General features: G+C 71.0%; 56 protein-coding genes (2 of these 56 cut by a window edge). 28 read left to right on the top strand and 28 right to left on the bottom strand.

Annotated elements, in window-relative coordinates; genetic code table 11:
• The 10 genes from ACYVIP_RS35860 to ACYVIP_RS35815 all read right to left on the bottom strand — a co-directional run.
• Positions 1-824, bottom strand: partial view of an APC family permease gene (locus tag ACYVIP_RS35860; RefSeq protein ID WP_460404619.1) — the 5' portion only. The gene continues 586 nt to the left of window position 1, outside the view; 824 of the gene's 1,410 nt are visible here — the first part of the coding sequence; it begins with the start codon at positions 822-824; its stop codon lies off the left edge, out of view.
• A gap of 47 nt (positions 825-871) precedes the next feature.
• Positions 872-2,167, bottom strand: a complete 1,296-nt coding sequence (locus ACYVIP_RS35855; protein ID WP_460404617.1) for an MFS transporter — start codon at positions 2,165-2,167, stop codon at positions 872-874.
• Between the two features lie 48 nt (positions 2,168-2,215).
• On the bottom strand, positions 2,216-2,890 hold the full coding sequence (pdxH, locus tag ACYVIP_RS35850) for a pyridoxamine 5'-phosphate oxidase (protein WP_460404616.1): 675 nt from the start codon (positions 2,888-2,890) through the stop codon (positions 2,216-2,218).
• A 194-nt stretch (positions 2,891-3,084) separates the two neighbouring features.
• Entirely contained in the window at positions 3,085-3,696 is a 612-nt protein-coding gene (locus ACYVIP_RS35845) for a TetR/AcrR family transcriptional regulator (RefSeq protein ID WP_460404614.1), read from the bottom strand.
• Positions 3,697-4,137: 441 nt separating this feature from the next.
• Positions 4,138-4,857, bottom strand: a complete 720-nt coding sequence (locus ACYVIP_RS35840; protein WP_460404612.1) for an urease accessory protein UreD — start codon at positions 4,855-4,857, stop codon at positions 4,138-4,140.
• The gene (gene ureG / locus ACYVIP_RS35835) at positions 4,854-5,546 is read right to left on the bottom strand and encodes an urease accessory protein UreG (protein WP_460404610.1); all 693 of its coding nucleotides are present in this window, start codon (positions 5,544-5,546) and stop codon (positions 4,854-4,856) included. The genes ACYVIP_RS35840 and ureG overlap by 4 nt, the downstream gene beginning before the upstream one ends.
• Positions 5,536-6,219: an urease accessory protein UreF gene (locus ACYVIP_RS35830; protein WP_460404608.1), complete on the bottom strand. Its 684-nt coding sequence runs from the start codon at positions 6,217-6,219 to the stop codon at positions 5,536-5,538. The genes ureG and ACYVIP_RS35830 overlap by 11 nt, the downstream gene beginning before the upstream one ends.
• A complete protein-coding gene (locus tag ACYVIP_RS35825) occupies positions 6,219-7,925 on the bottom strand; it encodes an urease subunit alpha (RefSeq protein ID WP_460404606.1) in 1,707 nt (568 codons plus the stop codon). The genes ACYVIP_RS35830 and ACYVIP_RS35825 overlap by 1 nt, the downstream gene beginning before the upstream one ends.
• Before the next feature lie 8 nt (positions 7,926-7,933).
• Positions 7,934-8,218, bottom strand: coding sequence for an urease subunit beta (locus tag ACYVIP_RS35820; protein WP_460404604.1), 285 nt, complete (start codon positions 8,216-8,218; stop codon positions 7,934-7,936).
• Positions 8,215-8,532: an urease subunit gamma gene (locus ACYVIP_RS35815; RefSeq protein ID WP_460404602.1), complete on the bottom strand. Its 318-nt coding sequence runs from the start codon at positions 8,530-8,532 to the stop codon at positions 8,215-8,217. Before ACYVIP_RS35815 ends, ACYVIP_RS35820 begins: the two co-directional genes overlap by 4 nt.
• Before the next feature lie 255 nt (positions 8,533-8,787).
• On the opposite strand from ACYVIP_RS35815, the gene ACYVIP_RS35810 reads away from it, so the two are divergent.
• The 9 genes from ACYVIP_RS35810 to sepH all read left to right on the top strand — a co-directional run bounded on the left by ACYVIP_RS35810 (position 8,788) and on the right by sepH (position 18,501).
• Positions 8,788-9,954, top strand: coding sequence for a citrate synthase 2 (locus tag ACYVIP_RS35810; RefSeq protein ID WP_460404600.1), 1,167 nt, complete (start codon positions 8,788-8,790; stop codon positions 9,952-9,954).
• Between the two features lie 106 nt (positions 9,955-10,060).
• Positions 10,061-10,897 carry an ABC transporter ATP-binding protein gene (locus tag ACYVIP_RS35805; protein WP_460404598.1) on the top strand — a complete coding sequence of 279 codons (837 nt, stop codon included), beginning with the start codon at positions 10,061-10,063 and terminating at the stop codon, positions 10,895-10,897.
• A complete protein-coding gene (locus ACYVIP_RS35800; protein ID WP_460404596.1) occupies positions 10,894-11,709 on the top strand; it encodes an ABC transporter permease in 816 nt (271 codons plus the stop codon). Before ACYVIP_RS35805 ends, ACYVIP_RS35800 begins: the two co-directional genes overlap by 4 nt.
• The gene (locus ACYVIP_RS35795) at positions 11,706-12,911 is read left to right on the top strand and encodes a sensor histidine kinase (RefSeq protein ID WP_460404593.1); all 1,206 of its coding nucleotides are present in this window, start codon (positions 11,706-11,708) and stop codon (positions 12,909-12,911) included. The genes ACYVIP_RS35800 and ACYVIP_RS35795 overlap by 4 nt, the downstream gene beginning before the upstream one ends.
• On the top strand, positions 12,908-13,528 hold the full coding sequence (locus ACYVIP_RS35790; protein ID WP_460404591.1) for a response regulator: 621 nt from the start codon (positions 12,908-12,910) through the stop codon (positions 13,526-13,528). The genes ACYVIP_RS35795 and ACYVIP_RS35790 overlap by 4 nt, the downstream gene beginning before the upstream one ends.
• A 79-nt stretch (positions 13,529-13,607) precedes the next feature.
• Positions 13,608-14,978 (top strand): serine hydrolase domain-containing protein, encoded by a 1,371-nt coding sequence (locus tag ACYVIP_RS35785; RefSeq protein ID WP_460404589.1) that lies wholly within the window; start codon positions 13,608-13,610, stop codon positions 14,976-14,978.
• Between the two features lie 170 nt (positions 14,979-15,148).
• Positions 15,149-16,291: a phosphoserine transaminase gene (gene serC / locus ACYVIP_RS35780; RefSeq protein WP_460404587.1), complete on the top strand. Its 1,143-nt coding sequence runs from the start codon at positions 15,149-15,151 to the stop codon at positions 16,289-16,291.
• Positions 16,292-17,128, top strand: a complete 837-nt coding sequence (locus tag ACYVIP_RS35775; protein WP_460404585.1) for a phosphoribosylaminoimidazolesuccinocarboxamide synthase — start codon at positions 16,292-16,294, stop codon at positions 17,126-17,128.
• Between the two features lie 125 nt (positions 17,129-17,253).
• Positions 17,254-18,501: a septation protein SepH gene (gene sepH / locus ACYVIP_RS35770; protein WP_460404583.1), complete on the top strand. Its 1,248-nt coding sequence runs from the start codon at positions 17,254-17,256 to the stop codon at positions 18,499-18,501.
• 60 nt (positions 18,502-18,561) lie between these two features.
• On the opposite strand, the gene ACYVIP_RS35765 is transcribed toward sepH, so the two are convergent.
• Together ACYVIP_RS35765 and ACYVIP_RS35760 are read right to left on the bottom strand one after the other, a co-directional pair.
• A complete protein-coding gene (locus ACYVIP_RS35765) occupies positions 18,562-19,398 on the bottom strand; it encodes an ABC transporter permease (protein WP_460404581.1) in 837 nt (278 codons plus the stop codon).
• The gene (locus ACYVIP_RS35760) at positions 19,395-20,297 is read right to left on the bottom strand and encodes an ABC transporter ATP-binding protein (protein ID WP_460404579.1); all 903 of its coding nucleotides are present in this window, start codon (positions 20,295-20,297) and stop codon (positions 19,395-19,397) included. Before ACYVIP_RS35760 ends, ACYVIP_RS35765 begins: the two co-directional genes overlap by 4 nt.
• Positions 20,298-20,451: 154 nt before the next feature.
• Here ACYVIP_RS35760 and ACYVIP_RS35755 point away from each other — a divergent pair, with 154 nt between their 5' ends.
• On the top strand, positions 20,452-21,411 hold the full coding sequence (locus ACYVIP_RS35755) for a GbsR/MarR family transcriptional regulator (protein WP_460404577.1): 960 nt from the start codon (positions 20,452-20,454) through the stop codon (positions 21,409-21,411).
• Between the two features lie 19 nt (positions 21,412-21,430).
• Here the strand turns inward: ACYVIP_RS35755 and ACYVIP_RS35750 are convergent, their stop codons facing one another.
• Positions 21,431-21,676 carry a hypothetical protein gene (locus ACYVIP_RS35750; protein ID WP_460404575.1) on the bottom strand — a complete coding sequence of 82 codons (246 nt, stop codon included), beginning with the start codon at positions 21,674-21,676 and terminating at the stop codon, positions 21,431-21,433.
• A 115-nt stretch (positions 21,677-21,791) separates the two neighbouring features.
• Here ACYVIP_RS35750 and ACYVIP_RS35745 point away from each other — a divergent pair, with 115 nt between their 5' ends.
• Together ACYVIP_RS35745 and ACYVIP_RS35740 are read left to right on the top strand one after the other, a co-directional pair.
• Complete coding sequence (locus ACYVIP_RS35745; protein WP_460404573.1) at positions 21,792-23,657, top strand: ABC transporter ATP-binding protein; 1,866 nt, start codon at positions 21,792-21,794, stop codon at positions 23,655-23,657.
• 56 nt (positions 23,658-23,713) lie between these two features.
• A complete protein-coding gene (locus ACYVIP_RS35740; RefSeq protein WP_460404571.1) occupies positions 23,714-25,534 on the top strand; it encodes an ABC transporter ATP-binding protein in 1,821 nt (606 codons plus the stop codon).
• A 7-nt stretch (positions 25,535-25,541) separates the two neighbouring features.
• On the opposite strand, the gene ACYVIP_RS35735 is transcribed toward ACYVIP_RS35740, so the two are convergent.
• The gene (locus tag ACYVIP_RS35735) at positions 25,542-26,129 is read right to left on the bottom strand and encodes a DUF2537 domain-containing protein (RefSeq protein WP_460404569.1); all 588 of its coding nucleotides are present in this window, start codon (positions 26,127-26,129) and stop codon (positions 25,542-25,544) included.
• A 27-nt stretch (positions 26,130-26,156) separates the two neighbouring features.
• A complete protein-coding gene (locus ACYVIP_RS35730) occupies positions 26,157-26,975 on the bottom strand; it encodes a TrmH family RNA methyltransferase (protein WP_460404567.1) in 819 nt (272 codons plus the stop codon).
• Positions 26,976-27,079: 104 nt separating this feature from the next.
• On the opposite strand from ACYVIP_RS35730, the gene ACYVIP_RS35725 reads away from it, so the two are divergent.
• The 6 genes from ACYVIP_RS35725 (at position 27,080) to ACYVIP_RS35700 (ending at position 32,746) form a co-directional block, all read left to right on the top strand.
• Positions 27,080-28,576: a glutamate--cysteine ligase gene (locus tag ACYVIP_RS35725; RefSeq protein ID WP_460404565.1), complete on the top strand. Its 1,497-nt coding sequence runs from the start codon at positions 27,080-27,082 to the stop codon at positions 28,574-28,576.
• Positions 28,577-28,628: 52 nt separating this feature from the next.
• Positions 28,629-29,498, top strand: a complete 870-nt coding sequence (locus tag ACYVIP_RS35720; protein WP_460404563.1) for a metallophosphoesterase — start codon at positions 28,629-28,631, stop codon at positions 29,496-29,498.
• A complete protein-coding gene (locus tag ACYVIP_RS35715) occupies positions 29,498-31,147 on the top strand; it encodes an AMP-binding protein (protein WP_460404561.1) in 1,650 nt (549 codons plus the stop codon). Before ACYVIP_RS35720 ends, ACYVIP_RS35715 begins: the two co-directional genes overlap by 1 nt.
• A gap of 99 nt (positions 31,148-31,246) precedes the next feature.
• Positions 31,247-32,077 carry a helix-turn-helix domain-containing protein gene (locus ACYVIP_RS35710; RefSeq protein WP_460404559.1) on the top strand — a complete coding sequence of 277 codons (831 nt, stop codon included), beginning with the start codon at positions 31,247-31,249 and terminating at the stop codon, positions 32,075-32,077.
• Positions 32,074-32,235 carry a DUF397 domain-containing protein gene (locus ACYVIP_RS35705; protein WP_460404557.1) on the top strand — a complete coding sequence of 54 codons (162 nt, stop codon included), beginning with the start codon at positions 32,074-32,076 and terminating at the stop codon, positions 32,233-32,235. The genes ACYVIP_RS35710 and ACYVIP_RS35705 overlap by 4 nt, the downstream gene beginning before the upstream one ends.
• A 124-nt stretch (positions 32,236-32,359) precedes the next feature.
• Positions 32,360-32,746, top strand: coding sequence for a cold-shock protein (locus tag ACYVIP_RS35700; RefSeq protein WP_460404555.1), 387 nt, complete (start codon positions 32,360-32,362; stop codon positions 32,744-32,746).
• Between the two features lie 57 nt (positions 32,747-32,803).
• On the opposite strand, the gene ACYVIP_RS35695 is transcribed toward ACYVIP_RS35700, so the two are convergent.
• The 3 genes from ACYVIP_RS35695 to ACYVIP_RS35685 form a co-directional block, all read right to left on the bottom strand.
• The gene (locus ACYVIP_RS35695) at positions 32,804-33,298 is read right to left on the bottom strand and encodes a DUF2771 family protein (protein ID WP_460404553.1); all 495 of its coding nucleotides are present in this window, start codon (positions 33,296-33,298) and stop codon (positions 32,804-32,806) included.
• Between the two features lie 10 nt (positions 33,299-33,308).
• A complete protein-coding gene (locus ACYVIP_RS35690) occupies positions 33,309-35,138 on the bottom strand; it encodes an MFS transporter (RefSeq protein ID WP_460404781.1) in 1,830 nt (609 codons plus the stop codon).
• A 66-nt stretch (positions 35,139-35,204) separates the two neighbouring features.
• On the bottom strand, positions 35,205-35,990 hold the full coding sequence (locus tag ACYVIP_RS35685; RefSeq protein ID WP_460404551.1) for a glutaminyl-peptide cyclotransferase: 786 nt from the start codon (positions 35,988-35,990) through the stop codon (positions 35,205-35,207).
• 39 nt (positions 35,991-36,029) lie between these two features.
• Here ACYVIP_RS35685 and ACYVIP_RS35680 point away from each other — a divergent pair, with 39 nt between their 5' ends.
• The 3 genes from ACYVIP_RS35680 to ACYVIP_RS35670 are packed head-to-tail and all read left to right on the top strand — an operon-like array spanning position 36,030 to position 40,454.
• Positions 36,030-37,130: a DUF3027 domain-containing protein gene (locus ACYVIP_RS35680; protein WP_460404549.1), complete on the top strand. Its 1,101-nt coding sequence runs from the start codon at positions 36,030-36,032 to the stop codon at positions 37,128-37,130.
• Positions 37,127-39,943 carry a sacsin N-terminal ATP-binding-like domain-containing protein gene (locus ACYVIP_RS35675; RefSeq protein WP_460404547.1) on the top strand — a complete coding sequence of 939 codons (2,817 nt, stop codon included), beginning with the start codon at positions 37,127-37,129 and terminating at the stop codon, positions 39,941-39,943. The genes ACYVIP_RS35680 and ACYVIP_RS35675 overlap by 4 nt, the downstream gene beginning before the upstream one ends.
• A 25-nt stretch (positions 39,944-39,968) precedes the next feature.
• On the top strand, positions 39,969-40,454 hold the full coding sequence (locus ACYVIP_RS35670) for a permease-like cell division protein FtsX (protein ID WP_460404546.1): 486 nt from the start codon (positions 39,969-39,971) through the stop codon (positions 40,452-40,454).
• Between the two features lie 72 nt (positions 40,455-40,526).
• Here the strand turns inward: ACYVIP_RS35670 and ACYVIP_RS35665 are convergent, their stop codons facing one another.
• Positions 40,527-40,817: a DUF2530 domain-containing protein gene (locus tag ACYVIP_RS35665; protein WP_460404544.1), complete on the bottom strand. Its 291-nt coding sequence runs from the start codon at positions 40,815-40,817 to the stop codon at positions 40,527-40,529.
• 20 nt (positions 40,818-40,837) lie between these two features.
• Here ACYVIP_RS35665 and ACYVIP_RS35660 point away from each other — a divergent pair, with 20 nt between their 5' ends.
• From ACYVIP_RS35660 to ACYVIP_RS35650, 3 genes are all read left to right on the top strand, one after another.
• On the top strand, positions 40,838-42,298 hold the full coding sequence (locus tag ACYVIP_RS35660) for an NCS2 family permease (protein WP_460404542.1): 1,461 nt from the start codon (positions 40,838-40,840) through the stop codon (positions 42,296-42,298).
• 31 nt (positions 42,299-42,329) lie between these two features.
• Positions 42,330-42,776: a MarR family winged helix-turn-helix transcriptional regulator gene (locus ACYVIP_RS35655; protein WP_460404540.1), complete on the top strand. Its 447-nt coding sequence runs from the start codon at positions 42,330-42,332 to the stop codon at positions 42,774-42,776.
• Positions 42,777-42,886: 110 nt separating this feature from the next.
• On the top strand, positions 42,887-44,176 hold the full coding sequence (locus ACYVIP_RS35650; RefSeq protein WP_460404538.1) for an MFS transporter: 1,290 nt from the start codon (positions 42,887-42,889) through the stop codon (positions 44,174-44,176).
• A 138-nt stretch (positions 44,177-44,314) separates the two neighbouring features.
• Here the strand turns inward: ACYVIP_RS35650 and ACYVIP_RS35645 are convergent, their stop codons facing one another.
• Positions 44,315-45,112 carry an HAD-IIA family hydrolase gene (locus tag ACYVIP_RS35645; RefSeq protein ID WP_460404536.1) on the bottom strand — a complete coding sequence of 266 codons (798 nt, stop codon included), beginning with the start codon at positions 45,110-45,112 and terminating at the stop codon, positions 44,315-44,317.
• A gap of 22 nt (positions 45,113-45,134) precedes the next feature.
• On the opposite strand from ACYVIP_RS35645, the gene ACYVIP_RS35640 reads away from it, so the two are divergent.
• Together ACYVIP_RS35640 and ACYVIP_RS35635 are read left to right on the top strand one after the other, a co-directional pair.
• Entirely contained in the window at positions 45,135-45,407 is a 273-nt protein-coding gene (locus tag ACYVIP_RS35640) for a MoaD/ThiS family protein (RefSeq protein WP_460404534.1), read from the top strand.
• A gap of 675 nt (positions 45,408-46,082) precedes the next feature.
• Entirely contained in the window at positions 46,083-46,781 is a 699-nt protein-coding gene (locus tag ACYVIP_RS35635; RefSeq protein WP_460404532.1) for a transglycosylase family protein, read from the top strand.
• 103 nt (positions 46,782-46,884) lie between these two features.
• On the opposite strand, the gene ACYVIP_RS35630 is transcribed toward ACYVIP_RS35635, so the two are convergent.
• The 4 genes from ACYVIP_RS35630 to ACYVIP_RS35615 are packed head-to-tail and all read right to left on the bottom strand — an operon-like array spanning position 46,885 to position 49,888.
• Positions 46,885-47,799, bottom strand: coding sequence for a molybdenum cofactor biosynthesis protein MoaE (locus ACYVIP_RS35630; protein WP_460404530.1), 915 nt, complete (start codon positions 47,797-47,799; stop codon positions 46,885-46,887).
• Positions 47,796-48,275: a cyclic pyranopterin monophosphate synthase MoaC gene (gene moaC / locus ACYVIP_RS35625; RefSeq protein ID WP_460404528.1), complete on the bottom strand. Its 480-nt coding sequence runs from the start codon at positions 48,273-48,275 to the stop codon at positions 47,796-47,798. Before moaC ends, ACYVIP_RS35630 begins: the two co-directional genes overlap by 4 nt.
• Before the next feature lie 21 nt (positions 48,276-48,296).
• On the bottom strand, positions 48,297-49,697 hold the full coding sequence (locus ACYVIP_RS35620) for a malic enzyme-like NAD(P)-binding protein (protein ID WP_460404526.1): 1,401 nt from the start codon (positions 49,695-49,697) through the stop codon (positions 48,297-48,299).
• Between the two features lie 2 nt (positions 49,698-49,699).
• Positions 49,700-49,888 (bottom strand): hypothetical protein, encoded by a 189-nt coding sequence (locus tag ACYVIP_RS35615; protein WP_460404524.1) that lies wholly within the window; start codon positions 49,886-49,888, stop codon positions 49,700-49,702.
• Between the two features lie 74 nt (positions 49,889-49,962).
• On the opposite strand from ACYVIP_RS35615, the gene ACYVIP_RS35610 reads away from it, so the two are divergent.
• Both ACYVIP_RS35610 and ACYVIP_RS35605 read left to right on the top strand, forming a co-directional pair.
• The gene (locus ACYVIP_RS35610; protein ID WP_460404522.1) at positions 49,963-52,245 is read left to right on the top strand and encodes a helicase-associated domain-containing protein; all 2,283 of its coding nucleotides are present in this window, start codon (positions 49,963-49,965) and stop codon (positions 52,243-52,245) included.
• Positions 52,246-52,305: 60 nt separating this feature from the next.
• Entirely contained in the window at positions 52,306-52,581 is a 276-nt protein-coding gene (locus ACYVIP_RS35605; RefSeq protein WP_460404520.1) for a hypothetical protein, read from the top strand.
• A gap of 36 nt (positions 52,582-52,617) precedes the next feature.
• On the opposite strand, the gene ACYVIP_RS35600 is transcribed toward ACYVIP_RS35605, so the two are convergent.
• From ACYVIP_RS35600 to ACYVIP_RS35585, 4 genes are all read right to left on the bottom strand, one after another.
• A complete protein-coding gene (locus ACYVIP_RS35600; RefSeq protein ID WP_460404518.1) occupies positions 52,618-53,226 on the bottom strand; it encodes a GTP-binding protein in 609 nt (202 codons plus the stop codon).
• The gene (locus ACYVIP_RS35595; protein ID WP_460404516.1) at positions 53,207-53,827 is read right to left on the bottom strand and encodes a DUF742 domain-containing protein; all 621 of its coding nucleotides are present in this window, start codon (positions 53,825-53,827) and stop codon (positions 53,207-53,209) included. Before ACYVIP_RS35595 ends, ACYVIP_RS35600 begins: the two co-directional genes overlap by 20 nt.
• 119 nt (positions 53,828-53,946) lie before the next feature.
• On the bottom strand, positions 53,947-54,372 hold the full coding sequence (locus ACYVIP_RS35590; RefSeq protein WP_291409853.1) for a roadblock/LC7 domain-containing protein: 426 nt from the start codon (positions 54,370-54,372) through the stop codon (positions 53,947-53,949).
• Positions 54,369-56,283, bottom strand: the 3' portion of a protein-coding gene (locus ACYVIP_RS35585; RefSeq protein ID WP_460404514.1) for a sensor histidine kinase. 1,103 nt of this gene lie beyond the right edge of the window; only the last 1,915 of its 3,018 coding nucleotides appear in the window; the start codon falls outside the window, past its right edge; its stop codon occupies positions 54,369-54,371. Before ACYVIP_RS35585 ends, ACYVIP_RS35590 begins: the two co-directional genes overlap by 4 nt.

The raw sequence follows: 56,283 nt of genomic DNA, 5'->3' as shown, positions 1-56,283 counted from the left end.
GCCGCCAGGTCGTCGGCGGCGATCAGCAGCGAGGACGTGATCGCGACCAGCACGTAGATCACCGCGGCGGTCGCCATGCCCGACAGCAGGGCCTTGGGGAACACCCGGTTGGGCTCGCGGACCTCCTCGGCCATGTTCACCGAGTCCTCGAAGCCGACCATGGCGAAGAACGCCAGCGAGGTCGCGCCGGTCACCGCGAGCAGCCAGGTGGTGTCCGAGGTGTCGATCTGGGCGAGCCTGGTCGGGTCGCCGTTGCCGCCGGCGACCGCGTAGATGCCGACGCCGATGATGATCGCGAGCCCGGCCAGCTCGATGCAGGTGAGCACCACGTTGGCCTTCACCGAGTGCGCGACCCCGATGAAGTTGACCGTGGCCAGGATGATCACGAACAGCACGGCGATGATGGCGATCGTGCTGGTCGAGATGTCGGTGATGTCGAAGGCCGCCGGCAGGTAGGTCTTGCCGAACGCGAGCGCGGCCGAGGAGGCCGAGGTGATCCCGGAGCACATCACCGCGAACGCCACCACGAAGGTCAGGAACGGCTTGCGGAACGCGCGGTTGGTGTACAGCGCCGCGCCCGCGGCTCTCGGGTACTTGCCGACCAGTTCCAGGTAGGCGAACGCGGTGAGGAACGCGACCACGAACGCCAACAGGAAGGGCAGCCACAGCGCCCCGCCGACCTTGCCGGCGACACTCCCGGTCAGCGCGTAGATACCCGTGCCAAGGATGTCGCCGATCACGAAGAAGAACAGCAGCCGGGGGCCCATGACCCGCACCAGCGACGGCTGCTTCTCCTCGTTCTGTGCTGTGTTCTCGGTCACCATAAACGCTGAGCATGCCCGATCATGCAGCCGAGTTCCAGAGCGGGTTGTTACTTGTTCACTACGTTCTGATCCTCTGGTTGATCATCGTCGGGATCCGGCGACCGATACCGCCAGAAAACGGGCAGACAGGCGACCGCGACCACGGTCAGCACGATCACCAGCGCGCCCCCGCCGCTGGCCGCGACCGTGGTGCCGACCGCGGCCGCGGTCCACCCGTGCAGCAGGTCGGCGACCCTCGGCCCACCGGCGACGACCACGATGAACACGCCCTGCATGCGCCCGCGCATGTCGTCGGTGGCGTCGATCTGCAGGATGGCGCTGCGGTAGACCATGCTGATCATGTCCGCGACGCCGCCGAGCACGAGGAACAGCACCGCGACCCAGAGCGCCGTGGCGAACCCGAACCCCATCACCGCCACGCCCCAGGCGCACACCGCGACCGTGACCCCGACGCCGTGCCGGCGGATGGTGCCGATCCAGCCCGACGCCAGCCCGCAGAGCAGCGCGCCGATCGGGATGGCGGCGTACAGCCAGCCGAGCGCGAGCCCCCCGCCCGGCGGGTCACCGAAGGTGCGTTCGGCCATCTCCGGGAACAGTGCGCGGGGCATGCCGGCGACCATCGCGATGATGTCGATCAGGAAGGACGCCAGCAGCACGTGTTTGGCGGCCAGGTAACGGAAGCCGTCGACGATGTCGGCCAGCCCCGCCCGCCGGGTCATGCCGTTGAGCGGCCGGATCCTCGGCAGCGGGAGGATCATGAGCGTGGCGACGGTCAGCGCGATGGCGTCGGCGAGGTAGAGCAGCGGGAGGCCGGCCAGCGGCATCAGCGCGCCGGCGACCAGCGGGCCGAAGACCATGCCGAACGAGGACACCGTGGCCGTCAGCGCGATCGCCGCCGGCAGCAGCGAAAGCGGCACCAGCCGCGCCACCGCGGCGGTGCGCGTCGGCAGGTTGACCGCGACGAACCCCTGCTGCACGGCGAACAGGACCAACACCAGCCAGACGTTGTCCACGCCGATGACGGCCTGCAGCCAGAACGCGATCGAGGTGACCGCGATACCCGTGTTGCTGACCAGCATCACGGTGCGCCGGTCCACCGTGTCGGCGATGGCGCCGCCCCACAAGCCGAAGATCAGCAGTGGCACCAGGCCGAAGGCCCCGGTCAGCCCGACGTAGGCCGACGACCCGGTGAGGTCGAAGACCTGTTTGGGCACGGCGACGGTGGTCAACTGGCTGCCGACCGCGGTGATCGCGGTGGAGATCCACAGCCGCCGGAACGACGGCACTCTCAGTGGTCTGGTGTCGATGGCGATCCTGCGCCATCGGCCGTTACCCGCCCCCACCTGTCAGAGATTAGTCCTGGCCAGGACTTCGTTCGTGCGTGAGAACGCTCACGGACCGAGGCGCTCGACCTTCCAGCCGTCCCGGCCGAGCTTGAACTGCAGCCGGTCGTGCATGCGGTCGCGGCGGCCCTGCCAGAACTCGACCACCTCCGGCCGGATCCGCCAGCCGCCCCAGTGCGGGGGCACCGGTACCTCGTCCACGTCGGCGAACTGGCGCCGCACGTTGGCCAGCGCGGACTCCAGCGCGTGCCGGCCGCTGACCACGATCGACTGCGGGGAGGCCCACGCGCCGATCTGGGAACCCCTCGGCCTGCTCGCCCAGTAGGTGGCGGTCTCGGACTGGCTGACCTTCTCCACCGTGCCGCGGACGGTGGCCTGGCGGTGCAGCGAGTACCAGGGGAAGGTCGCCGAGGCGAAGCGGGTGGCCATCAGGTCGTGGCTCTTGGCCGAGGTGTAGTTGGTGAAGAACACGACGCCGCGCTCGTCGAGCCCCTTGGCCAGCACGGTGCGGGAGGCGGGGATGCCCTCGGCGTTGGCCGTGGCCAGCACCATGGCGTTCGGCTCCGGCGCCGCGGCCCGGATGGCGTCGTCCAGCCACACCTGCAGCTGTTCCCACCAGGTGCCGGCGAGCTCCGGCTCGCTCAGCGTCCCCTCCTCATAGGAGACCCGCATCTTCGGCAGTTCCAGGGTGAGGTCACTGGTGGTGATCCTGCCGTCAGCCATGCCCGAGCTCCTAGTCGTGTAGGGACCCACATATCACGCGAGGGCCTGCCGCCGTCGTCGTCCATCGTCGCGTCGTCGGGAAGCCCTCTGGCCGTGACGGTACGGGGATTTCCGTCGTGCGGAAACCGCACGACGGGTGATGACCCCCACCGGAATCGATGCGGAAACGCTGTGGAAACACCAGGCGACGTGCGCTAGGCCGGACGGGTGATGGCCGCGACGCAGACCTGCCGGATCTCGTTGGCCACCGCCTCCGCCGGCATCGGCGGGTCGTGCGCCTGCCACTCGCGCAGGATGCCGGTGACGGCACCGACCAGCGCGATCGCCGTGAGGCGGTAGTCGCGCTTGGGTGCGAGCCCGGCCGCGGCCGCGCGGTCGCACTCCGTCTCGATGAAGTCGGTGTAGCGGTTGAACCAGTCGCGGTGCTGGCGCTCCATCGCCTGGCTGATCCCCGGCACCTCGACGTAGTTCAGTCGAGGAAAGCGCGGATCCTCGGTCACCGTGGCGACGAACTCGTCGAGCAGTCTGGTGATCCTGGTCAGCGCGTCGGCCCCGGCCAGCGACTCGAGTACCGGCCGCATCCGCCGCAGCGCCATCGTGTTGACGTGCGCGTGCAGTTCGAGCAGCAACGCCTCCTTGCTCGCGAACTTCTCGTAGAAGTTCCTGGTCGACACGCCTGCCCGCGCACACAGATCGGCGATCTTCGTCTTGTGATAGCCCCTCGTGGTGAACTCGTCCAGTGCCGCCTCGAGCAGCCGCTCCCGCCGCTCGGCTCGCCGCTGTTCGGTGTCCACTCCCCGATACATGCGGCTGTGCGGTCCTTGCCCCATCGGACCTTCTCCCTCAGCTCTCTCAGCTGGGAATATCCGGCCGGGCGGTCACACCCGACCAGGATAACGTTCTGAAAATTTCAATTACCACAGTAGAGAACCCCAGTTGAGGTCACCAACAATGCGAAATCCTCCCACGTTCGCTCGGCCACGTGTTGTTGGGTTTGTCCGCCTGGCCACGGTGTTGTTCACCGGCCAAGCCGAGTGCCCGCCCTTAGGTGGGAGTTCCCACACCATCTGACGAACCGTTTTACACCCCGGCGATTCGGCTCCTACCAGGGGTCCCCGGGTTGTCATTCGATGCGGACACGGTAAAGATCGCGCTTGCCCCCGACACGCCCACGCGGGCATTTTACGGTTCAACCACAAGGACACCAAACGCGTGAATATTCACTGCGCGCAATTTCGGGGAGTTTCTTATTCGCCGGTCATCCGACTGGCGCGCAGCAGGCGCAGCGCGGTCACCACGTCGTCGGCCAGCGCGGTGGTGACCGAGCCGCCGGCGGCCAGCGGGCTACGCGACCACCACTGCCCGCTCGCCGGGTCAGCGCCGGCGCCGTCCAGGTCCAGCTCGGTAGCCAGCACCCGCCTGCCGGCCAGGCCGGCCAGGCTCGCGTCCAGCTCCTGGTCGCCGACCCGCAGGTGCTGGCGCAGCACCGGATGGCCGTCCCTGGTGACCGACGTGCGCGTGGTCAGCGCACCCGGCCGCTCGTCGGCGCGGCCGAGCACCAGCACCTCGCGGGTCCGCAGCCGCGCGTCGCCGGCGAGGGTGGCCACCAGGATCGCCTCGTGGTCGGCCCTGGCCGTGATCACCGTCGGCTCCGGGAGGTAGTCCACCCGGGCGCCGGGCGCCAGCTCGAAGCGCACGGTCGACCGGCTCGGCGCGTCGTGCTGGCCGGGGAGCAGCACCGTGGCCGCGACCCCGACCAGCCGCAGCGTGGCGTCCTGTCCGACGTGGACAGTCAGGTCCAGCTCGTCGCCGCCGAGCGGTCCTGCGGCGGAGCCGACCACGTGCACCAGCGTGGACCCGTTGGCACGGGCGGGAACCAGCGTGATCGGCGCCGCGCTGCGCAGCTGCTGGACCACGGTGGCGCCGGTCCGGTCGCGGGCGACCGCCAGGTGGGCTCGCGCCCTCACCCAGCGACCGCGGCCAGCCGGGCGCGCGCCCAGGCGGCCACCGCCGGCGCGTCCGGGGTGTCCACAAGGGACTGGAGAACGACCGGCAGGCCGGCCCGGATCCGGTGCGCGTCCCCGGACATCACGTCGAGGTCCGCGCCGACCAGCGGCGCCAGGTCGGTCTTGTTGATCACCAGCAGATCGGCGGTGGTCACCCCGGGACCGCCCTTGCGCGGCACCTTGTCCCCGCCGGCGACGTCGACCACGAAGATCTGGTGCTCGACCAGGCCCCGGCTGAAGACCGCGGTCAGGTTGTCCCCACCGCTCTCGATGATCACCAGGCGCAGCGCGGGAAAGCGCTCGGTCAGCGTGTCCACCGCGTCCAGGTTCGCGGTGATGTCGTCGCGGATCGCGGTGTGCGGGCAGCAGCCGGTGCGCACCGCCTCGATCCGCGCCGGGTCGAGAACTCCCGCCCGGCGAAGGAACTCCGCGTCCTCGGTGGTGTAGATGTCGTTGGTCACCACCGCGAGGTCCACATCGGACAGCGCGCGGCAGAGCGCGGCCACCAGCGCGGTCTTGCCGCTGCCGACCGGCCCGCCGACCCCGATCCGCAGCGGGCCGCCCGCGGGCGGGCGCGCGGCGTACCGGTCGGGCTCGGTGGCGCTCGGATCGAAGTTCACCGGGTGGGTGTGGATGTGGTCAGCTCGCAAAGAGACGCACCTCTTCTCGGTGATGCCGGTCGTGTTCCTCGGCCAGCAGGTCCAGCCCGGGTGAGCCGGGGGCGGGCAGTTCGGCCAGCGGCCGGGCCGCGCAGGCACTCGCCCGGTCGGCGACGGCCTCACACCCCGGCGCCAGCGCCGCGACGACCGCGTTGACCCGCAGCGGATCCAGGCCGAGCAGCCGGACCGCCGCGCTCGCCGGGCCGCTCACCGACAGGTACGCCGCCACCTGGGCGGCCGGGCGCGGGTCGCCGATCAGCACCCCGAGCACGATCGCGTGGTGCGGGCGCGGGGTCGCGGCCAGCAGCGCGCACAAGGATGATCCACAGCCGCTGTCCACACTGGGGACAACCATCGCGCTCGCCGCCCGCGCGGTGGCCCGTCCCTGCGTCCGAGAGGCGTAACGCGCTGCGGCGGATGGCGTACGGGCGTCGAACTCGGCGTCGGCCGTGGACCATTCGGCGGTATCGCCTGCGGCCGCGGCCCACGCGGCGAAGACCGCGGCGAGCAGGCCGGCGGTGCGCAGTCTGCCGGACAGGAAACCCGGCAGGTCCGCCTCGGTGCGCACCAGGCCGCGCGCGGCCGCCTCCTCCAGCCCGCCGGAGTGCACGTGCCCACCCCCGGGAAACCGGGAGTCCGCGAGCAACATCGCCAGCACGGACATCAGAACAGGAAGTACCGCTGCGCCATCGGCAGCTCGGTCACCGGCATCGGCTCGATCAGCTCGCCGTCGACGTGCACCGCGAAGCTGTCCGGATCGACCGTCACCGCCGGCAGCGCGTCGTTGGCGATCATGTCCGCCTTCGACACCCGCCGGGTGTCGGTGATCGCGGCCAGCGGGGTCGCCGTGCCGAGCCGGTCGGCCAGGCCAAGGGCCTGCTCGGCGACGAAGTGCCGGCTCGAGGCCGCGGCCACCCTCGGCGCCGACCCGTACATCGGCCGGGCGAGCACCGGCTGCGGGGTGGGGATCGAGGCGTTCGCGTCGCCCATCGCGGCCACCGCGATGAACCCGCCCTTGATCACCAGCGACGGCTTGACCCCGAAGAACTTCGGCTCCCACAGCACCAGGTCGGCCAGCTTGCCGACCTCGACCGAGCCGACCTCGTGGCTGATCCCGTGCGCGATCGCGGGGTTGATCGTGTACTTCGCGACGTAGCGGCGCGCCCGCAGGTTGTCCGCCGCGCCGTCGCCGGGCAGCGTGCCGCGGCGCCGTTTCATCGCGTGCGCGGTCTGCCAGGTGCGGATGATCACCTCGCCGATCCGGCCCATCGCCTGGGAGTCCGAGCCGATCATCGAGATCGCGCCGAGGTCGTGCAGCACGTCCTCGGCGGCGATGGTCGTCGGCCGGATCCGGCTCTCCGCGAAGGCAAGGTCCTCGGGCACCGACGGGTTGAGGTGATGGCAGACCATCAGCATGTCGAGGTGTTCGTCGATGGTGTTGACGGTGTGCGGCCGGGTCGGGTTGGTCGAGGACGGCAGCACGTTGGGCAGGCCGACCACGCGGATGATGTCCGGCGCGTGCCCGCCGCCCGCGCCCTCGGTGTGGTAGGCGTTGATCGACCTGCCGGCGATGGCGTCCACAGTGGACTCCAGGAAGCCGGCCTCGTTCAACGTGTCCGTGTGGATCGCGACCTGGACCCCGGTCTCGTCGGCCACCCGCAGACAGGCGTCGATCGCCGCCGGCGTGGTGCCCCAGTCCTCGTGCAGCTTGAACGCGGCCGCGCCGCCGGCCACCTGCTCGCGCAGGCCGTCGGCCGAGACGGTGTTCCCCTTGCCGAGCAGCACCACGTTCACCGGCTGGCCGTCCATCGCCTGGAACATCCTGGCCAGGTTCCACGAGCCGGCGGTCACCGTGGTCGCCTTGCTGCTCTCCGCCGGCCCGATGCCGCCGCCGATCAACGTGGTCAGCCCGGACGCGAGCGCGGTGTCGGTCAGCTGTGGGCAGATGAAGTGCACGTGGCAGTCGATCCCGCCGGCGGTCAGGATCTTCCCGTTGCCGCCGACGATCTCGGTCGACGGGCCGATCACCAGCGCGGGGTCGACCCCGTCCATGGTGTCCGGGTTGCCCGCCTTGCCGATGCCCACGATCCGCCCGTCGCGCACCCCGACGTCGGCCTTCACCACCCCCCAGTGGTCGAGCACCACCACCCCGGTGATCACCAGGTCCGGCGCGCCGTCGGCTCTGGTCGCGGTGGACTGGCCCATCGACTCCCGGATCACCTTGCCCCCGCCGAAGATGACCTCGTCGCCCGCGCCGGTGCCCAGCGAGCGGTCCTCGGTCACCTCGATCAGCAGGTCGGTGTCCGCGAGCCGCACCCGGTCGCCGACGGTCGGGCCGAGCAGCGCGACGTACCGCGCGCGCTCGGTCATGCCCTCGGTCACCGCAGCCCCGCGACGACCCGGCGCCCGGCCAGCGGCACCAACGAGACCTCCCGGTCGACCCCCGGCTCGAACCGGACCGACGTACCGGCCGGAATGTTCAGCCGGTGCCCGGCGGCGGCCGCGCGGTCGAAGGACAGCCCGGGGTTGGTGTCCGCGAAGTGGAAGTGCGAGCCGACCTGGACCGGCCGGTCGCCGGTGTTGCGCACGATCAGCGTCCGCCTCGGCCGGCCGGGGTTGAGCTCGATCGGCTCGGCCCCCAGTAGTACCTCACCTGGGATCATGGCTCGCTCCTGGAGACGATCGGGCTGTGCACGGTTACCAGTTTGGTGCCATCGGGGAAGGTGGCCTCCACCTGAACGGAGTCGATCATCTCCGGAATGCCGTCCATGACCTGTTCCCGAGTGAGCACCGAACGGCCCGACGACATCAACTCGGCCACCGAACGGCCGTCCCGCGCGCCCTCCACTATGTGATCGGTGATCAGCGCGACCGCCTCCGGATAGTTCAGCGGCACGCCGCGCCCGAGGCGGCGGCGGGCGACCTCGGCGGCCATCGCCACCAGCAGCTTGTCCCGTTCCTGGGGGGTCAGATGCATAGGAGAGGTCTACCACCGGGAGGTGTGAGTTTCGATTCCGGAAACACACGCTTAACGTCTTGCGTCGGTGCCTTTATCTGAATCGTTCTCCTGAATCGTGACCGAAACCACCGGTCCGGACAATTGCCTCGGGGCACCGAACAGGAGGAAAGTGGCCTGACCGCGTGGTGAACGCCGGTGCGGCGGGGGCCTGACCGCGCCGGGAATCCGGTACCGCGGGAGACATTCGGGGACTGGCGGAGAGGCTGAGAAACGATGCACGGCGCGGTGCGACAGGTCGATGAGAACGCGGCAGCGAACACGTCGGTGTCCGACCCCGACGACGGCTTCCGACCTGGGCTGGAAGGGGTCGTGGCGTTCCGCACCGAGATCGCCGAACCCGACCGCGACGGCGGAGCGCTGCGTTACCGCGGGGTTAACATCGAGGACCTCGCGGGCAAGATCACCTTCGGCGAGGTGTGGGCACTGCTCGTCGACGGCCGGTTCGGCCAGGGACTGCCGCCGGCCGAGCCGTTCCCGATCCCGGTACACACCGGCGACGTCCGGGTCGACGTGCAGGCCGCGCTCGCCATGCTGGCCCCGATCTGGGGCTACGAGCCGCTGCTGGACATCGACGACGCGCAGGCCCGCGAACAGCTCGCCCGCGCCTCGGTGATGGCACTGTCCTATGTCGCCCAGTCCGCGCGCGGCATCGGCCGGCCCGCGGTGCCCCAGCAGCGGATCGACGAGTGCACCACGATCACCGAGCGGTTCCTCACCCGCTGGCGGGGCGAGCCGGACCCCGCGCACGTCCGGGCCATCGACGCCTACTGGGTCTCCGCGGCCGAGCACGGGCTGAACGCGTCCACCTTCACCGCCAGGGTGATCGCCTCCACCGGCGCCGACGTCGCCGCGTCGATGTCCGGCGCGATCGGCGCGATGTCCGGTCCGCTGCACGGCGGGGCGCCGGCCAGGGTGCTGCCGATGATCGCCGACGTGGAGCGCATCGGCGACGCGCACAAGGTGGTCTCGACCATTCTGGACAAGGGCGACCGGCTGATGGGCTTCGGCCACCGCGTCTACCGCGCCGAGGACCCGCGCGCCCGGGTCCTGCGCCGCACCTGCCAGGAACTGGGCGCCGAGCGCTACGAGGCGGCCGCCGAGCTGGAGCGCGCGGCGCTGACCGAGCTGCGCGAACGCCGCCCGGACCGCGCGATCGAGACCAACGTGGAGTTCTGGGCCGCGGTCATCCTCGACTTCGCCCAGGTCCCGCCGCACATGATGCCGGCCATGTTCACCTGCGCCCGCACCGCCGGCTGGTGTGCCCACATCCTCGAGCAGAAGCGCACCGGCCGCCTGGTCCGCCCGTCGGCCCACTACGTCGGCCCGGCCCCCCGCCGCCCCGACGAGGTCGAGGGCTGGGACACCGTCACCCACTCCTGACCCGGACGTCAGCCCCGGTCGACGGCGGTGTCGGTCGATCGGTTGACAGTGAGGTTCAGTCCCGCGTAGGTCCCTGACCGGGGCATACGCGGGCAGGCTCGTGGCCATGACCGCCATACAGGTTCGAGGACTGCGCAAGTCCTACAACACGTTGGTCGCGGTGGACGGGATCGACCTGGACATCGAGCGGGGACAGGTGTTCGCGCTGCTCGGCCCGAACGGGGCCGGCAAGACCACCACCGTCGAGATCCTCGAAGGCCACCGCGACCGCACCGCCGGGAACGTCACCGTCCTTGGCGCCGACCCCGCCACCGCGGGCCGCGCCTGGCGCGCCCGCATCGGGATCGTGCTCCAGACCGCCAACGACGCCGCCGAGCTGACCGTCGCCGAGACCGTCCGGCACTACGCCGGCTACTTCCCCGACCCGGCCGCGCCGGACGCGGTGATCGAGCGCGTCGGCCTCACCGCGAAGGCCGGCGCGCGGATCAAACAGCTCTCCGGCGGCCAGCGCCGCCGCCTGGACGTCGCCCTCGGCATCATCGGCCAGCCGGAGCTGCTGTTCCTCGACGAGCCGACCACCGGCTTCGACCCCGAGGCCCGCCGCCAGTTCTGGGACCTCATCCGCACCCTGGCCGACGTCGGCACCACGATCCTGCTGACCACCCACTACCTCGACGAGGCCGAGGCGCTCGCCGACGAGGTGGCGGTCATCGCCGGCGGCACGATCGTCGCCCGCGGCACCCCGGCCACCCTCGGCGGCCGGTCCACCGCGAAGGCCACGGTCAGCTGGCTCGACGCCGACGGCCAGCACGCCGTGCTCACCGACACCCCGACCGCGCTGATCCACCAGCTCTCCGCCGGCGACCGGGAGCTCCCCGAACTGACCGTCAGCCGGCCGAGCCTGGAGGACACCTACCTCGAGCTCATCGGAGGCGCCAGATGACCACCACCCTCGCCCTGCCCAACGTGCTGAGCGTCGGTCTGGCCCGCAGCGGGATCGAGCTGCGGCAGTTCTTCCGGCACAAGGACCAGGTGGTGTTCACCTTCACCTTCCCGGCGCTGATCCTGATGCTGCTCGGCTCGGTGTTCACCGACGCCTACGGGGACACCGGGGCCACCTCCGGCCAGGTGTTCGTCGCGAGCATGGCCGGCGCCGGCATCGTCTCGACGTCGTTTCTCACCCTCGGCATCGGCGTCGCGGAGGACCGGGCGGACGGCACGCTCAAACGGCTGCGGGGCGCGCCAGTGCCGCTGAGCGCCTACTTCATCGGCAAGATCGTCCTGGTCGTGGTCGCCAGCCTGGCGGAGCTGATCCTGTTGTTCGCCGTCGGCATGGTGATGTTCGACACCGAGCTGCCCGGCGACGCACAACGCTGGTTCACCCTCGGCTGGGTGTTCCTGCTCGGCACGGTCTCCTGCGCGCTGCTCGGCCTCGCGATCAGCTCGTTCGCGAAGAACGCGCAGAGCGCGGGCGCGATCACGAACCTGCCCTACATCGGGCTGCTGTTCGTCTCCGGCGTCTACATCCCGATCGTCGTGCTGCCCGGCTGGATGCTGGACATCGGCGCGCTGTTCCCGGTGAAGTGGGTGGCGCAGGGCTTCCGCTCGGCCCTGCTGCCGGACGGCATGAGCGCCTACGAGGCAGCGGGCTCCTGGGAGCTGGGGGCGACCGCGCTGGTGCTCGGCGGCTGGTGCGTGGTCGGATTGCTGCTGTGCCTGCTGACGTTCCGGATGACCAGCCGCAAGGAGCGATGACGATCAGCAGCGAGGTCACCGACCGGGAGGCCTCGCAGGCCTGGTTCCGGCTCTGGGACATGTACTTCGTCCTGGGCTACCTCGCCCTGATCGGCATCATGCTCAACGCGGACGAGGTGGCGCCGATCGCGCGGACGGTCGTGATCGCCGCGATGTCGCTGATGGCGTTCTGGTACCTCGCCTACGGCCGCCGGGTCATCCTCGCCGAGCAGGAGCTGGTGCGGCCGTGGCCGGGCCGGGTCTTCGCCGCCGGCGTGGTGCTGCTGCTCGGCGTGGCCGTGGTGTCCGCGCAGCTGGCCTCGATCGGGTTGTTCGCGGTGTGCCCGCTGATCTTCATGAGCGTGCGGCTGCGGGAGGCCATCGGCTTCATCGTCGCGGCCAACCTGCTGCCGGCGGTGAACGTGACCATCTACGACGGCATCGAACACGTGCTCACCGACGTGGGACCGGGCATCCTGCTCTCCCTCACGTTGTCGGTGCTGCTCGGCACGTGGATCTACCGGGTGGTCACCGAGAGCGAGGAGCGCAAGAAGTTGATCGACGAGCTGGAGCGGAGCCGGGAGGAGATCGGCCGGCTCTCCCGCGAGGCCGGGGTGGTCGCCGAACGGTCCCGGCTGGCCGCGGAGATCCACGACACCCTCGCGCAGGGGTTCACCAGTGTGTTGACCCTGGTCCAGGCCGCGGAGTCCGAGCTGGACGGTGACCAGGCCGGCGACCGGGAGAAGGTCCGCCACCACCTGCGGCTGGCCGCGCGCACCGCCAGGGAGAACCTCGGCGAGGCGCGCGCGCTGGTCGCCGGCCTGATGCCCTCGGTGCTGGGCACCGCGTCGCTGGACGAGGCGATCCACCGCCAGCTGGAGCGGCTGGCCGAGGAGACCGCCATGCACACCGACTACGAGGTCGAGGGCGACATCGCCGAGCTGCCGACCGGCCTCGAGGTGGTGCTGCTGCGCACGGTGCAGGAGTCGCTGACCAACGTGCGCCGGCACGCCGACGCCGCGCGGGTGACCATCCACCTGCGGGCCGACGCCACGACCGCGACCCTGCGGGTCACCGACGACGGCACCGGGTTCGACCCGGAGCTGGCCGTCGACGGCTACGGCCTGCGCGGCATGCGCGCGCGGGCCGAGCAGGTCGGCGGGTCGTTGGAGATCGGCAGCGGACCGGCCGGCACCACGCTGACCCTGGAGGTGCCGACGTGATCAGGGTGCTGCTGGTCGACGACCACCCGGTGGTCCGGGAGGGGCTGCGCGGGATGCTGGAGGCCGAGGCCGACCTGACCGTCGTCGGCGAGGCCGGCTCCGGCGAGGAGGCCGTCGCGCTGGCCATGGCCGTCGAGGCGGACGTGATCCTGATGGACCTGCGGATGCGCGGGCTGGACGGGGTCGGCGCGACCGCGCGCATCCTGGCCGAGTCCGAGCGGGCCAGGGTGGTCGTGCTGACGACCTACGAGACCGACGCCGACATCCTGCGCGCGGTCGAGGCGGGGGCGGCGGGCTACCTGCTCAAGGACGCCTCCCGGGCCGAGCTGGCCGGGGCGGTCCGGGCGGCCGCGCGCGGGGAGACCGTGCTCGCGCCGTCGGTGGCCGGCCGGCTGGTCAACCAGGTCCGCCGGCCGGCCCAGCAGACCCTGTCCGCGCGCGAGGTCGAGGTGTTGGCGCTGGTCGGCAAGGGTCTGACCAACGCCGACATCGGGCGGGCCCTGCACATCACCGAGGCCACCGTCAAGACCCATCTGCTGCGCTCTTTCGGCAAGCTCGGCGTCTCCGACCGGACCGCGGCGGTGACCACCGCGATGGCCCAGGGACTACTGCGTTGACCAGGGTCGTTAGCAGCGGTAATTGGTAATGCCCCATGACCGATCCAGCCGCCGTCGGCTATCGGCCACAATGACGGCCATGCTGCAAACCACCGAGTTCGCGTTGCTCCGAAGGGTCGCCGTGGAGCAGGCCGAACGCCGGGCGCCGTCGCTGGTGGCCGCCGTCATCCGTGGGCAGGAGCTGCTCTGGCACGGTGCCCGCGGCATCGTGGATGGGACCCGGCACGGTCCGGCGCCGACCATCGACACCCAGTACCGCATCGGCTCGATCACCAAGACGTTCGTCGCGGTGCTGGTGTTGCGGCTGCGCGACGAGGGCAGACTCGACCTCAACGACGCGCTCGACAAGCACATCGGTGGCACGTCCTTCGGGCATCTGACGGTGGCCCAGCTGCTCTCCCACACCGGCGGGCTGACCTCGGAGTCCCCCGGCGACTGGTGGGAGCGTGCGCCGGGCGACGACTGGCCGGCGCTGGTGGAGAGCCTGTCCGGGGAGCCGGTCCGCCATCGCGCTGGCGAGCGGTTCCACTACTCCAACGTCGGCTACGGGGCACTCGGCCAGCTGGTCGCCGAGCTGCGCGGCACCGACTGGCTGAGCGCGCTGAACGCCGAGGTGCTCGAGCCGCTCGGGATGACCCGCACCACCCCGCACCCGGTCGCCCCGCACGCGCTTGGCTTCGCCGTGCACCCCTTCGCCGACGTGCTGCTCCCCGAGCCGGCGCCGGACGCGGGCGCGATGGCCCCTGCCGGTCAGCTGTGGTCGACCGTGACGGACCTGACCAGGTGGCTGCGGTTTCTCGCCGGCGACACCGGCGGCGTGCTGGCGCCCGAGACGCTGGCCGAGATGCGCATCCCCACCGCGGTGGAGGACGGCCCGGCGTGGACCGCCGGTTACGGCCTCGGCCTGCAGACCTTCCGCGACGCCGGCCGCCGGTTCTGTGGGCACGGCGGCTCGATGCCCGGCTTCCTGGCCAGTGTCGTGGTCGACCCGGCGACCACCACCGGCGCGCTGGCGCTGACCAACAGCACCGCCGGTGTCGGGGTGTCCGGCCTGGCCACCGACCTGCTCAAGCTGGTCGACGACTACGAGCCGGCGCTGCCGGCGCCGTGGATACCCCAGCAGGCCGCCGACCCGGCGCTGCTCGCGCTGACCGGCGAGTGGTTCTGGGGCCCGTGGCCCTACACGCTGCGCCTGCTGCCGGACGGCTGGCTGGACCTGCGCCCGCAGTCGACCAGCGGCCGCGCGTCCCGGTTCCGGCCGGCCGGCCAGGACACCTGGCGTGGCCTCGACCACTACTACGCGGGCGAGACCCTGCGGGTGCACCGGCACGCCGACGGCGCCCCGAGCCACCTCGACCTGGCGACCTTCGTGTTCACCCGCACCCCCTACGACGAGGCCGCGCCTGTCCCCGGCGGCCTTGACCTGGGCAGTTGGCCCACCGGGAACTGAACCATCCATCTTTGTCAAGCACTCAAGATCGACATGTGGACAAGTGGTCCGGTTGTGGATAACCGGACCCTCGGGCATGGGGGGTCGCCCCGAACTCGGGCGCGATGAGAGAGACTTGCCCCGGCAACGTCGCCGTAACCCAACCCCGTAATGCCGAGAGGCGCAGTCACATGACGCAGTCATCGACCACGACCGACCCAACCTCGCTGGTACTGCCCGCCGACCTCAAGCCGGCCGACGGCCGGTTCGGCTCCGGTCCGTCCAAGGTCCGCCAGGCACAGCTGGACCGGCTGGTCTCCGACGGCGCCGCGCTGATGGGCACCTCCCACCGCCAGCAGCCGGTCAAGGCCCTGGTCGGCCGGGTCCGCTCCGGCCTGCGCGAGCTGTTCGCGCTGCCGGATGGCTACGAGGTTCTACTGGGCAACGGCGGCACCACCGCCTTCTGGGACGCGGCCGCCTTCGGCCTGGTCCGCCAGCGTGCCCAGCACTTCACCTACGGTGAGTTCTCCGCCAAGTTCGCCACGGTCACCAAGGGCGCCCCGTTCCTGGACGACCCGGTGGTGGTCACCGCCGAGCCGGGCACCGCGCCGGCCATCGAGTACGCCGAGGGCACCGACCTGGTCGGCTGGGCGCACAACGAGACCTCCACCGGCGTCGCGGTGCCCGTACACCGCCCGGCCGGCTCGGACGCCGCGCTGGTCGCGATCGACGCCACCTCGGGGGCCGGCGGCCTGCCGGTCAACGCCGAGGACTTCGACGTCTACTACTTCGCGCCGCAGAAGTCCTTCGCCGCCGACGGTGGCCTGTGGCTGGCGCTGATGAGCCCGGTCGCGCTGGAGCGGGTGGCCGAGATCGGGGCCAACGGCCGCTGGGTGCCCGAGTTCCTGTCGCTGACCACCGCGCTGGACAACTCGCTCAAGAACCAGACCTACAACACCCCGGCCATCGCCACGCTCTACCTGCTGGCCGAGCAGATCGACTGGATGCTCGAGCACGGCGGCCTCGCCTGGACCACAGAGCGCACCAGGGACTCCTCGTCCCGGCTGTACGAGTGGGCCGAGAAGAGCTCGTTCGCCACCCCGTTCGTGGCCGACCCGGCCCACCGCTCGCAGGTCGTCGGCACGATCGACATCAACGAGGGCACCGACGCCTCGGCCATCGCCAAGGCGCTGCGCGCCAACGGCATCGTCGACGTCGAGCCGTACCGCAAGCTGGGCCGCAACCAGCTGCGGGTGGCGATGTTCCCGGCCGTCGAGCCCGACGACGTCACCGCGCTCACCCAGTGCGTCGACTGGCTGGCGGAGCGCGTCTAGATGCAGCACGTCTACAGCGGCAAGGTCCGCGAGATCTACTCCGATGGCGCGGACCTGCTGCTGGTGGCCTCGGACCGGGTGTCGGTGTACGACGTCGTACTGCCGACCCCGATCCCGGACAAGGGCGCGCTGCTCACCCAGCTGTCGGTGTGGTGGTTCGACCAGCTGGCCGACATCGTGCCGAACCATCTCGTGTCGGCCACCGAGGTGCCGCTGCGGTTCGCCGGCCGCGCCATCCGCTGCCGGCGGCTGGCGATGGTCCCGTTCGAGTGCATCGCGCGCGGCTACCTCGCCGGCTCCGGCCTGCTCGAGTACCAGCGGACCGGCGCGATCTCGGGCGTGCCGCTGCCCCCCGGCCTGGTCGAGGGCAGCCGCCTGCCGGAGCCGATCTTCACGCCGACGACCAAGGTCTCCGACGGCGGGCACGACGAGCTGGTCACGTTCACCGAGGTCGCCAGCGCCATCGGCACCGACCTGGCCGACCAGCTGCGCGACCGCACGCTGGAGATCTACCGCCGGGGCGCCGAGCGGGCGGCCGCCAGCGGCATCATCGTCGCCGACACCAAGCTGGAGTTCGGCCTGACCGAGGACGGCGTGGTCACCCTCGCCGACGAGGTGCTCACGCCCGACTCGTCCCGGTTCTGGCCGGCTGGCGAATGGCTGCCCGGCCGCCCGCAACACGCCTACGACAAGCAGTTCGTCCGCGACTGGGTGGTCGGCGCCGGGTGGGACAAACGGCCGCCCGCGCCGGAGTTACCCGAGGAAGTGGTGGTGGCGACCAGGGCCCGCTACGTCGACGCGTTCGAGAAGATCACCGGTTCGGTCTGGCGCTCTTGACCAGGAGTCCGGCAAGATCTGATCTGGACCGATGGCACGGTACTCGGCGCGCCTAGCCCGTCAAGGCGACCCGCCGAACTAACGTGGCAACTGGCGAGGTGAAGTCTGTTCCCAGGGAGGCCGCGATGCGTTCGCTGCGGGTCGTCGGGCTCGGAGAGGACGGCAAGATCGTCATCTGCGAGGACCCGGCACGTGGCGAGCGTTTCCAGATTCCCGCGGACGAACGGTTGCGCGCGGCAGCCCGAGGAGACATCACCCGACTCGGCCAGATCGCCATCGAGCTGGAGAGCCAGATGCGTCCTCGTGAGATCCAGTCCCGCATTCGTGCGGGAGAGTCCGTAGAGCAGGTCGCGGCAGCGGCCGGCGTACCAGCGAGCCGGGTGGAGCGGTTCGCCTACCCGGTGTTGCTGGAGCGATCCCGCACCGCGGAGCTCGCCCAGCGTGCGCACCCGATCCGCGAGGACGGTCCAGACGTACAGGAGTTGGGCGAGGTGGTCGCGCAGGCGTTCACCGCCCGTGGCCAGGACTTCACCGCCGCCACCTGGGACTCGTGGAAGGGCGAGGACGGCAAGTGGGTGATCCAGCTGACCTGGACCGCCGGCCGTTCCCACAACCGCGCGCACTGGTCGTTCCACCCCGGTGCGCACGGCGGCACCGTCACCCCGCTCGACGACCACGCCATCGACCTGCTCGACCCGAACCCGAACCGCCAGCTGCGCACCGTGCGCCCGGTGACCGAGCTGGCCGCCCAGGCCCTCCAGGTCGAGCGCCCGCCGCTGGAGCCGGTCGAGCGCCGGCAGGCCGTCGGCGGCGGCGAGCCGCCCCTGCGCGGGACGACCGACGAGCAGGAACCGCGCTCCGAGCAGGAGTTCGTGCAGGACATCGAACTCACCGACGAGCAGGAGCAGCAGGCGGAGCTGGTCGAGCCGCCGGCCGCCCCGGAACCCCGCCGGCCAAGCCCGGCCCCACGCCAGTCGACACCGACTCCACCGCCGGCCCCACGCCAGTCGACGCCGGCCCCACCGCCACCACCGGCCCCGGAGCCAGAACCGGAGCCGGAACCGGTAGCCGCCACGCCCCCGCCCGACGACGAGGACACCTCCCAACCCCCGACGGAACCCACCGAGCCGGACACCGCCCCGCCTCGCCAGCAACCAGCGGCGGCCACCCCGGCTCCCGACCCAGCACCAGAACCAGAACCGACCCCCGAACCGGAACCAGCAGAGGAGCCGGAACCAGCGGTACCCGCCGCGGCCACCGAGCCGAAGCCGGCCCCCGCGCCGGCCAAGCCGCCCGCCCGCAAGGGCAAGAAGGGCCGCCCGATCGTCCCCTCCTGGGAGGACGTCCTGTTGGGCACCCGCTCCAACCGCTGACAACCGACACCGCGCCGCCAGGGAGCCAACAACCCGGCTCCCTGGCGAGCGAACACGCGCTCAGCCGATGCGTTGCAGTGCTCGTTCCCGGCGTTGGGCCACGCTCGACCCGGACTCGCGTCTGGCCATTCGGCGCAGGACCACCGGCGCGACCGCCAGGCCGAGGACCGCCCACGCGCCCAGCACGCCGACGGTCTCCAGCTGCCGCCAGGACTCGCCGAGCTCCACCACCACCGCCCCGTCCGGCAGCAACGCCGAGCGCATCGCCAGCCCGAGCCAGTAGAACGGGAACACCTGCGCGACCCCCTGCAACCACTCCGGCAGCGCGGCCACCGGGTAGAAGATCCCCGAGATCCCGATCAACCCGATGATCGGCAGGGTCAACAGCCCCTGCGCCCGCACGCTGGTGAACACCGACCCGAGCACCGCCCCCGCCGGCAACGTCGCCAACAGCCCGAGCACCAGCGCCCACCCGACCACCACCCAGCTGCCGGCATCGCCGACCGCCAGCCCGGGCACGATCAGCATCGCGGGCACCAGAAAGATCACCAGGTCGGCGACCAGTCCACCGGACACCGAAACGATCTTGCCGACCAGGTAGGCCACCATCCCGTTCGGCGTCGCCTTCGCTCGCAGCAGCGTGCCGTCCTCGCGGTCGGCGGTCAGCAGCTGGCTCATGCTCACCATGCCGACCGCCACGTTCATCCCGAGGATGCTCGGCAGCACCAGCGTGCCGAGCAGGAACCCGGAACCGCCGAAGGACACGTCCCGCAGGAAGAACGTGACCCCGACCATCAGCAACGGCCAGCACAGGTGCGCCCACAGCTCGGCGCCGTTGGTGAACGACTGGCGCAGCTCGATCAGGCCGCGGGTCCAGCCGGCGCGCAGCGGGCTCATCGCGACACCGCCGCGTGCTGCTCTGCCGAGCGCACCAGCTCCAGGTAGGTGTCCGCCAGCGACGCCCGGCGGACCTCCAGATCACCGATCGCCGCGCCGTACCGGGTGAACAGGTCGAAGACGAACGGCGTGGACGCCGCGGTCGCGTGCGTGTAGTGCTGGCCGTCGCGGGTCCAGCGCACCTCGTCGGTGCCCGCGATCAGCCGCGCCAGCTCGGCGGCCGTGCCGTCGGCGACGATCCGGCCGCCGTCGAGGATCACGATCCGGTCGGCCAGCACCTCCGCCTCGTGCAGGTCGTGGGTGGTGAGCAGGATCGTGGTGGTCCCCGCGAGGCTGGCCACCAGCCGGTGGAACTCCCGCCGCGCGTGCGGGTCGAGGCCGGCGGTCGGCTCGTCGAGGAACAGCACCTCCGGCCGGCCGACGAGACCGATCGCCACGTCCAACCGCCGCCGCTGCCCGCCGGAGAGCGTCTTGATCTTCCGGCCGGCCAGCTCACCGAGGCCGACCGCGGCCACCAGCTCGTCGATGTCCCACGGCCGGGAGATCGACTCGGTGGCGTAGCCGGCGTAGAGCGACCCGAGGTGGGCCAGCAGCTCGCGCACCCGCCAGTTGCCGTGGTCGCGCCACGACTGCAGCACGACCCCGACCCGCGCGCGCCATTGTTCGGACCCGTGTGCCGGATCGGTGCCGAGCACCTCGACCCGGCCCGCCGACCCGGTCCGGAAGCCCTCCAGGATCTCGATGGTGGTCGTCTTGCCGGCGCCGTTGGGCCCCAGCAGCGCCAGCACCTCCCCGCGCCGTGCCTGGAAGGTCACCTCGTGCAGCACGTCAGTCGTGCCGTAGCGCATGCGCAGACCGTCGACCTCGAGCACGACCGGTTCGTCGCTTCGTTCAGTCATGCGCGAAAGCTACGTTGCGTTTTATATTCAGTCAACATTACTTTCCCAGCGTGATCTCAAGAATTGCAATGGTCTTGCCGAGAAAAGCAACGAAACGTTGCACTGTTCTGACCGTGAACGCACACTTGTCAGACACACTGGAGGGCGGGCACGAATGCCGGGAGGCCGACTGGTCCACGAGGACCGGCAACAGATCGCGTCCTGGCTGGCCGAAGGGCTCGGCTATGCCGAGATCGCCCGGCGCCTGCGCCGGCCGACCTCGACCATCAGCCGGGAGGTCGCGCGCAACGGTGGCCCCGGCGCCTACCGCGCCGACCAGGCACACCGGGCCACCGGCCAGCGCGCCCGCCGCCACCGCCCGGCCCGCCAGCCGGCGACCGCGCCCGACAGCCCCGACCACCAGGCCGTGCTCGACTACGTCGAGCGCTTCGCCACCCTGCTGGTGCACATCGGCCTGCCTCGGATGGCCGCCAGGGTGCTGGCCAGCCTGGTCACCACCGACTCCGGCACGCTGACCGCGGGCGAGCTGGTCGACCGGCTGCGGGTCAGCCCGGCCTCGGTCTCCAAGGCCGTCGCCTACCTGGAGCGGCTCGACCTGATCGGCCGCGAACGCCACGACCGCCGCGAGCACTACGTGATCGACGACGACGTCTGGCTACGCACCTGGCTGACCAGCGCGCACGCCAACGACATGCTGGCCGACACGGCAAAGCGCGGCACCGAGATCTTCGACCAGGCCTCGCCCGTCGGCGCGCGGCTGGCGCACATGTCCCAGTTCTTCGCCCAGCTGAGCAAGGACATGTCCGGCGGCCCGAGCGAACCGGAGGTGGCCGACGCGCTGACCGTGCTGGCCGCGCTGGTGCACGCGGGCGGTCCGCGCGCCGCCCGCGACCTGGCCGCCGCGCTGGCCTGGCCGACCGCCAGGGTGCTGGCCTCGCTGCACGACGCCGAGCGGCTGCCGGGCATCGCGGGGCCGCTGGCCGTGCGTCGCGTCGGCGACACCTACACCGTCATCGCGAGCCCTCGGCACCTGAGCCCCGCCCAGCGCGCCGGGCTCCAGCTGGTCGGGCGGCCGCGGCCGTTGGGCTCCGCCCCCCGGAAACCAGCGTACTGACGGGCACCGACAGCGGCGGTCAGACGCGGGGGCCGGCGGGCACGGTGTCCAGCAGGTGCAGGTCCCAGCCCTCGCGCTCACACCAGTCCTCGGCCTCCTCCCTGGTCAGCCAGGTCGTCCCCGGCGGTCGGTTGGCACGCAGCCTGGTCCAGCCGTCGGGGGCGAGCACGAACAGCTGCCCCGCCCGCAGCGCGAGCAGTCGCCCCTCGGGGAAGGCCATGGTCGACTCGGTACGCAGGAAACGCACGGGCTCCGGTCGCGTCATGGTGATGATGATCCCGCGACCTTGACCTCCACCGCGCTGGAGGTCGCACCCTGAAAAGCGGATGCCGGCTTGGGTGCCCATCACCTACCGTCGATGGGCGACTCGTGGGGAGATCATGACCAACACCAAGGATGACGCAGCGCCAGCGCGCGGGCAGAACCTCGCCGCCCTGCGCCGGCTTTCCCCTTACCTCAGACCGGTTCGCGGTCGCCTGATCGGCTCGGCGTCGGCCGTGCTCGGCTCGATGATCTGCGGACTGCTGATCCCACTGGTCCTCCAGCGAATCCTGGACGGCCCGGTGGCCACCGGCGACACCTCGACGCTCACCTGGCTCATCGCCGCGATCGGCGCCCTCGGCGCGGCCGAGGCCATGCTGTTCTTCATCCGCCGGCGCCTCATCTCCGGACCGAGCACCCGGATCGAGGCCGAGCTGCGGGAGGACCTGTACCGCCACCTGCAACGCCTGCCGATCAACTTCCACGACCGCTGGCAGTCCGGCCAACTGCTGTCCCGCGCGGTGTCGGATCTGTCGACGCTGCGCCGGTTCATCGCGTTCGCCGCGATCTTCCTCGTGGTGAACAGCCTGATCCTGGTGCTCGGCCTGGTCGTGCTGTTCGTGCTGGATCCGGTGCTCGGCGCGATCTCCACCCTGTGCTCGTTACCGCTGATCCTGATCTCGACGCTGTACGAGTCGAAGTTCGCGGTGCTCGCCCGCCGCGCCCAGGACCAGAACGGCGACCTCGCGACGACCGTCGAGGAGTCCGCGCTGGGCATCCGGGTGCTCAAGGCGTTCGGCCGCGGCCCGCACCTGGCGAGCGTCTTCGCCAAGCAGGCCAAGGAACTCCGGCGCACCGAGCTGCGCAAGGTGCACGTCATCGGCCTGCTGTGGGCGGCCATCATCATGCTGCCCGAGCTCGCGATCGGCGGCCAGCTGCTCTACGGCACCTTCGGCATCGCCAACGGCAGCATGACCCTGGGCACGCTGGTCGCCGCGATCGCGGTGGCGACCTACCTGCGCTGGCCGACCGACTCGATCGGCTGGCTGCTGGCCGAGTCCAACCAGGCCGCCACCGCCGCCAGCCGCTACTGGGAGGTCCGCGACGCACCGGTGACCATCACCGGCCCGGCGGTGCCCCGCGCCCTGCCAGCCGAGGTGCACGGGCACCTGCGCTTCGAGAACGTGCGCTTCGCCTATCCGGGCAGCGAAACCGAGGTCCTGCGCGGCATCACGCTCGACGTCCGTCCAGGTGAGACAGTCGCGCTGGTCGGCGCGACCGGCTCGGGCAAGACCACGCTCACCGGGCTGGTCGGCCGGCTGGCCGACGTCACCGGCGGGCGGGTCACCATCGACGGGGTGGACGTGCGCGACCTCGACCTGACCCGGCTGCGCACGGTGGTGGCCACCGCCTTCGAGGAGCCGGTGCTGTTCTCCGCGAGCGTGCGGGAGAACATCGCGCTCGGCGGCACCGACGCCACCGAGGACGATGTCCGGCAGGCGCTGTCGGTGGCCTCGGCGACCGACTTCGTCGAGAACCTGCCGTGGGGCGTGGACACCCGCATCGGCGAGCAGGGCCTGTCGCTGTCCGGCGGCCAGCGCCAGCGGCTCGCGCTGGCCCGCGCGGTGGTCGGCCGGCCATCGGTGCTGGTGCTCGACGATCCCCTGTCCGCGCTGGACGTGCACACCGAGACCGAGGTGGAGCACGCGCTGCGCAGTGTGCTGGCGGACGTGACCGCGCTGGTGGTCGCCCACCGGCCGAGCACCGTGCAGCTGGCCGACCGGGTCGCGCTGCTCACCGACGGCCGGATCGCCGCGATCGGCACGCACTCCGACCTGTTGGCCACCAACCCCGAGTACCGCAACCTACTGTCCACATTGGACAACGACGTGCGCGACGACGACGTGCGCGACGACGACCTGCGGGACGACGACCTGCGGGACGACGACCTGCGCGACGACGAGCGCAGCGAGGTGGTCGCGTGAACCCGTTGTCCACCTCGGAAACCGACCAGCAGGGTCAATCCCGGGGAGACGAATCCATGGACTGGCGCGGGGTCGCGGCCGAGGACGTCGAGGACGTCGACGCGATCGTCGGTGCGCGGCTGCACCGGCGCTCCCGCGTGCTGCTGTCCTCGCTGGTCCGCCCCCGGCTCGGCCTCGGGTTGCTCGCGCTGGCCCTGGTGATCATGGAGAACGTGCTGACCCTGGTCGGCCCGCTGGTGATCGCGGTCGCCATCGACACCGGCATCACGCGGGCGATCGACGGCGACCCCGGGGTGCTGGCCTGGTGTGTCGGCGGCTATCTGGCCTCCGGGCTCGGGGCAGCGGCGCTGCGGTTCGCCTTCCTCAAGGTCTCCGGGCGCTTCGGCCAGGACCTGCTGCTCGACCTGCGCGAGCGGATCTTCGGCCACGCGCAGCGGCTTTCCCTCTCCTTCCACGAGAAGTACACCTCCGGCAAGGTGATCTCCCGGCTCACCAGCGACATCGACTCGCTGCACGACCTGCTCGAGGACGGCCTCGACGGGTTGCTGACCGCGCTGTTCTCGGTGGTCGGCATCGCGGTCATGCTGCTGGTGCTCGACCTGCCGCTCGGGCTGCTGGTGCTCACCGGCCTCATCCCGGTGATGCTGGTGACCCGGTGGTTCTACCGGCGCTCGCGCTTCGCCTACCGCAACACCCGGGGCGCCATCGCGAAGATCATCGTCCAGTTCGTGGAGACGATGAACGGGATGCGCGCGGTGCAGGCGTTTCGCCGGGAGTCGCGCAACGAGCGGATTCTCGCCGACCTCAACGACAGCTTCCGGCACGCGAACAAGACCGCGCTGGACGTGATGGCCACCTACACGATGACCGTCCGGCTGGTCGGCAACCTGTCTCTCGCCCTGGTGCTGGCGATCGGCGCGGTGCGGGTCGTGGACGGCGGTCTCGAGCTCGGGGTGCTGACCGCGTTCACCCTGTACCTGCGGCGGTTCTACGACCCGTTGGACGAGTTGGCGATGTTCGCGAACTCCTATACCGCGGCCATCGCCGCGCTGGAGAAGATCTCCGGGGTGCTGGAGGAGCGGCCGGCGCTGGTCGAACCGGCCGAGCCGGTCGCGCTGCCGGCGGCCGACACCGGGCGCGCGGTGACCTTCGAGCGGGTCGAGTTCGGCTACACCGGCGACGGCCCGGTGGTGCTGCCGACCTTCGACCTGACGATCCCGGCCGGCCAGACCGTCGCCCTGGTCGGCGCGACCGGGGCCGGCAAGTCGACGATCGCCAAGCTGGTGGCCAGGTTCTACGACCCGAGGGCCGGCACGGTCGCGCTCGACGGGGTCGACCTGCGGCAGTTGGCCGACGCGGACCTGCGGCGCGCGGTGGTGACGGTGACCCAGGAGAACTTCCTGTTCGCCGGCTCGGTCGCGGACAACATCGCGCTCGGCCGGCCGGACGCCTCCCGCGCGGAGATCGAGGCGGCGGCCGCCGCGGTGGGCGCGGACGAGTTCATCGCCGCCCTGCCCGACGGCTACGAGACCGACGTCCGCAAGCGCGGCGGCCGGCTGTCGGCCGGGCAGCGCCAGCTGGTCGCGTTCGCCAGAGCGTTCCTGGCCGACCCGGCGGTACTGGTGCTGGACGAGGCGACCTCGAGCCTGGACGTGCCGACCGAGCGCGCCGTGCAGCGGGCCCTGGAGTCCGTCCTGGCCGACCGCACGGCGCTGATCATCGCCCACCGCCTGTCCACGGTCCTGATCGCCGACCGAGTCCTCGTGGTCGAGTCCGGCCGCATAGTCGAGGACGGCTCCCCCACCGACCTGATCGAACACCCGTCCGGCGGCCGCTTCGCCGCCCTCCACCGCACCTGGCTCGAATCCCTCGCCTGAGGTGGGGCTACCAGAGGATGAAGGGCAGGGCCAGCCAGGCCATGGCGATGGCGGTGGTGACGCCGTAGGCCACCCAGCGCCAGGTGGGGGCGGTGCGCACCAGCCAGAGGGACGGCAGGAGGCCGGCGGTGACCACGATGTTGGAGGCCAGGGCCAGCAGCACGTTGGTGTCGGCGAGGGTCGCGGCCAGGGTCACGATCGTGACCACGGCGAGGACCAGGCTCACCGCGGCGACGGTGAGGCCGGTCAGCCACGGGGTCGGTTCCGGGGAGCGGGTGGCCGGCGGGCGGGCGGCGGCGGCCGGCGGCTCGACGGTGGCCTCCTCGCCGGTCAGCGGGTCGAGGTAGCCGACCGGCACGCCCATCGACGCGGCGATCCGGCCGGCGAGCTGCAGGCCCCGGCGGGTGATCACGGCCCGCGCGGCGGGCTGGGTGTCCGCGTCGCCGCGACTCACCACGTCGGCCACCCGCGCCCACTCGTGCAGCGCGTCGGTCAGCTCGCCCCCGAGCGGCAGCCGGCGGGGATCGACCTCCCGCCGCGCCGTCCCGTCATGGCCGACCAGCACCGCACGCTCACCGTTGGCGCGCAGCTGCACCGATACCCCTCCCCCTCGCCGGACCGTCTACCGGAAACTACCGAGCGCGTAGAAGGCGACCGCGCCCGCGGTGGCCACGTTGAGCGAGTCGACCCCGCCGGCCATCGGCACCCGCACCGCCGCGTCCGCCGCCGCGACCGCCTCGGCGCTCAGTCCCGGCCCCTCCGACCCGAGCAACACCGCCACTCTGGGTGACGCCGCGAACTCGGCCACCGGCACCGCGCTGTCCGCCGGCGTCATCGCCAGCACCTGGAAACCCTGGTCCCGCAACCACTTCAGCCCACCTGGCCACTCGGTGACCGGCGCGAACGGGACCCCGAGCACGTGTCCCATGGACACCCGCACACTGCGCCGGTACAGCGGATCAGCACAGCCGGGCCCCAACAGCACCCCGTCGAACCCCAGCGCGGCGGCGTTGCGGAACAGCGACCCGAGGTTCTCGTGGTCCCCGACGCCCTCCAACACGACCACCCGCCGCGCGTCGGCCACCACCTGCGCCGCGGTCCAGGCCACCGGCCGGTCGGCGACCGCGAGCACCCCCCGGTTGAGGTGGAACCCGACCACCTCGGCCAGTGTCTGCGCCGACGTCGTGTACACCGGCGCGGTCTGCCCGGCCAGGTCGCCGGCCAGCTCCGCCACCCGCCGCGGCACGCCGAGCACGGCGCGCAACGGATACCGGGAGGCGAGCAGCCGCCGCACCACCACGACCCCCTCGGCGATCACCAGCCCGCGCCCACCAGGCCGGTCGGGCCTGCGGTCGGCGGTGGTGAGGTCGCGGAACTCGTCCAGCCGCGCGTCGTCCGGCGCCGGCACCTCGATCACCGAATCATGGTCACTCAACGTCACACACAGCACCTTATTGGCCCTAGCTTCCACGTTCGTACATATGTCACGGTTGATACTCCCGCGCATTCGCCGGACCTCCCCCGTCCGGCCTGGGGAGGTTCCACATGGGACAGGACGTCGCCGCCGACTCTTTTGCCCGCACAGACCGTCAGCGATACCGCCAGAAGGTTCAGCGATGTCTGGACGCCCTGGCGCGCATGCTCGCCGAGGGCGGATTCTCCACCTCACCCCCACAGATCGGCCTCGAGGTCGAGCTGAACCTGGTGGACGACGCCCTGGCGCCGGCGATGGCCAACGACGTGGTGCTGGAGAAGCTGGACGACCCGTCCTTCACCACCGAGCTCGGCCAGCACAACATCGAGCTGAACGTGCGCCCGCGCCCGCTGGCCGGCGACGGGGCCAGCGAGCTGGAGGCCGAGCTGCTCACCGCGCTCGCCTCGGCCAACGGCAAGGCCCAGGACGCCGACGCCGCGCTGGTGATGATCGGCATGCTGCCGACCCTGCGCGCCGAGCACTTCAAGGCGAAGTGGCTGTCGACCAACGCCAGGTACAGCCAGCTCAACGAGACGATCTTCGCCGCCCGCGGCGAGGACATGGAGCTGCACATGGAGGGCCCGGCGATCCCCGGGCAGCGCGGCGAGCGGCTGCGCAGCAGCGCCGACTCGATCCTGCCCGAGGCCGCGTGCACCTCCGCCCAGCTCCACCTGCAGGTCCCGCCAGAGGAGTTCGCCACCCACTGGAACGCCGCGCAGTGCCTGGCCGGCGTGCAGGTGGCCATCGGCGCGAACTCGCCGTTCCTGCTCGGCAAGGCGCTGTGGCACGAGACCAGGATCCCGCTGTTCCAGCAGGCCACCGACACCCGCCCGCAGGAGCTGAAGAACCAGGGCGTGCGGCCGAGGGTGTGGTTCGGCGAGCGCTGGGTGACCTCGATCTTCGACCTGTTCGAGGAGAACGTCCGCTACTTCCCCGGCCTGCTGCCCCAGCTCGACGCCGAGGACCCGATCGAGGCGCTGGACGCCGGCAGCGCGCCGAGGCTGACCGAGCTGCGCATGCACAACGGCACGATCTGGCGCTGGAACCGCCCGGTGTACGACGTGGTCGGCGGCGTGCCGCACCTGCGGGTGGAGAACCGGGTGCTGCCGGCCGGGCCGACGGTCGTCGACCTGATCGCGAACGCCGCGTTCTTCTACGGCGCCCAGCGGGCGCTGGCCGCCCAGGAGCGCCCGCTGTGGTCGCAGATGTCCTTCCAGGCCGCCGAGGAGAACTTCTATGCCGGCGCCCGGCACGCGTTCGACGCGCAGCTGTACTGGCCGGGCATCGGCTGGGTGCCGCCCGACGAGCTGGTGTTGCGCAGGCTGCTACCACTGGCCCACGACGGCCTGCGCGAGTGCAAAGTTTCCGACGAGGCTCGCGAGCGCTATCTCGGGGTGATCGAGCAGCGCTGTCTTGCCCAGCGCACCGGCTCGACCTGGCAGCGGGAGACCGTGGCCAGGCTTGAAGATCGAGGTCTGAGCCGGGACGCCGCGTTGGTCGGCATGCTCGCCAGGTACCTCGAGTTCAGCGCGGCGAACGAGCCGGTGCACACCTGGTCAGTGGGCTAGCAATACCGACAGCGTCGCGGCCGTCTTTTCCCACCTGGCATATTGTCGCGTTGTGCAGGAAGACGGACGCTCCACATTCGTGGTCGGCGACGTGCACGGGCACCTGGACGAGCTGCTCGCCGCGCTGGCCGACGCCGGGCTGGTCGACGAGGAGACCACCTGGTCAGGTGATCAGACACACCTGTGGTTCCTCGGCGACTTCGTCGACCGGGGGCCAGACGGCATCGGCGTGATCGACCTGGTCATGCGGCTGTCCGAGGAGGCCGCGCAGGCCGGCGGGCAGGTACAGACGCTGCTCGGCAACCACGAGATCCTGCTGCTCGGCATGCACCGCTTCGGCGACACCGAGGTCCCGTCGGACTTCGGCCCGCGCAGCTTCGCGCGCAGCTGGGAGCTCAACGGCGGCCAGCCGAGCGACCAGGACGCGCTCACCGAGGCCCACGTCGAGTGGCTGACCTCGCGGCCGGCGGTCTCGCTGGTCGAGGACCACCTGCTGATGCACTCCGACACCGTGGAGTACCTGGTGTGGGGCGGGGACATCGACGAGATCAACGCCGGCATCCACGAGGTGCTGGTCTCCGAGGACCTGGTCGAGTGGTGGGAGGTGTGGCGGCGGCTGACCACCCGGCACGCCTTCCGCGGCCCGCACGGCGCGGAGACCGCCGGCCAGCTGCTGACGGTGCTCGGCGGCCAGCAGGTGGTACACGGCCACAGCGTCATCGCCGACCAGCTCGGCATCGCGCCGGCGCTGGTCGATGGCCCCTACGAGTACGCCGACGGCCGCGCGCTGGGCGTCGACGGCGGCGTGTTCGTCGGCGGCCCGTGCCTGATCGTGCCGCTGCCCTGGAGCACCAGAGCCCGTCGAGGACTGATCGCCGGCGAGGTTAGGCCGATCGTGGGGCGTGGCGGCAGGATGGGGTGATGACGAGCGCGCCAAGCTACGTGTCCGGGACGTCCGACAAGCCGCTGCTCGGCGACACCATCGGCGAGAACCTCGACCGCACGGTGGCCGCCTTCGGCGACCGGGACGCGCTGGTCGAGCGGGCCAGTGGGCGCCGGTGGACCTACCGCCAGCTCGCCGACGAGGTCAACGCGGTCGCCTTCGGGCTGGTCGACCTCGGGGTGGAGAAGGGCGACCGGGTCGGCATCTGGGCGCCCAACTGCGCCGAGTGGACCTTCGTCCAGTACGCCACCGCGAAGATCGGCGCGATCCTGGTCAACATCAACCCCGCCTACCGGACCCACGAGCTGACCTACGTGCTCAACCAGTCCGGCATCCGCACCCTGGTCGCCGCGCCGAGCTTCCGGACCTCCGACTACGCCGCCATGATCGACGAGGTCCGCCCGGAGTGCCCCGACCTGCTCGACGTGCTGCTGATCGGCCAGGAGCAGTGGCGTGACCTGGTCGCGATCGGCCGGGGCGGCTCGGTGGCCCAGCTGGAGGAGATCCAGGAGGGGCTGTCGGCCGACGAGCCGATCAACATCCAGTACACCTCCGGCACCACGGGTTTCCCGAAGGGCGCGACGCTCTCCCACCACAACATCCTCAACAACGGCTACTTCGTCGGCGAGCTGTGCGGATACACCGAGGCGGACGTGATCTGCCTGCCGGTGCCCTTCTACCACTGCTTCGGCATGGTGATGGGCAACCTCGCGGCCACCTCGCACGGCGCGTGCATGGTCATCCCCGCGCCCGCGTTCGAGCCGCGCGCCACCCTCGAGGCGGTGGCCGCCGAGCGCTGCACCTCGCTCTACGGCGTGCCCACGATGTTCATCGCCGAGCTGGCCGACCCGTCCTTCGCCGAGCACGACCTGTCCTCGCTGCGCACCGGGATCATGGCCGGCTCGCCGTGCCCGGTCGAGGTGATGCGGCAGGTGATCGAGCGGATGGGCATGTCCGAGGTGACCATCTGCTACGGCATGACCGAGACCTCGCCGGTGTCCACCCAGACCCGCGCCGACGACTCGTTCGACCGGCGGGTGTCGACCGTCGGCCGGGTGCACCCGCATCTTGAGGTCCAGGTCGTCGACCCGGAGACCGGCCAGACCGTGCCCCGTGGCACCCCCGGCGAGTTCTGCACCCGCGGCTACTCGGTGATGCTCGGCTACTGGGAACAGCCCGACCGCACCGCCGAGGTGCTCGACGACGAGCGCTGGATGCACACCGGCGACCTCGCGGTGATGGACGAGGACGGCTATCTCAACATCACCGGCCGGATCAAGGACATGGTCATCCGCGGCGGGGAGAACGTGTACCCCAGGGAGATCGAGGAGTTCCTGTACACCCATCCCGACGTGCTCGACGCGCAGGTGATCGGCGTGCCCGACGAGCGCTACGGCGAGGAGCTGATGGTGTGGCTGCGGCTGCGCCCCGGCGCGGCGGCGTTGACCGCGGACGCGGTACGCGAGTACTGCACCGGCAGGTTGGCGCACTACAAGATCCCGCGGTACGTGCACATCGTGGACGAGTTCCCGATGACCATCACCGGCAAGATCCGCAAGGTGGAGATGCGCGCGGTGTCGGTGGAACTGCTTGGGCTACAGGAGATCGCGGCCGCCCGGCACGCGTAGTTCCTTTCCACCCGCGAAAACCCGCCCTTTCGGCGTGCCGCGTCCGTCTCCGCAAGGTATTTTCTCTGCGGAGAACTGCGGACTTGTGCGGAGCGTGAAATGCCTGAGACCAGACGCGGGCCACGGGCCCGGGACCGGGTGATCGGCGCGCGGTTGCGCGCGATCCGGAAGGAACGGACGACGTTGTCGTTGGAGGAGGCGGCCAAACGGACGCAGTACTCGCTGACGATGATGTCCAGGATCGAGAACGGCAAGCGGCATGTGTCGGCGGCGGACGTGGCCACGTTGTGCACCGTCTACGGCCTGCCGAAGAAGGAACGCCAGCAGCTGGTCGAGTCGGCCGAGGAGGCCGACAGCATCGGCTGGTGGGACCGTGGCCTGCCGGGCGTCCCGTCCGACATGGGCACCCTGGCCAGCTACGAGGCCGATGCCACGGGACTGACGGACTGGTCGGCCAACCTCGTCCCCGGGCTGCTGCAGACCTACGACTACGCGGTCGCCACGATGCGCTCGGTGCAGGTCGATCCGCGCGACATCGAGTTCCGGTGGATGGCCCGCCTGCGGCGCCAACAGGTGCTCGGCGCCCTGGACTACACGGCCTTCATCGGCGAGGCGGCCCTGCGAACCCCGTTCGGCGGCACCACGACGTTGCAGGGCCAGTTGCGGCACCTGATCGACGCCCGCAACCGGGGCATCGGCGTCCACGTGCTGCGCGAGCACACGCCACACGCGCTGATCAACCACTCCTGGATGCTGCTGGAGTTTCCGACCGGCTCGCCGGTGGTGTACGTGGAAGCGTGGAACGGCAGCATGTTCCTGCACGAGGAAGTTGCGGAGTCGTACTTCACCCTGCGACGTACGCTGGAGCAGGTGGCGTTGTCCACCACGGAAAGCCAGATGTTCCTGCGGACGTTGCTGGAGGAGATGTGACCAAGTGGCGTAGGTCATCCCGCTCGGGCCCGACAGGCAACTGTGTGGAGTTACGCGACGATCTGACCGCACTGCGTGACAGCAAACGACCCGAGACCAGACTGCCCGTCGACCGCGCCGCGCTTACCAGACTGGTCACCTTCGCTCGCTCCCGGTGACAGCGCATCTTCTTCGCACACAAGGACAAACCGGCTACCGCCTGACGGCCGAATTGGCATAAGCTGTACGGACGCGTCCTGGGTACGCCCCCGGGGCGCGTTCGTATGTGTGGAGGTGAGTGTTGTGCCGACCGGGAAGGTCAAGTGGTACGACTCGGAGAAGGGCTTCGGGTTCGTCACCCAGGATGGCGGCGAGGACGTCTACGTCCGGTCATCAGCCTTGCCGGCCGGAGTGTCGGGGCTGAAGGCCGGTCAGCGCATCGAGTTCGGTGTCGCGGACGGTAGGCGCGGCCCGCAGGCACTGTCGGTGCGCCTGATCGACCCGCCACCTTCGGTGGCTGAGGCGCGGCGACGGCCGGCGGAGGAGCTGCACGGCCTGATCGAGGACATGATCAAGCTGTTGGAGGCGAAGGTCCAGCCCGACCTGCGCCGCGGCCGCTACCCCGACCGCAAGAACACCAAACTCGTCGCCGACGTGGTCCGCGCGGTAGCCCGCGAACTCGACCCGTAAGCCCTGAATGCCTCATTCGGGACGTTGAACGTCCCGAATGAGGCATTCAGGGCTTTGCTAGGCGGCTGGGGCGGCGACCTGGGCGGACCAGACACCTCGGCTCACGGCCGCGGGGGCGCCCTGCTCGTCGCGGACCAGTTTCGCGCCGGCCTGCTTGACCTCGACGGTCTGTAGCTGGTCGCCCTTTCCCGGCGGCAACGCGTCGTAGGTCGAGGACTTGCCCGGCGCGAACGTCGCCACGGTCTGCGGCGCCTGCTGCTCCCCGGCCGCGGTCGTGTACTGGATCACCACCGACCACGGGGTCTGCTTGACCTCGTCCGGCACGGTGATCCGCACCGGCGTGCCGGGCGCGACCTCCAGGTCGACCTGCGCGGCGTTGTCCCGCTTGCATTCCTTGACCTGGACGTCGCAGTACAGGTACGGCGTGGCGGTCACCTTCTCGTCGGCCACCACGAAGTCGACCACCGGATCCGCCGGCGGCGGATCGGCCGCCGAACACCCGGCCGCCAGCACGACAACAGCGATGACACCCACGACACCGACGAGACGCACGCCCGCGAGACTACGGGCGCTGGTCGGACTCGCTCGGCGGCCCCTCCTGAAACGCGGTCGCCGGCATCGACCTCGGCACGCTGGTGCTGGTGCGCTGCGGCCGGATCGTGCGACTGCCCCCGAACCACGGCAGCAGCGACGCGCCCTGCCTGGTCAGCATGGTCTGCACCAGGCCGATCACCAGCAGGATCGTGATCACCAGGAAGCCGATCCAGAACGTCGGCGGCAGCAGCACCCCGAGCGCGCCGCCGAACACCCACGCCAGCTGCAGCACGGTCTCCGACCGGCCGAACGCCGACGCGCGCGACTCCTCCGGCAGGTCGTCCTGGATCACCGCGTCCAGGCTGTTCTTGGCCAACGCGCTGGCCGTGGCGCCGACCAGGCCGACGATCGCGGCCGTCGCGATGCCCTCCATCAGGACCGCGACCACTGTCGAGGCGATACAGCCGCCGATACAGCCGAGCACCACCTGCTCGGGATGCCCGACGTGGATCCGCGCGCCGATCCCGTTGCCGATGAAGCTGCCCGCCCCCGCCGCGCCGGCGATCACGCCGAGCAGCAGCAGTTGGGCGAACGCGTCGCCCTCGGTCTGCGCGCGCACCGCGAACGCGGCGAACATCATCAGGAACCCGGTGAGCAGCCGGATCGTGGCGTTGCCCGACAGCGCGACGACCACATGCCGGCCCATCGGCTGCCGTTTGGGTTTCTGCGGATTGGCCGACAGGGAGGCCGGCACCTCGCCCTCGGTCACCTCGACCCAGCCCGGGATCCGCATCGCCTGCACGGCACCGAACACACAGATCGCCGCGGTGAACCAGAGCGCGCCCGGCGAGTCGAACAACTGCAGGATGAGCGCGGCGACCGCGCCGAACGCCGCGCCGCCGACCAGACCGAACACGGTCAGCCGCGCGTTGGTCTTGGCCAGCGTGATGTCCGGCGGCACGACTCGTGGGGTGACCGCCGCCTTCAACACGGTGAAGGACTTGGACAGCACCATCTTGCCCAGCGCGGCCGGGTAGAGCAGCCAGGAGTCGAAGTTCGCCGCCATGATCACGCACATCAGCGCCTGGCCGGCCGAGGTCGCGCACATGGCGAACCGGCGGCCACGCTGGATCCGGTCGAGGATCGGCCCGATGACCGGGGCCAGCAGCGCGAACGGCGCGACGGTGATCAGCAGGTAGAGCGCGACCTTGCCCTTGCTGGAGTCGGTGCTCGCGGCGGAGAAGAACAGCGTGTTGGCCAGCGCGACGGCCATCGCGGCGTCGCTGGCGTAGTTGAGCATGGTCGCGTAGGTCAGCGAGGTGAGGCCGGACTTGTCCGCGCCGTCGGCGTTGGCCGCGCGCCGGAAGGCGTGGACCGCCCGGCTGCCCAGCTCGCGGCTGCGCAGGGCGGCGACCCGGGTGACGGTCAGCTTCTTCGGGTACTGCGGGGCGGCCGCCGGCCGGGACGCCGGGGCCGGCTGCTCGTACTCGTGCCGCGGCGGGAGGTCCTCGGGGTAGCCGTCCGGGCCGTAGGTCTCCGGCGGGTTCTCCGGTGGCAGGTGACGCCGTGGCGGCGGGACGTCACGCCAGTTGCGCGTCGGGGGTGGCGGCTGGGGTGGCGGCGGCTGCCGGCGCTCCGGCGGGGGCTGGCGGCGGACCGGTTGGGTGCGCCGCAGATCGTCGGCGTAGGGGTTTGCCGTGGGGATGGCGTTGGTGAGCGGTTCCTCGCGCGGCTTCTCGCGCGGCGGCGGGTGGATCGGCGGTTGTGGCTGGTCGGTCCAGCGGCGACGGCGTTTCCGCCCGGAGTCGGGGCGACCGTCGCGGTCCCCCGAGTCCTGGTCGCCTGAACCGGAACGAATCACGCTTCCATCCTGCCGTACGTCGGTCTGTCGCGGAGCGTGTGCCTGCGGCGCGTTGCCCTTCGCTCAGCTGGTGACAAACTTCACCCGGAACATCTTCGGCCAGTGCTTTCCGGTGACGAGGAACTCGTCGGTGTCCGGGATCGCGGCGATCCCGTTCAGCACGTCGGCGCCGGCGCGATCTTCCTCGGGCAGCAGGCCCTCCAGATTGACAGTAGCCGTGAGTAGTCCGCTGCCGGGGTCAATCCGCACGATCTGGTCGGTTTGCCACACGTTCGCGTAAACCTGGCCGTCGACACACTCCAGTTCGTTGAGGTGGGTGACCGGTTGGTCGTCGGCGTCCCGGACCTCCTGGCGACCGGTCTCCTCGAAGGTGCGCGGGTCGCGGAAGGTCAGCTCGGCGGTGCCGTCGCTCATCACCAGCCGCTCGCCGTCGTGACAGAGCCCCCAGCCCTCCCCCTCATAGGCGACCCGCTCCCGCTCCGCGAGCGTCTCCCGATCCCGCGCGATGGCGACGCCGTCCTGCCAGGTGAGCTGCCAGACGGTGTCGTCGACGACGGTGATGCCCTCGCCGAACAGGTCGGCCGGCAGCGGTACCTCGGTGCGCACGTCGCCGGTGTCCGGGTCGTAGGCGCGCACGATCGACTCGCCCTCCAGGCCGGTGCCCTCGTACAACGTGCCGTCCACCAGCTCGAGCCCCTGGGTGAAGGCGTCCGGGTCGTGCGGCAGCACCTCGACCACCTCGGCCACGAGCTCGGCCTGCCCGGTCGGCGTCGGCGGTGGCGGCGACTCCGCCGGACCGCTACAGGAAGTGACGACCACCAGGGGGACAAGCGCGAACAGAGCCCTCACGGGAACCAGCCTCACACGAGTACGGCACAATCGTCCACGATGATGCCGCAGCCTGATGAGCTCAAGGACCCCGCGCTGGTCGCGGCGGTGGAGCTGGCGCGCGCCGCCGCCCAGGAAGAGGCGGGCGACGAGGAGATTGGCGCGCACGTCGGCAGCCAGATCGAGGGCGCGGCGGCGGTCACCCACCTGTTCGAAGCAGCCAAGCGCGGGTACCGAGGCTGGAGCTGGGCCGCGACGGTCGCCAGCGCCGGCCCGGACACGATCGTCACGGTGAGTGAGGTCGTCCTGCTGCCCGGACCGGAGGCGCTGGTCGCCCCCGACTGGATCCCGTGGGACCAGCGCATCCAGGCGGGCGACCTCGGCGTCGGCGACTTGTTGCCGACCGCGCCCGACGATCCCCGGCTGGTGCCCGCCTACGTGGCGTCCGACGATCCGGCCGTGGAAGAGGTGGCCACCGAGCTGGGCCTTGGCCGGGTGCGCGTGCTGGCGCGCCCGGGGCGCGAAGAGGCCGCCGCCCGGTGGTTCCACAGTGACTTCGGCCCGAGTTCGGACATGGCGCGCGGCGCACCGGCCAGGTGTGGCACGTGCGGCTTCTACCTGATGCTGGCCGGCTCACTCGGCGCGTCCTTCGGCACCTGCGGCAACGAGCTGTCGCCAGCCGACGCGCACGTGGTGCACGCCGAGTACGGCTGCGGCGCACATTCGGAAGCCGAGGTCGAGCAGGTCTCCCCGGTCCTGGTAGCCAACCTGATCTACGACGACGCCCGGTTGGACGTGGAACCACTGGTTCCCGCGCAACCAACACCGGAACCAGCGCCCGAGGCAGCCACCGCTGACCCGACAACCGAGTCCGCCCCGGCAGCCGAGCCGTCCGCTGAGGCCACACCCGAGGCAGTCGCCACGGACACCGCGCCAGAGGCAACTGCCGCTGACTCCGCGCCGGCATCCTCGACCGCCGAGCAAGAGGCAGCACCCGAACCGGAGCACTCCGCCGAGCCCGACACGGCCGACGCCGCGCCGGCATCTCCGGCCGTCGAGCAGCACGCTTCGGAGACTGACCCGGCGGCCGACACGAAGTTCACCGCTGAGACCGAGCAGGCGGACCAGGACACCCCGCCCAGCCAGTCCCCACCAGGGTGAACGACCCCTTCAACACCGCACGGCTCCGGGACGCCGTGCTCGCCGCCTGGCGCACCTCCCCCACCCGTCTGCGTGAGGACGCCAACTCCGAGGAAGACCTCTACCTCGGCGGCTACCGCGACCGCCTGCTCACCGAGCTCGCGCAGAACGCCGCCGACGCGGCCGAGGCCGCCGGCACCACCGGCCACCTCCGAGTGTCCATAGTGGACAACGAACTCCGCGTCGCCAACACCGGCCAACCGCTCGACGCCGCCGGGGTGGCCTCGCTCGCCTCGTTGCGCGCCTCGGCCAAACAGCACGGCGTCGGCCAGTTCGGCCTCGGCTTCGCCGCGGTACTCACCGTCTGCGACGAACCCCGGGTCATCTCCCGCACCGGCGGCGTCGCCTTCTCCGCCAGCCGCACCAGGGAAGCCATCGACACCACCGACCGGGTCCCCGTCCTGCGCCTGGTCTGGCCGACCGACGAGGACGACCTCCCGGCCGGGTTCGACACCGAGGTCCGGCTCCCCCTCAGGGAAACGCCCCGGCTCGACGAGTTCGCCGCCCAGGCCGTCGACCTGCTGCTCTCCCTGGACACCCTCACCCGCATCGACATCGGCGACCGCACCTGGCACCGCACCGGCGACGACATCCACGGCCCGGACGGCGTCACCCACTGGACCATCGTCCGGAAGTCCGGCGAGCTGCCGGCCGAGCTGACCGCCGGCCTACCGAGCGAACACCGTCCACAATGGACAATCTGCTGGGCGTACACCGAACACCAGCAGGAGCAGGTGCTGCACGCGCCGACGCCGACCGACGAGCGACTGTCGTTGCCCGCCAGGCTGATCGCCACCCTCCCGGTCGAGCCGTCCCGCCGGCGGCTGATGCCGGGCAAGGCGACCGACATCGTGCTCGACGAGGCGGTCCGGCTCTACCCCCGGCTGCTCGACGCCGCCGACAACCCGACCGAACTGGTGCCCCTCCCCGGTTTCCCACTGTCCGAAGTGGACGACCGGCTCCGGCAGGGGATCATCGGCGCACTGCGGACCACCCCCTGGCTGCCCACCCCGGACGCCGACGGCGACCCGGTCGCGCCGAGCAAGGCCGCCCTGCTGCCGACCAACAGCCAGGCACTCGCCGAACTGCTCACCGACGTCATCCCCAACCTGGTCGCCGCCGACCTCGCCGCGCCCGAACACGCCGCCGCCCTCGCCGCGCTGGACACCAACCGCCTGCACACCGCCGACATCGTCGCCGCGGTCACCGGCATCGACCGGGCGCCGACCTGGTGGCACCAGCTCTACGACGCCCTGTCGCCCATCGCCGAGGTGGACGCCGACGCCCGCGAGGCCCTCGGCGGCCTGCCCGTCCCGCTGGCCGACGGCCGCACCATCCCCGGCCCGCGCGGCACCCTCATCGTCGAGGACACCGACCTCGCGATCGGCGACGCCGTGCACCCCGACGCCGCGCACCCACTGCTCGAACGGCTCGGCGCCCGCCGCGGCGGCGCCGCGGACCTGCTGGACTCCCTGCGCGACGCCGTGGAACGCAGCGTCGAGGACGCCGAGTCCGGAATGGACATCGACGACCTCCGGCACACCGTGCTCACGCTCGCCACCTCGGCCGGCGTCCGACCGGGCGAGTACCCGTGGCTGGCCGCCATCGCGCTGCCCGACGAGGCGGGCGACTGGCGCCGGGCCGACGAGCTCGCCCTGCCCGACGCCCCGCTGCTCGACCTGCTCGACGAGGACACCCCGCTCGGCGTCCTGCACCCCGACACCGCGCAGGCCTGGCCGAAGCACGTGCTCACCGCCGTCGGCGTGCTCGACACGTTCGCGCTGACCGTCGACGACGCGCCGACCGCCCCCGACCACGACCTGGCCGACGAGCACGACTGGTGGGACTCCCGGCCGGAGCCCCCGCACCGGATGACCGCCGTGCGCGACCTCGACCTGGTCGCCGAGCACGCCTGGCCGGCCGCCCTGCGGCTGCTCGCCGCCGACCCGGACACCTGGCGCGCGCTGCACGAGCCCGGTGGCTACACCGGCTGGTGGATCGCCAACCACGCCCGGCTCGACGGCCAGCCGCCGCGCGCGCTGCGGATGCCCGACGCCACCGACCTCACCGGGCTCTACGACCCGGCACCCCCGGTCGACCTCGACCCGTCGGTCCTGCGTGCGATCGGCGTGCGCGAGCACCTCGAGCTCACCGGCGCGGACGACGCCGAGGACCTGCTCGCCCGGCTGGCCGACCAGGAGCGCCAGATCCCGACCGGCACCGCGATGCGCGCGCACGCCGCGCTCGCCACCGCCGTACAGGACGGCGAGGTCGACGCCGACGACGTCCAACCGCCGATCGCGGTGCGCACGCTCACCGGCGAGATCCTGCCGGCGGCCGAGGCGATGGTGCTCAACGCGCCCTGGGTGCTCGGCGTCGCCTCCGCCGAGCGGGTGATCACCGCCGGCCTGGACTTCCAGCTCGCCGAGCCGCTGGCCGACGTGCTCGACGTGCCGCTGGCCACCGAGGTGGTCATCGGCGAGGTCCGGGCGCACGCCGAACCGGTGCGCTGGGCCGATCTCGGCGCGGTGGTGGACGCGTGTGACCTCGCGGGCATCGCGGTGCCGCCGGGCGGCCCGCTGGTGCACGACCGGCTCACCGTGCGGATCGGGCTCGCTGACCACGAGGTGTCCTGGTGGGTCGACCGCGACATCGTGCACTGCACCGACTCCACCGCCGGCATGGCCCGCGCGCTGGCCTGGGCGACCGGCCGCTGGGACGAGCGGCACACGTTCGCCGCCCTGTTGGAGGATCCGGAAAGCCTGCTCGGCTGAGCCGGCGATCTGGCATTCTCGGGACGTGACCAAGCGGGAAGTGCTGCTCGTGGCGGGTGCCCTGGTGGTGGCCGCGGGCGCGCTGGTGGCCGTGCTGTTGATGAGCGGCGACGAGGACGTCGCGGGCGACGCCAAGCCAGCACCGACGACGACCACCACGTCGATGAGCAACGAGGACGCGGTCTGTCTGCTCGCCGGCGGTGAGTTCCGGGTCCGGGTCTTCTTCGACACCGACCAGGCCGACGAGAACATGCGGCTGGCCGCCGAGGTGCTGCGCGCCGACCCCCGCGTTCAGCAGATCGCCACCGAGACGCAGGCCGAGGCCTTCGAACGGTTCAAGGAGCTCTACGCCGACGATCCGGAACTCCTCGAACAGGTCACCCCCGACGTGATGTCGGCCGCCGTGGAGATCCTGCCCGTCGACAGCCTGAGCACCGACGAACTCGCCAAGGACCTCGAAGGCGAGCTGACCGGCGCGGCCAACATCGAGAAGCAGGCCTGCCAGTTCTAGCAATGCCCTGAATGGGGCATTGGGGACGTTGAGCGTCCCGAATGGGGCATTCAGGGCATTCAGACTGGGGCGTCAGTCGACCTTCTGGGCGCCGCGGGCGCCGCGCCGGGACGCGTTGCGCTGCCAGAGCATCAACGGAATCCCGATCAGCCCGAGCACGAAGCCGGCCAGCGCGGTCCACATCCAGATCGGCGGGAACACGTCGAACGCGTAGTGCCCGACGGCCAGCACGGCGAACGCGAGCAACCACAGCGCGGTGCCCACGTAGACCACGGGCGCGAGCGCCAGCAGGCGCGGGGGCAACGGGCGCGGAGGTGACTTCTGCGTTTCGATTCGCGCGTTGGGTTTGGCTTCACCGGACACGTTTGCGAGGCTACCGCCCCATGAGCACCAGTACCCGCTCCCGGCTCGATCGGTACTTCAGGATCTCCGAGCGCGGTTCGACCACGGCCACCGAGATCCGTGGTGGGCTCGTCACGTTCGTGACGATGGCCTACATCATCGTGCTGAACCCGTTGATCATCGGCAGCTTCTCCGCCGACCCGAACGACCCGTCGACCCACGACGACAAGTTCGGCGCCATCCTGCCCGTCGGGCAGGTCGCGGCGGTCACCGCGCTGGTGGCCGGGGTGCTCACCATCCTGTTCGGACTGGTCGCGAACTACCCGTTCGCCCTGGCCACCGGGCTCGGCATCAACGCGTTCGTCGCGGTCACCATCGCGCCGCAGATGAGCTGGCCGGCGGCGATGGGGCTGGTGCTGGTCAACGGGGTGGTGGTGCTCATCCTGGTGGTCACCGGCGTGCGCACGATGGTGTTCAACGCGGTGCCGCCGTCGCTCAAGGCCGGCATCGCGGTGGGCATCGGGTTGTTCATCACGCTGATCGGGTTGGTCGACGCCGGGTTTGTCCGCCGGGTGCCCGATGTCGCGAACACCACCGTCCCAGTCGGACTCGGGATCGACGGCTCGATCGCGTCCTGGCCGACGCTGGTGTTCGTGGTCGGCCTGCTGCTGACCGGGATCCTGGTGGCCAAGCGGGTCAAGGGCGCGATCCTGATCGGGGTCCTGGTCTCCACGGTGCTCGCGATCATCGTCGAGTCCATTGTGGACGCTGGACCGTCCGCCGGGGTCAACCCGACCGGCTGGAACCTCGGACTGCCAGAGGTACCCGACGACGTGATGAGCACGCCGGACCTCTCGCTGGTCGGCGCGGTCAACTTCGACGCCTGGGTGCAGGTGCCGGTGATCACCGCGGTGCTGCTGGTGTTCACCCTGGTGCTGACCGACTTCTTCGACACCATCGGCACGATGACCGGCCTCGGCAAGGAAGGCGGCCTGATCGACAAGGACGGCAGGCTGCCGGGCGTCGGCAGGGCGCTGTTCGTCGACGGGCTCGGCGCGGTGGCCGGCGGCGCGGCGTCGTCGAGCTCCAACACGGTCTACGTCGAGTCGGCGTCGGGCATCGCCGAGGGCGCGCGGACCGGCCTGGCGAACGTGGTCACCGGGCTGCTGTTCATCGCGGCCATGTTCTTCACCCCGCTCTACGAGGCCGTGCCGGTCGAGGCGGCCGCGCCGGCGCTGGTGATCGTCGGCGTGCTGATGATGGCCCAGATCAAGGAGATCGACTTCGACGACTTCACGATCGCGCTGCCGGCCTTCCTCACGATCGTCGTCATGCCGTTCACCTACTCGATCGCCAACGGGATCGGCGCCGGCTTCGTCAGCTACGTGGTCCTGCGGGCGGTGACCGGCCGGGCGCGGGGCATTCATCCGCTGCTGTGGATCGTCGCCGCGCTGTTCCTGGTGTACTTCGCGATCGGCCCCATCCGGGCGGTCTTCGCCTGACTTTCCGCAGGTCGTAAGGTATGCTAACGATGTGTCGAACAGTGCGCAGGACGTAGCCGAACGCACCCTCGCCAGCCGTCTACGGGTGGCGACGGTCCGGCTCAGCCGCAGGCTTCGCGCCCAGCGGACTGCCTCCTCGGTCACGCTCACCCAGCTGTCCGCGTTGTTCTGCGTGTACAAGTGTGGCCCGCTCACCCCCGGTGAGCTCGCGGCCAAGGAGGTCGTCCAGCCCCCGTCCATGACCAGGGTGATCGCCGCTCTCGAGGAAGCCGGCTACGTCAGCCGCCGACCGCACCCCAGCGACGGCCGGCAGGCCATCGTCGAGATCACCGAGGAAGGGAGTGCGCTCATCCTGGCCGACATCTCCGCCCGCGAGGCCTGGCTGGACAAGCGACTGGCCGAGCTGAGCCCCACCGAGCTGGCCGTGCTGTCCGAGGCCGCGGAGATCATCGACCGGTTGGCGAGCCAACAGGATTAGTGACAGACAACAGCAAGGCGTGTGACCCAACAGGAAAGTCGACCAGGACGACCGGTTCGCCTCGAGCCGCGCTCGTCGCGCCGTCCACGGACGGACGGGATCATCGAGGCATGTTCGGCTCCCTGCGCGTACGCAACTACCGGTTGTTCGCGTCCGGCCAGGTGATCTCCAACGTCGGTACCTGGATGCAGCGCATCGCCCAGGACTGGCTGGTACTCGAACTCTCCGGCTACGACCCGGTCGCGCTCGGCATCGCCGCCGCGCTGCAGTTCCTGCCGACCCTGCTGTTCACGCTGTGGGCCGGCCTGCTGGCCGACCGGCACGACAAGCGCCGGATGCTGATCCTCGTGCAGTCCGGCATCGCGGTCTGCGCGCTGGTGCTCGGGCTGCTGGACGTGACCGAGCTGGTCGCCCTGTGGCACGTCTACCTGCTGTGCTTCGTCCTCGGCATGTTCACCGCGGTCGATCCACCGGTCCGGCAGGCGTTCGTCGGGGAGATGGTCGGCAAGGAGCACCTGGCCAACGCGGTCGCGCTGAACTCGTCGATGTTCAACCTGGCCAGGGTGATCGGACCGGCGCTGGCCGGTCTGATGATCATCTGGACCGGGACCGGCTGGGTGTTTCTGATCAACTCGGTCACCACGGTCGCGGTGATCGTCAACCTGGCCAGGATGAACCCCGCCGAGCTGCACCGCCAGCCAGGACCGACGACCCGGCGCGGCCAACTGCGGGCGGCGCTGCGGTACGTGCGCGGGCGGCCGGACATCCTCACCGTGCTGGTGATGGTGTTCTTCGTCAGCACGTTCGCGTTCACGTTCTTCACCACGCTCGCGATCGCCGCGGCCAACGTCTTCCACCGCGAGGCCGACGGCTACGGCCTGCTGTCGACCCTGCTGGCGGTCGGCTCGCTGGCCGGCTCGCTGCTGGCCGTGCGGCGCAGCACGCGCACGCCGCCGGGGATGCGGCTGCTGATCGGCGCGGCGTTCACGTTCGGCCTGCTGGAGCTGGGTGCCGGGCTGATGCCGACGTACCTGGCGTTCGGCCTCGCGCTGATCCCGACCGGCGTCGCGATGATCACCTTCATGAACACGGCCAACAGCTCGATCCAGCTGGCGACCGCGCCGGAGATGCGTGGCCGGGTGATGGCGCTCTACATGCTCGTGTTCATCGGCGGCAACCCGGTCGGCGCCCCGCTGACCGGGTGGCTGGCCGCCGAGTTCGGCGGCCGCTCCCCGTTCGTCATCGGCGGCGCCATCGCGGCGCTGTCCGCCGTGGTCTGTGGCGTGGTCCTCGTCCGCCGGGGCGGTCTCCAACGCGGCACCGGCACCCGCCGGCGCTTACGCACCCGCCTACGCCGCCCCCGCCCCGCCACCCCGACCCCCGAACACGCCCAGGTCTGACCGCGTGCGGGTCCAATCATTGGACCCTGGGAGGAAGTTAGGTTAGGCTTAGCTTGTCGCTTCGTGGTGGGAGCGGCAGTCAGTTCGGGAACATGTGTGACCCCGGCTCTCGGCAGGTGGTACTGCCGGGGGTCGGGGTTACGCGTTTCCCGGGTCGGCGGGGAACGGGGTGTCGGCCTGGCCGACCAGGTCGGCCACCGAGTCGATGATCCGGCTCGGACGGTAGGGGAAGCGCTCGGCGGTGTCCGCGGTCGAGATGCCGGTCAGCACCAGGATCGTCCGCAGGCCGGCCTCCAGGCCGGAGCGGACGTCGGTGTCCATCCGGTCGCCGATCATCAGGGTCTCCTCCGAGTGGGCGCCAAGGGCGCGCAGCGCGGAGCGCATCATCAACGGGTTGGGCTTGCCGACGAAGTACGGCGCCTGGCCGGTGGCCCGCTCGATCAGCGCCGCGACCGAGCCGGTGGCCGGCAGCGAGCCCTCCCTGGACGGGCCGGTGTTGTCCGGGTTGGTCGCGATGAACCTGGCGCCCTGCTCGATCAGCCGGATCGCCGTGGTGATCGCGGTGAAACTGTAGGTCCTGGTCTCGCCGAGCACGACGTAGTCCGGGTCCCGGTCGGTCAGCACGTAGCCGATCTCGTGCAACGCCGTGGTCAGACCGGACTCCCCGATGACGTAGGCCGACCCCTCCGGACGCTGGGAGTCCAGGAAGGTCGCGGTCGCCAGCGCCGAGGTCCAGATGGCCGACTCCGGCACGTCCAGGCCACTTCGGCGCAGCCGTGCGCGCAGGTCACGAGGGGTGTAGATGGAGTTGTTGGTCAGCACGAGGAACTGGATCTCCTTCGCCCGGAGTTCCTCGATCAGCTTGTCGGCGCCGGGCACGAGGTGCTCCTCGTGCACCAGGACGCCGTCCATGTCCATGAGATAGGTCCAGGCCATGGGCAAACGCTAACCTGTCAGGGTGACCACCGCTCCAACCAGCACTACGGTCCGTGTGCGTTATTTCGCCGGGGCCAAGGCCGCGGCCGGCCTCGGCGAGGAGACCGTGGCGTTGCCGACCGGCGCCACGGTTCGTGACCTGGTGGCCGAGCTGACCGCCCGCCACGGCGAGCGCCTCACCCGCGTACTCACCGCCTGCAGCTTCCTGCTCGACGGCATCGCGGTGCGCGATCAGACCAGCGTCCTGCCCGACGGCTCGGACCTCGACGTGCTGCCCCCGTTCGCCGGCGGCTGACCGACCGGCGGCGCGCCGAGGGCACCAGCCCCAGGTCACGCCGACACTTCGGCAGCGGCCGCGACCGCTGCCCGCATGCCGGCGAACGCGGCGGACCAGGCCGTCGGCAGCGGTGCGCACGACACTCTTCACGACGAGCCAAAACGCCCCGACACGACGAGTTGACCGACCATTCACAACCGGCTGATCACGGGGTACTAAGATCATTGCTACCGGTTCGTGATCAGCACTCGGATCGCCGAACAAATTAGCTGCAGGCATTGCATGAGGTAGCCACTCGATTTCACACTGCAGCGTCCTATGTTATGTAGTAGTCGATACTGAACGTGAATATTGGGCCAGTCTGACGTGACCTATGACTCACTTAGAGTGAATTATCTCGGTACGTTAACGTCAATATAACAGCCTAGAAGACGGCTTCCACCTGCGGATATACCGCAATCGCGAAGCCGTCTCGCACGTTACTGTGACCCACGTCACCGATACTTCGCCTTACCAATCCGGGTTTTTGTTACGTACCGTCGCCTCTGGTTGGCCCCGAACCAGCCAGAACAAAACCCAGGTGCCCGAAACGCCAAACCCGTCCGGCGGGCACTTGGGAGTTATCCCCCGACTGAAAGAGAACCTCCGGACGGGGTGCACAGCTGCACAGCAGGCGTTGAGGGAGAGACTGAAATGGCGTACCAAGGCAAGCACCGCAAGCCGTCCGCCGCCAAGCGCAACATCGCTCGCGTCGTCGTCGCAGGCGCCGCCCTTGGTGTTCCGCTGGCGTTCGCCGCCGGCCCCGCCCAGGCCCAGACCGAGGGCTCGGTCAACTGGGACGCGGTTGCCCAGTGTGAGAGCACCGGCAACTGGAGCATCAACACGGGCAACGGCTACTACGGCGGCCTGCAGTTCTCCCAGAGCACCTGGGAGGCCAACGGTGGCACCGGTAACCCGGCGGACGCTTCCAAGGCGGAGCAGATCCGGGTTGCGGAGAACACCCTCCAGACGCAGGGCATCGGCGCATGGCCGGTGTGTGGCGCCCAGGCTGGCGCCACCAGTGCCCCGAGCAACGACTACGCGGGCGCCGAGCAGCCCGAGGCCGCCCCGGCCGAGCAGCCGGAGCAGTCCTACGAGGAGCCCTCGGCTCCGGTCGAGCAGGCTCCGGTCGAGCAGGAAGCCCCGGCCAGGCACCACGGCGGTGGCCACCACGGCCAGTCCTCGGCCAACAACCCGGACGGCGAGTACACGGTCAAGCAGGGCGACACGCTCTACAAGATCGCCGCCGCCCAGCAGGTCGAGGGTGGCTGGGAAGCCATCTACGAGAAGAACAAGCAGTTCATCGGCGACCCGAACATGATCCTGGTGGATCAGACCATCGCCATAAAGTGAGCTGACGTTGTGCGTTAGGCACGTGCCGGAAGGCACTGCTTGAGCGAAGGGCTCCACCGCGGTCCCCCGGCGGTGGAGCCCTTCGGCAGCTCTGGCACCCGTACTACGGGCAGTTGACCCACTCGTCGGTGCCGTCGGTGAAGTTCTGGTGCTTCCAGATCGGCAGCCGGCGCTTCACCTCGTCGACCAGCTCGGCGCACGCGGCGAACGCCTCGGCCCGGTGCTCGGCGGCGACCGCGCAGGCCAGCGCGACATCGCCGATGGCCAGCGCGCCGATCCGGTGGCTGACCGCGAGCGAACGCACGCCGGCATGCCCGCCGGCGACCGCCGCGGCGACCTCCTCGATCACCGCCTGCGCGCTCGGATGACCCTCGTAGTCCAGGTCACGCACGCCCCGGCCACCATCGTGGTCGCGCACCACCCCGGCGAAGGTCACCACCGCACCCGCCGCCCGGTCGTCGACCAAGGCGGCGTGCTCCTCGACCGACAGCGGCGCGTCGACCACCTGAGCCAACAACACCGCGGCCGGCACCACCGCCGTACGCGGATGGTCGCCGCCGGCCAGCTGGTCAACGGCGTGGTCGAGCACCCCGGCCAGCACCCCGAGGCCGTCGCGCACCCCGCCGCTGGACCCCGGCAGGTTCACGATCAGCGTCCGCCCGGCCACCCCGGCCAGGCCACGGGACAGCACGGCCGTCGGCACGCCGGGCAACCCGGCGGCCCGGATCGCGTCGGCCAGCCCCGGCACCTCGTGGTCGAGCACCCGCGCGGTCATCTCCGGAGTCCGGTCGGTCGGGTTGATGCCGGTGCCGCCGGTGGTGAGCACCACGTCCGCGCCGGCGGCGACCGCGGCCCGCAGCGCGACCAGCACCGGCTCCCCGTCCTGGACCACGGCGGCGGCCGGGACCTGGTAGCCGTGGCGCCGCAGCCAGTCGACGATCACCGGTCCGGTCCGGTCCTCGTACACGCCGGTGGCCGCACGGTTGGACGCGGTCACCACACGGGCCGTGCGGGTCATCTGCCCTCCGGTCTGGTCCAGGTGCCGGTCTTGCCGCCGTCCTTGCGCACCAGCCGGACGGCGTCCAGCTCGGCGGCCGGGTCGATCGCCTTGATCATGTCGTGCAGCGTGAGCCCGGCGACCGCGACCGCGGTCAGCGCCTCCATCTCGACGCCGGTGCGGTCGGTGGTCTTCGCGGTGGCCGTGATCTCGACCTGGTCCTCGCCGACGGTGAACTCCACGGTCACGCCGGTGATGGCGATGGGGTGGCACAGCGGGATCAGCTCCGAGGTGCGCTTGGCGCCCATGATGCCCGCGATCCTGGCCGTGGCCAGCGCGTCGCCCTTCTTCAGGCCGTTGGACCGCAACAGGGTCACGACCTCGGCGGTGGTCCGCACGGTCCCGGTGGCCACCGCGACCCGCGCGGAGGCCTCCTTGCCGGTCACGTCCACCATGCGCGCGGCGCCGGTGGCGTCCACGTGTGTCAGCTCGCCCACACCGGCGATGCTAGTGCGCCCTCAGGCCGGCTTGCCGGCCACCGGGGCGGCGGCCTTGGCCACGGCCTCGGCGACCGCGGGGGCCACCGCCGAGTCGAACACGCTCGGCACGATGAACGACGCGTTGAGCCGGTCGCCGTCCACCACGTCGGCGATCGCGTCCGCGGCGGCCAGCAGCATCTCGTCGGTGATGGCGTTGGCCTGCGCGTCGAGCAGGCCGCGGAACACCCCGGGGAAGGCCAGCACGTTGTTGATCTGGTTCGGGTAGTCGCTGCGGCCGGTCGCCACGATCGCCGCGTGCCGCTGGGCCTCCAGCGGGTCGATCTCCGGGTCCGGGTTGGCCAGCGCGAACACCACCGCGTCCGGCGCCATGGTGGCCACCGCGTCGGCGCCGAACAGGTTGGGCGCCGAGACGCCGATGAACACGTCCGCGCCGACCAGCGCGTCGGTCAGCGAACCGGTCAGCCGGTCGGCGTTGGTGTGCTCGGCGATCCAGGCCAGGTTCGGGTCCATGCCCTCCCGGTCCGGGTGCACGATGCCGTTGACATCCACCGCGAGCACGTCGCCGGGCTTCTTGGCCAGGAGTAACCGGATGATCGCCGACCCGGCGGCACCGGCCCCGCACACCACGACCCGGCAGTCCGACAGCTGCTTGTCGACCACCCGCAACGCGTTGCGCAGCGCGCCGACCACGACGATCGCGGTGCCGTGCTGGTCGTCGTGGAACACCGGGATGTCGAGCATGTCCCGCAGCCGCGCCTCGATCTCGAAGCAGCGCGGCGCGGCGATGTCCTCCAGGTTGATCCCGCCGTAGACCGGGGCGATCAGCTGCACCGTCCGGATGATCTCCTCGGTGTCCTGGGTGTCCAGGCACACCGGCCAGGCGTCGACGCCGGCGAACTTCTTGAACAGCGCGGCCTTGCCCTCCATCACCGGCAGCGCGGCCGCCGGGCCGAGGTTGCCGAGGCCGAGCACCGCCGAGCCGTCGGTGACCACGGCGACGGTGTTGCGCTTGATGGTCAGCCGGCGCGCGTCGTAGGGGTTCTCCGCGATGGCCTGGCAGATCCGCGCGACGCCGGGGGTGTAGGCGCGGGACAGGTCGTCGCGGTTCTTGATCGCCACCTTGGAGCTGATCTCGATCTTGCCGCCGAGGTGGATCAGGAACGTCCGGTCCGAGACCTTGCGCACCGCGACGCCGGGCAGCTGCTCGAGCGCGGAGGTGACGTCCTGCGCGTGCTCGTCGGAGTGGGTGTTGGCGGTGAGGTCGACCACGATCCGGTCGGTGTGCGACTCGACGACGTCGAAGGCGGTGATCACCCCGCCGGCACGGCCGACGGCGGCGGCCAGGTCACCGGCGGCGCTGGCCGACGGTGGGGCCTCGACACGGATGGTGATGGAGTAACCGGGACCGGGAACGGGCATGGCTACTTGTTGATCTCGGTGACCGGGTGCTCGTAGCCGAGTTCCTCGGCGGTGAGCGGAAAGCTCAGGTCGCCGTAGGGCGACAGCGCGCCCTGGCGGTCGGCGGCGATCTCGCTCACCGGGTGCTCGACGTCCGGCCAGGTCGGATCGATACGGTGCGAACGCTTGGCCTTCGCCACGATGCCCTCCATCAACTACACGGCTTGACGGAGCTTGAGGCTACCGGACACATGCTCTGGTCCAAGCGCGCGTATACCGTGGTCACGTGCCCGCCGTCCCGCTCACCGAATGGCTGCGCGGTCAGGACGACCAGACGCTGGCCGACCTACTACGCGCGCGACCCGATCTGGCCACCCCGCCGCCCGCCGACCTGGCGGTTCTGGCCGCGCGGGCCGGCAGCCGGGCGTCGGTGGCCAGAGCCGCCGAGGGCCTGGACACCTTCGCCCTGGCCGTACTGGACGCGCTGGTGGTGGCCGAGGCCGACCGCGAGCCGGTGTCGGTCGACGAGGTCACCGCGCTCGTCGGGTCCTCGGTCGCGCCCGGCCGGGTGGCCGAGGTGCTCGACCACCTGATGCGGCTCGCGCTGGCCTGGGGGCCGCACGACGCGGTGTCGATCGTGCCGGCCGCCAGGGAGGCTGGCGGGCTGTACCCGGCCGGGCTGGGCTCGCCGTCGGCGGCGTTGGTCGACGTGGACATCGACGGGCTGCTGGCGACCCTGCCCGAGGCCGACCGGCGGCTGCTGGCCGCGCTGGCGCACGGGTCGTCGCCGATCGGCCGGACCAGGGACGCGGCCGAGGTGGTCCCCCTCGAACACGCGAAGACCCCGGTCCAGCGGCTGGTGGCCATGGGCCTGCTGCTGCGCCGGGACGCCGAGACCGTCGAGCTGCCCCGCCAGGTCGGCCTCGCCCTGCGCGCCGACAGTCCACTGGGGACAGTCAAGCTGGACCAGCCGGCACTGCGCACCGCCGAACACTCCAATGTGGACGCGACGGGTGCCGGCGAGGCGCTGGAGCTGTTGCGCCGCACGGAGAAGCTCATCGAGGTGTGGTCCGAGGAGCCGGCCGCGGTGCTCAAGGCCGGCGGCCTCGGCGTGCGCGACGTCCGCCGGCTGTCCCGCGAGCTGGACACCGACGACCGGGGCAGCGCGTTCATCGTGGAGCTCGCCTTCGGCGCGGGCATGATCGCCGACAGCGCGACCGCGACCAACCCGGAGTGGATGCCGACCACCGTGGTCGACCCGTGGCTGGTGTCCACCCCGGCCAACCGCTGGGCCACGCTCGCCGCCGCCTGGCTCGACCTGCCCCGGCTGCCCGGCCTGGCCGGCCTGCGCGACGCCAAGGACAAGGTGCTCGCCCCGCTGTCGGACGACCTGCGACGCGCGCCGGCCCCCGCCGAACGCCGCCGGGTGCTCGGCGCGCTGGCCGAGCTGGCGCCGGGCATCGGGGTGGCCTCCCCGGACGACCTGGCCGAGATCCTCGCCTGGCGGGCGCCCCGGCGCGGCGGCCGGCTGCGGGACGAGATCGTGCGCTGGACGCTCACCGAGGCCACCGCGCTCGGCCTGGTCGCCCTCGGCGCGATCACCTCGGCCGGCCGGGAGCTGCTCGCCGACGGCCCGGCGACCGCGGCCAAGGCGATGGCCGGGGCGATGCCAGAGCCCGTGGACCACGTGCTGGTGCAGGCCGATCTGACCGTGGTCGCCCCCGGACCGCTCGAGCCGGTGCTCGCGGTGGAGTTGGCGCAGGTGGCCGACGTCGAGTCGGCCGGCAGCGCGACGGTCTACCGGGTGACCGAGTCCTCGGTGCGCCGCGCGCTGGACGCCGGCCGCTCGGCCGAGGACCTGCACGAACTGTTCCGCGCCAAGTCCCGTACGCCGATCCCGCAGGGCATGAGCTACCTGATCGACGACGTCGCCCGCCGCCACGGCCGGCTGCGCGGCGGCCCGGCGACCTCGTTCCTGCGCTGCGATGACCCGGTGCTGCTGGCCGAGGTCGCCGCCCACCCGGTGGCCGCGCGGCTGGAGCTGCGCCGGATCGCGCCGACCGTGGTGGTCAGCCCGCTGCCGCTGACCGAGATCCTCGACGAGCTGCGCGGCGCCGGCTTCGCCCCGGCCGCCGAGGGCGCCGACGGCCAGGTGCTCGACCTGCGCCAGAGCGGCCACCGCCTGCCGGCCACCACCCGCGCCCGCCGCGGCGGGGTGCCCAACCCGCCGAGTGTCCAACGCCTGCTCGACATCGTGGCGCAGATCAGGGCGAGCGACACCGCGGCGGCCACCCGCCGGGGCCGCACGGTCTCCCTGACCTCCGGCGGCGGGGTCGCGGACACCTCGGCCACGCTCGCGTTGCTCCGGGAGGCCATCGAGCAGCGCGGCCACGTGCTGATCGACTTCGTGGACGCGCGCGGGGTGGCCAGCCAGCGGGTGGTCACCCCGTTCCGGGTCGGCGGCGGCGTGCTGGAGGGCAAGGACGTCGTGGACGATCAGGTCAACGACACCGTGCGCCAGTATCCGTTGCACCGCATCACATCCGCGTCGCTGATCGCCACCAGCTGAGCACGGCGCACTTGACGCCGACACGAGCGGTTCTCGAGACTTCTGCCGCATCGTCGGCGAATGAGCAGTGACGAGCAGCGCACGAGGCACGAGCGCCTGCGGGTGCTGCGCGCCGACTTCCTCGACCGCGCCGACGTCATCGACGGCGGGGTGCGCAAACTGCTCGCCGAGCTGGATCCCGATGCCCGCGGCGAGAACCGCGAACGCGTGCTCGACGCGCTGATGGGCATCAGCCGGGCCGCGGACGCGTTACGCGCCCTGGCAAGAGGAGATCTCACCGAAGCCGACGAGGCGACCAGCTCGATGGCCTACTACGCACGACGCGCCCTCGGCTGAGCCGAGGGCGCGTCGAGAACGTCGTACTGGCTTCACTCAGCCCGCGCGGGCCGACATCCGCTGGTGCATCGCGTGCTCCACCAACGTGATCAGCGTTTCCTTTGTGGACTCACGATCCCGGGCGTCACAGGTGACCACCGGGATGGACTGCTCGATCGTGAGCGCGTCGCGCACGTCGTCGACCCGGTGGTGCAACACCCGGTCGAAGCAGTTGAGCGCCACCACGTAAGGAAGTTGGCGGTCCTCGAAGAAGTCGATGGACGCGAACGCGTCGGCCAGGCGGCGGGTGTCGACCAGCACCACGGCGCCGATCGCGCCGTAGACCAGGTCGTCCCACATGAACCAGAAGCGGTGCTGACCCGGCGTACCGAACAGGTACAGGATCAGGTCGCTGTCCAGCGAGACGCGGCCGAAGTCCATGGCCACCGTGGTGGTGACCTTGTTCGGCGTGTTGGACAAGTCGTCGATATCGACGCTCGCCTCGGTCATCACGGCCTCGGTGGTCAACGGAACGATTTCCGACACCGAGCCGACAAGGGTCGTCTTGCCGACCCCGAACCCGCCGGCGACCACGATCTTGGCCGAAGTCGTCGGCTGCGGTGCCGCGCCACGCGGGCTGAGGGGACTAGAGCCTGCGGAGACCACTGAGCACCCTTTCCATGAATTCGATCGACGGCCGGTCGCCAACGACCATGCCACTCTGATGGATCAGGACCAGCCCCATACCGGCCATGTCTCCGATGAGCACCTTCGCGACCCCGAGGGGCAGCCGCAGATGTGCTGCCACTTCGGCGACCGACCTGGTGTCCAGACAAAGCCCACAGATCGACCTGTGCTCCGGTAGCACCGCCGCGTCTGGGGCCTTTCCCCGCTCGCTGGTGGAAACCAGCGCCTCGATTGCAAGATCATAGTCAGAGCGCGTTCGGCCGCCTGTCTTGGTGTACGGCCGGACGAGCGACCCGGTGTCCCGGCTCGACTCCCCGAGCAGATCCGCGCTGCTGTTGTGGAAAACCCCGCTGTTGAATACCCCACTGTGGTATCCGCTGTGGTACCCGCTGTCCTCGCCGGGCCCGACGGTGGGGATCTCCTTGCTGTCCCACGCGGACTGCGCCGGAATACCCGAGTCGCCATACAGCGTCGCCCCGGGACCACCGAAGAGCCTGGCCCGGAACCCATCGACGTCGAACCTGTTCGGTGCGTCGCCGATGTCATGCTCGGGGAGGTCCTCCCAACCCTTTTCCGGCATCTCTACCTGCCTCCGCTCTGACTCTCCGGCGCGCGGCAATCGTCGCTGTAGGTGTCCCCGAGACGGTCGCATGGGGTCCGACCTCCGCTATATCTCCGCGCCCTCGCGGTCCGCACGACTTACCTGCGCTGTGCGCCCTGTAGCTGCGCACGCAATTCCGGAGTCATCTGCTGGCCGACACGTTCGACCAACAGCGTCATCTCGTAGGCGACAAGACCGATGTCGCAGTTCGGCGCGGCGAGCACCGCGAGGCACGAGCCGTCCGAGATGGACATCAGGAACAGGTACCCGCGATCCATCTCGACCACGGTCTGGTTCACGCCACCGGCCTCGAAGCACCGCGCCGCGCCCTGGGTGAGGCTGACCAGACCGGAGGACACCGCCGACAGCTGTTCGGCGCGGTCCCTCGGCAGGCCCTGCGACCCGGCGAGCAGCAACCCGTCGGCGGACACGACGACGGCATGCGCCACGCCGGGAACTTGACGGACGAAATCGGTGATGAGCCACCCGAAGCTACCGGGCTGATTTGCGGACGGGGTCGTCACTCCTGCTCCTCGTCTATACGGCTGGCGTCGGGACCGGACTGGTCGCCAGCGTAGGCGTCAATGAGAGCGTGCCGGCCACGCCGGACACCCTGTTGGAAGCTTGACATGCGACCACGGACGGCATCCGCCGTGCGTGGCGGCAGCGGCGGCGCCGCTGGCTTGTCCTCTGCGGACTCCTGATGGCGTGGTGCGGCCGAGCCCGGCACCAGATGCGCCTTGGGTACCCGCTTGGGTAGACCCGCGGTGGTCTTCGGCTCCTCCTTGGGGGTGTCGAGCAGCGCCTGCGCGGCCAACCAGCCGTCATCGCCTGGTGAGGTCCACGCAGCCGGTTCCGGCGCCGGCTCCGGCGGGGCGGCCGGTGCCGGCGCCTCCTCCGGTGCCGCGGCGCCGTTGGCCGCGCCGTTCCCGTTCCCGTTGACCCCGTTGCCGTTCGCGGCCCCGTTGGTCGCCGGCAGCTCCGCGTCAGCGGCGGGCTGGCGCTGGTGAGACCCGGTGTCGGGCGACTCGAACCACTGTGACAGCACGGCCTCGTAGATCGGCAGGCGCTCGGTCGGCGCGTCGATCCCCTGGTCGACCTCCGCGGCCGGGCGGCCCGCGCCAAGCGGCGGGTAGTCGCCGGCGTCCGGCTCGACCGGACCGGGGTCGGGCAGCGGGCTGCCGAACAGCGTCGCGGTGTGCTCGGCCTCCTCGTGCCGGCCGTTGGCCTCCGCCGGCGTGCCGTTGGGCACCTGTCCGCCGTTGGGGTCGTAGCCGGGCGCGTAGTTCGGGTACCCGGCGACCTCCTGCGGCGTGCGGTCCTGGCGGGTCTCGTCGGGGTTCGCGCCGTCCTGGCGCAGTCGCGGCATGTTGCCGGTGAACGCGCCCGCGATGCCGCTGTTGCGCACCGGGGCGGGCGTGTTCGGCACGTTGGGCATGCTCGCGCCGAGGCCCAGGCCGGTCTGCTGCGCGTCCAGCGCGGCGGCCTGCAGCGAGGAGGTCGTCGACGTCGCCGACATCGACCTCGGGGCCGCGCCGACCGGCTGCACCAGGTCGGCCGGGACGTTGATCCGGGCGATCAGGCCGCCCTCGATGTCCTCGTTGTCCCGCAGCCGAACGATGATGTTGTGCCGCTTGGCCAGCCGGGCGACCACGTACAGACCCATCCGCCTGGTCACCGCGACGTCCAGGTCCGGCGGGTCGGCCAGGCGCATGTTGGCCGAGCCGATCTCGTTCTCGGACATCCCGACGCCCTGGTCGGTGATCTGGATGGCCAGTTCCTTCTTGCGGGTCATGGCCATCCGGACGATGACCTTCTTCTCCGGCTCGGAGAAGAAGGTGGCGTTGTCCAGCAGCTCGGCGATGACGTGCACCAGGTCGGAGACCGCGCGGCCCTGCACCGCGACCTCGGGTGCGGAGGCGACCTCGATCCTGGCGTAGTGCTCGACCTCGGAGACCGCCGCGCCGACGACCTCGGAGGCCGGCACCGGACGGTTGAGCTGGCGGGAAAGGCCGGTGCCCGAGAGCACCAGCAGGCTTTCCGAGTTCCGCCGCATCCGGGTGGCCAGGTGGTCGAGCTCGAACAGGCTCGCCAGCTGGTCGGGGTCCTGCTCGTCCTGCTCCAGCCGGTCGATCAGCGACAGCTGGCGTTCGACCAGCGCCTGGGACCGGCGGGACAGGTTGACGAAGATCGAGTTGATGTTGTCGCGCAGCAGGGCCTGCTCGGTCGCCATGAGGATGGCCTGCTCCTGCACCGCGTCGAACGAGCGGGCGAGCTGACCGGTCTCCTCCTTGGTGAACACCGCCACCGGCTCGACCGCGTGCTTGGCGGCCTCCGCCGGGTCCGGGTCGGCCAGGATTCGCTGCACCGACGCGGGCAGCCTGCGGTTGGCGACCTCGAGCGCCTCGCGCCGCAGCACCCGCAGCGGGGTCAGC

It is taken from the genome of Actinophytocola sediminis (assembly GCF_054779715.1).
The sequence above is the reverse complement of the archived record's forward strand: the minus strand, read 5'-3'. Positions and strand labels throughout refer to the sequence as shown.

Bases quoted from the DNA above. Each gene is read 5' to 3' on its own strand.
- ACYVIP_RS35710 (WP_460404559.1), top strand. From the start codon at position 31,247: ATGCCTGAGACCAGACGCGGGCCACGGGCCCGGGACCGGGTGATCGGC.
- ACYVIP_RS35795 (WP_460404593.1), top strand. From the start codon at position 11,706: ATGACGATCAGCAGCGAGGTCACCGACCGGGAGGCCTCGCAGGCCTGG.
- ACYVIP_RS35800 (WP_460404596.1), top strand. From the start codon at position 10,894: ATGACCACCACCCTCGCCCTGCCCAACGTGCTGAGCGTCGGTCTGGCC.
- ACYVIP_RS35825 (WP_460404606.1), bottom strand. From the start codon at position 7,925: ATGACCGAGCGCGCGCGGTACGTCGCGCTGCTCGGCCCGACCGTCGGC.
- ACYVIP_RS35645 (WP_460404536.1), bottom strand. From the start codon at position 45,112: ATGGCCTGGACCTATCTCATGGACATGGACGGCGTCCTGGTGCACGAG.
- ACYVIP_RS35605 (WP_460404520.1), top strand. From the start codon at position 52,306: ATGAGCAGTGACGAGCAGCGCACGAGGCACGAGCGCCTGCGGGTGCTG.
- serC (WP_460404587.1), top strand. From the start codon at position 15,149: ATGACGCAGTCATCGACCACGACCGACCCAACCTCGCTGGTACTGCCC.
- ACYVIP_RS35715 (WP_460404561.1), top strand. From the start codon at position 29,498: ATGACGAGCGCGCCAAGCTACGTGTCCGGGACGTCCGACAAGCCGCTG.
- ACYVIP_RS35750 (WP_460404575.1), bottom strand. From the start codon at position 21,676: ATGACGCGACCGGAGCCCGTGCGTTTCCTGCGTACCGAGTCGACCATG.
- ACYVIP_RS35635 (WP_460404532.1), top strand. From the start codon at position 46,083: ATGGCGTACCAAGGCAAGCACCGCAAGCCGTCCGCCGCCAAGCGCAAC.
- pdxH (WP_460404616.1), bottom strand. From the start codon at position 2,890: ATGGCTGACGGCAGGATCACCACCAGTGACCTCACCCTGGAACTGCCG.
- ACYVIP_RS35765 (WP_460404581.1), bottom strand. From the start codon at position 19,398: ATGAGCCCGCTGCGCGCCGGCTGGACCCGCGGCCTGATCGAGCTGCGC.
- ACYVIP_RS35810 (WP_460404600.1), top strand. From the start codon at position 8,788: ATGCACGGCGCGGTGCGACAGGTCGATGAGAACGCGGCAGCGAACACG.
- ACYVIP_RS35680 (WP_460404549.1), top strand. From the start codon at position 36,030: ATGATGCCGCAGCCTGATGAGCTCAAGGACCCCGCGCTGGTCGCGGCG.
- sepH (WP_460404583.1), top strand. From the start codon at position 17,254: ATGCGTTCGCTGCGGGTCGTCGGGCTCGGAGAGGACGGCAAGATCGTC.
- ACYVIP_RS35785 (WP_460404589.1), top strand. From the start codon at position 13,608: ATGCTGCAAACCACCGAGTTCGCGTTGCTCCGAAGGGTCGCCGTGGAG.
- ACYVIP_RS35845 (WP_460404614.1), bottom strand. From the start codon at position 3,696: ATGTATCGGGGAGTGGACACCGAACAGCGGCGAGCCGAGCGGCGGGAG.
- ACYVIP_RS35660 (WP_460404542.1), top strand. From the start codon at position 40,838: ATGAGCACCAGTACCCGCTCCCGGCTCGATCGGTACTTCAGGATCTCC.
- ACYVIP_RS35650 (WP_460404538.1), top strand. From the start codon at position 42,887: ATGTTCGGCTCCCTGCGCGTACGCAACTACCGGTTGTTCGCGTCCGGC.
- ACYVIP_RS35760 (WP_460404579.1), bottom strand. From the start codon at position 20,297: ATGACTGAACGAAGCGACGAACCGGTCGTGCTCGAGGTCGACGGTCTG.
- ACYVIP_RS35615 (WP_460404524.1), bottom strand. From the start codon at position 49,888: ATGGAGGGCATCGTGGCGAAGGCCAAGCGTTCGCACCGTATCGATCCG.
- ACYVIP_RS35630 (WP_460404530.1), bottom strand. From the start codon at position 47,799: ATGACCCGCACGGCCCGTGTGGTGACCGCGTCCAACCGTGCGGCCACC.
- ACYVIP_RS35820 (WP_460404604.1), bottom strand. From the start codon at position 8,218: ATGATCCCAGGTGAGGTACTACTGGGGGCCGAGCCGATCGAGCTCAAC.
- ACYVIP_RS35755 (WP_460404577.1), top strand. From the start codon at position 20,452: ATGCCGGGAGGCCGACTGGTCCACGAGGACCGGCAACAGATCGCGTCC.
- ACYVIP_RS35745 (WP_460404573.1), top strand. From the start codon at position 21,792: ATGACCAACACCAAGGATGACGCAGCGCCAGCGCGCGGGCAGAACCTC.
- ACYVIP_RS35740 (WP_460404571.1), top strand. From the start codon at position 23,714: ATGGACTGGCGCGGGGTCGCGGCCGAGGACGTCGAGGACGTCGACGCG.
- ACYVIP_RS35725 (WP_460404565.1), top strand. From the start codon at position 27,080: ATGGGACAGGACGTCGCCGCCGACTCTTTTGCCCGCACAGACCGTCAG.
- ACYVIP_RS35775 (WP_460404585.1), top strand. From the start codon at position 16,292: ATGCAGCACGTCTACAGCGGCAAGGTCCGCGAGATCTACTCCGATGGC.
- ACYVIP_RS35620 (WP_460404526.1), bottom strand. From the start codon at position 49,697: ATGCCCGTTCCCGGTCCCGGTTACTCCATCACCATCCGTGTCGAGGCC.
- ACYVIP_RS35595 (WP_460404516.1), bottom strand. From the start codon at position 53,827: ATGCCGGAAAAGGGTTGGGAGGACCTCCCCGAGCATGACATCGGCGAC.
- ACYVIP_RS35815 (WP_460404602.1), bottom strand. From the start codon at position 8,532: ATGCATCTGACCCCCCAGGAACGGGACAAGCTGCTGGTGGCGATGGCC.
- ACYVIP_RS35805 (WP_460404598.1), top strand. From the start codon at position 10,061: ATGACCGCCATACAGGTTCGAGGACTGCGCAAGTCCTACAACACGTTG.
- ACYVIP_RS35830 (WP_460404608.1), bottom strand. From the start codon at position 6,219: ATGTCCGTGCTGGCGATGTTGCTCGCGGACTCCCGGTTTCCCGGGGGT.